Source organism: Streptomyces tamarix (assembly GCF_032423885.1).
Taxonomy (GTDB): Bacteria; Actinomycetota; Actinomycetes; order Streptomycetales; family Streptomycetaceae; genus Streptomyces; species Streptomyces tamarix.
Map to the genome: position 1 here is coordinate 1 of NZ_JAWCTQ010000048.1, position 56,636 is coordinate 56,636.

The 56,636-nt window shown below is 74.0% G+C and carries 47 protein-coding genes and 1 tRNA gene; 29 read left to right on the plus strand and 19 right to left on the minus strand.

Annotated features, from left to right (window positions below; translation table 11 throughout):
- The 4 genes from RND61_RS27525 to RND61_RS27540 form a co-directional block, all read left to right on the plus strand.
- Positions 1 to 1,300 (plus strand): ubiquitin-like domain-containing protein (locus RND61_RS27525; protein ID WP_391654262.1); only part of this gene is annotated, 1,300 nt, incomplete at its 5' end.
- A complete protein-coding gene (rsmA, locus tag RND61_RS27530) occupies positions 1,297 to 2,154 on the plus strand; it encodes a 16S rRNA (adenine(1518)-N(6)/adenine(1519)-N(6))-dimethyltransferase RsmA (protein WP_315880828.1) in 858 nt (285 codons plus the stop codon). The genes RND61_RS27525 and rsmA, both read left to right, overlap by 4 nt.
- Positions 2,151 to 3,044 carry a 4-(cytidine 5'-diphospho)-2-C-methyl-D-erythritol kinase gene (locus tag RND61_RS27535; protein ID WP_315880829.1) on the plus strand — a complete coding sequence of 298 codons (894 nt, stop codon included), beginning with the start codon at positions 2,151 to 2,153 and terminating at the stop codon, positions 3,042 to 3,044. The genes rsmA and RND61_RS27535 overlap by 4 nt, the downstream gene beginning before the upstream one ends.
- 52 nt (positions 3,045 to 3,096) lie before the next feature.
- A complete protein-coding gene (locus RND61_RS27540) occupies positions 3,097 to 4,413 on the plus strand; it encodes an acyltransferase family protein (RefSeq protein WP_315880830.1) in 1,317 nt (438 codons plus the stop codon).
- 199 nt (positions 4,414 to 4,612) lie between these two features.
- On the opposite strand, the gene RND61_RS27545 is transcribed toward RND61_RS27540, so the two are convergent.
- Positions 4,613 to 5,728, minus strand: coding sequence for a hypothetical protein (locus RND61_RS27545; RefSeq protein WP_315880831.1), 1,116 nt, complete (start codon positions 5,726 to 5,728; stop codon positions 4,613 to 4,615).
- 81 nt (positions 5,729 to 5,809) lie between these two features.
- A complete protein-coding gene (locus RND61_RS27550) occupies positions 5,810 to 6,526 on the minus strand; it encodes a lipoprotein (protein WP_315880832.1) in 717 nt (238 codons plus the stop codon).
- A gap of 112 nt (positions 6,527 to 6,638) precedes the next feature.
- On the opposite strand from RND61_RS27550, the gene RND61_RS27555 reads away from it, so the two are divergent.
- The 8 genes from RND61_RS27555 to RND61_RS27590 all read left to right on the plus strand — a co-directional run bounded on the left by RND61_RS27555 (position 6,639) and on the right by RND61_RS27590 (position 18,261).
- Entirely contained in the window at positions 6,639 to 8,450 is a 1,812-nt protein-coding gene (locus RND61_RS27555; RefSeq protein ID WP_315880833.1) for an ABC-F family ATP-binding cassette domain-containing protein, read from the plus strand.
- A 265-nt stretch (positions 8,451 to 8,715) separates the two neighbouring features.
- Complete coding sequence (locus RND61_RS27560) at positions 8,716 to 10,608, plus strand: outer membrane protein assembly factor BamB family protein (protein ID WP_315880834.1); 1,893 nt, start codon at positions 8,716 to 8,718, stop codon at positions 10,606 to 10,608.
- Between the two features lie 47 nt (positions 10,609 to 10,655).
- Positions 10,656 to 12,473 (plus strand): outer membrane protein assembly factor BamB family protein, encoded by a 1,818-nt coding sequence (locus tag RND61_RS27565; protein ID WP_315880835.1) that lies wholly within the window; start codon positions 10,656 to 10,658, stop codon positions 12,471 to 12,473.
- 218 nt (positions 12,474 to 12,691) lie between these two features.
- Positions 12,692 to 13,384 carry a helix-turn-helix transcriptional regulator gene (locus RND61_RS27570; RefSeq protein ID WP_315880836.1) on the plus strand — a complete coding sequence of 231 codons (693 nt, stop codon included), beginning with the start codon at positions 12,692 to 12,694 and terminating at the stop codon, positions 13,382 to 13,384.
- Positions 13,385 to 13,987: 603 nt separating this feature from the next.
- Positions 13,988 to 15,037 (plus strand): galactose-1-phosphate uridylyltransferase, encoded by a 1,050-nt coding sequence (gene galT / locus RND61_RS27575; RefSeq protein ID WP_315880837.1) that lies wholly within the window; start codon positions 13,988 to 13,990, stop codon positions 15,035 to 15,037.
- Complete coding sequence (galE, locus tag RND61_RS27580; protein ID WP_315880838.1) at positions 15,034 to 16,008, plus strand: UDP-glucose 4-epimerase GalE; 975 nt, start codon at positions 15,034 to 15,036, stop codon at positions 16,006 to 16,008. The genes galT and galE overlap by 4 nt, the downstream gene beginning before the upstream one ends.
- Positions 15,960 to 17,189, plus strand: a complete 1,230-nt coding sequence (galK, locus tag RND61_RS27585; RefSeq protein ID WP_391654267.1) for a galactokinase — start codon at positions 15,960 to 15,962, stop codon at positions 17,187 to 17,189. The genes galE and galK overlap by 49 nt, the downstream gene beginning before the upstream one ends.
- 304 nt (positions 17,190 to 17,493) lie before the next feature.
- Positions 17,494 to 18,261, plus strand: a complete 768-nt coding sequence (locus RND61_RS27590; protein WP_315880839.1) for a response regulator transcription factor — start codon at positions 17,494 to 17,496, stop codon at positions 18,259 to 18,261.
- On the opposite strand, the gene RND61_RS27595 is transcribed toward RND61_RS27590, so the two are convergent.
- Positions 18,220 to 18,717: a MarR family winged helix-turn-helix transcriptional regulator gene (locus RND61_RS27595; protein WP_315880840.1), complete on the minus strand. Its 498-nt coding sequence runs from the start codon at positions 18,715 to 18,717 to the stop codon at positions 18,220 to 18,222. The two genes, RND61_RS27590 and RND61_RS27595, sit on opposite strands and share 42 nt — an antisense overlap.
- Positions 18,718 to 18,848: 131 nt before the next feature.
- On the opposite strand from RND61_RS27595, the gene RND61_RS27600 reads away from it, so the two are divergent.
- Together RND61_RS27600 and RND61_RS27605 are read left to right on the plus strand one after the other, a co-directional pair.
- The gene (locus RND61_RS27600; protein WP_315880841.1) at positions 18,849 to 19,676 is read left to right on the plus strand and encodes a trans-aconitate 2-methyltransferase; all 828 of its coding nucleotides are present in this window, start codon (positions 18,849 to 18,851) and stop codon (positions 19,674 to 19,676) included.
- Positions 19,676 to 20,038 (plus strand): VOC family protein, encoded by a 363-nt coding sequence (locus tag RND61_RS27605; protein ID WP_315880842.1) that lies wholly within the window; start codon positions 19,676 to 19,678, stop codon positions 20,036 to 20,038. The genes RND61_RS27600 and RND61_RS27605 overlap by 1 nt, the downstream gene beginning before the upstream one ends.
- Before the next feature lie 195 nt (positions 20,039 to 20,233).
- On the opposite strand, the gene RND61_RS27610 is transcribed toward RND61_RS27605, so the two are convergent.
- Both RND61_RS27610 and RND61_RS27615 read right to left on the minus strand, forming a co-directional pair.
- A complete protein-coding gene (locus RND61_RS27610; protein ID WP_315880872.1) occupies positions 20,234 to 20,905 on the minus strand; it encodes a TetR/AcrR family transcriptional regulator in 672 nt (223 codons plus the stop codon).
- Positions 20,905 to 21,879 (minus strand): acyl-CoA desaturase, encoded by a 975-nt coding sequence (locus RND61_RS27615; RefSeq protein WP_315880843.1) that lies wholly within the window; start codon positions 21,877 to 21,879, stop codon positions 20,905 to 20,907. The genes RND61_RS27610 and RND61_RS27615 overlap by 1 nt, the downstream gene beginning before the upstream one ends.
- Positions 21,880 to 22,182: 303 nt before the next feature.
- Between RND61_RS27615 and ppc the strand changes: the two genes are divergently transcribed.
- Positions 22,183 to 24,912: a phosphoenolpyruvate carboxylase gene (gene ppc / locus RND61_RS27620; RefSeq protein WP_315880844.1), complete on the plus strand. Its 2,730-nt coding sequence runs from the start codon at positions 22,183 to 22,185 to the stop codon at positions 24,910 to 24,912.
- A gap of 81 nt (positions 24,913 to 24,993) precedes the next feature.
- Here ppc and RND61_RS27625 read toward each other — a convergent pair whose 3' ends face one another.
- The 7 genes from RND61_RS27625 to RND61_RS27655 all read right to left on the minus strand — a co-directional run bounded on the left by RND61_RS27625 (position 24,994) and on the right by RND61_RS27655 (position 30,797).
- A complete protein-coding gene (locus RND61_RS27625; RefSeq protein ID WP_315880845.1) occupies positions 24,994 to 25,782 on the minus strand; it encodes an LPXTG cell wall anchor domain-containing protein in 789 nt (262 codons plus the stop codon).
- Positions 25,783 to 25,997: 215 nt separating this feature from the next.
- On the minus strand, positions 25,998 to 26,471 hold the full coding sequence (locus RND61_RS27630) for a hypothetical protein (protein ID WP_315880846.1): 474 nt from the start codon (positions 26,469 to 26,471) through the stop codon (positions 25,998 to 26,000).
- Between the two features lie 55 nt (positions 26,472 to 26,526).
- Positions 26,527 to 27,120, minus strand: a complete 594-nt coding sequence (pth, locus tag RND61_RS27635) for an aminoacyl-tRNA hydrolase (RefSeq protein ID WP_315880847.1) — start codon at positions 27,118 to 27,120, stop codon at positions 26,527 to 26,529.
- A gap of 76 nt (positions 27,121 to 27,196) precedes the next feature.
- On the minus strand, positions 27,197 to 27,778 hold the full coding sequence (locus RND61_RS27640) for a 50S ribosomal protein L25/general stress protein Ctc (RefSeq protein WP_315880848.1): 582 nt from the start codon (positions 27,776 to 27,778) through the stop codon (positions 27,197 to 27,199).
- Positions 27,779 to 28,072: 294 nt separating this feature from the next.
- Positions 28,073 to 29,050, minus strand: coding sequence for a ribose-phosphate diphosphokinase (locus RND61_RS27645; RefSeq protein WP_315880849.1), 978 nt, complete (start codon positions 29,048 to 29,050; stop codon positions 28,073 to 28,075).
- Positions 29,051 to 29,160: 110 nt separating this feature from the next.
- Positions 29,161 to 30,606 (minus strand): bifunctional UDP-N-acetylglucosamine diphosphorylase/glucosamine-1-phosphate N-acetyltransferase GlmU, encoded by a 1,446-nt coding sequence (gene glmU / locus RND61_RS27650; protein ID WP_315880850.1) that lies wholly within the window; start codon positions 30,604 to 30,606, stop codon positions 29,161 to 29,163.
- Between the two features lie 115 nt (positions 30,607 to 30,721).
- A tRNA-Gln gene (locus RND61_RS27655) sits at positions 30,722 to 30,797 on the minus strand.
- A 125-nt stretch (positions 30,798 to 30,922) separates the two neighbouring features.
- On the opposite strand from RND61_RS27655, the gene RND61_RS27660 reads away from it, so the two are divergent.
- Positions 30,923 to 32,338 (plus strand): sensor histidine kinase, encoded by a 1,416-nt coding sequence (locus RND61_RS27660; protein WP_315880851.1) that lies wholly within the window; start codon positions 30,923 to 30,925, stop codon positions 32,336 to 32,338.
- 146 nt (positions 32,339 to 32,484) lie between these two features.
- On the opposite strand, the gene RND61_RS27665 is transcribed toward RND61_RS27660, so the two are convergent.
- Together RND61_RS27665 and RND61_RS27670 are read right to left on the minus strand one after the other, a co-directional pair.
- On the minus strand, positions 32,485 to 32,973 hold the full coding sequence (locus tag RND61_RS27665) for an SUKH-3 domain-containing protein (RefSeq protein WP_315880852.1): 489 nt from the start codon (positions 32,971 to 32,973) through the stop codon (positions 32,485 to 32,487).
- A gap of 11 nt (positions 32,974 to 32,984) precedes the next feature.
- The gene (locus tag RND61_RS27670; RefSeq protein WP_315880853.1) at positions 32,985 to 33,524 is read right to left on the minus strand and encodes a YwqJ-related putative deaminase; all 540 of its coding nucleotides are present in this window, start codon (positions 33,522 to 33,524) and stop codon (positions 32,985 to 32,987) included.
- Positions 33,525 to 33,754: 230 nt separating this feature from the next.
- Between RND61_RS27670 and RND61_RS27675 the strand changes: the two genes are divergently transcribed.
- Entirely contained in the window at positions 33,755 to 34,738 is a 984-nt protein-coding gene (locus RND61_RS27675; protein WP_315880854.1) for an SMI1/KNR4 family protein, read from the plus strand.
- 14 nt (positions 34,739 to 34,752) lie between these two features.
- Positions 34,753 to 37,554: an SUKH-4 family immunity protein gene (locus tag RND61_RS27680; RefSeq protein WP_315880855.1), complete on the plus strand. Its 2,802-nt coding sequence runs from the start codon at positions 34,753 to 34,755 to the stop codon at positions 37,552 to 37,554.
- A 114-nt stretch (positions 37,555 to 37,668) separates the two neighbouring features.
- Here the strand turns inward: RND61_RS27680 and RND61_RS27685 are convergent, their stop codons facing one another.
- Together RND61_RS27685 and RND61_RS27690 are read right to left on the minus strand one after the other, a co-directional pair.
- Entirely contained in the window at positions 37,669 to 38,034 is a 366-nt protein-coding gene (locus tag RND61_RS27685) for a hypothetical protein (RefSeq protein ID WP_315880856.1), read from the minus strand.
- Positions 38,035 to 38,094: 60 nt separating this feature from the next.
- Positions 38,095 to 39,429 carry a hypothetical protein gene (locus RND61_RS27690; protein ID WP_315880857.1) on the minus strand — a complete coding sequence of 445 codons (1,335 nt, stop codon included), beginning with the start codon at positions 39,427 to 39,429 and terminating at the stop codon, positions 38,095 to 38,097.
- A 153-nt stretch (positions 39,430 to 39,582) separates the two neighbouring features.
- On the opposite strand from RND61_RS27690, the gene RND61_RS27695 reads away from it, so the two are divergent.
- Complete coding sequence (locus RND61_RS27695) at positions 39,583 to 39,942, plus strand: DUF6415 family natural product biosynthesis protein (protein ID WP_315880858.1); 360 nt, start codon at positions 39,583 to 39,585, stop codon at positions 39,940 to 39,942.
- Positions 39,939 to 40,169: a hypothetical protein gene (locus tag RND61_RS27700; RefSeq protein WP_315880859.1), complete on the plus strand. Its 231-nt coding sequence runs from the start codon at positions 39,939 to 39,941 to the stop codon at positions 40,167 to 40,169. The genes RND61_RS27695 and RND61_RS27700 overlap by 4 nt, the downstream gene beginning before the upstream one ends.
- Here the strand turns inward: RND61_RS27700 and RND61_RS27705 are convergent.
- Positions 40,147 to 41,868 carry an MFS transporter gene (locus tag RND61_RS27705; RefSeq protein WP_391654275.1) on the minus strand — a complete coding sequence of 574 codons (1,722 nt, stop codon included), beginning with the start codon at positions 41,866 to 41,868 and terminating at the stop codon, positions 40,147 to 40,149. The two genes, RND61_RS27700 and RND61_RS27705, sit on opposite strands and share 23 nt — an antisense overlap.
- Positions 41,869 to 42,534: 666 nt before the next feature.
- Here RND61_RS27705 and mfd point away from each other — a divergent pair.
- Positions 42,535 to 46,065 (plus strand): transcription-repair coupling factor, encoded by a 3,531-nt coding sequence (gene mfd, locus RND61_RS27710; RefSeq protein WP_315880860.1) that lies wholly within the window; start codon positions 42,535 to 42,537, stop codon positions 46,063 to 46,065.
- A 241-nt stretch (positions 46,066 to 46,306) separates the two neighbouring features.
- On the opposite strand, the gene RND61_RS27715 is transcribed toward mfd, so the two are convergent.
- Positions 46,307 to 47,278, minus strand: coding sequence for an NAD-dependent epimerase/dehydratase family protein (locus RND61_RS27715; protein WP_315880861.1), 972 nt, complete (start codon positions 47,276 to 47,278; stop codon positions 46,307 to 46,309).
- Between the two features lie 172 nt (positions 47,279 to 47,450).
- Complete coding sequence (locus RND61_RS27720; protein ID WP_315880862.1) at positions 47,451 to 48,365, minus strand: ScbA/BarX family gamma-butyrolactone biosynthesis protein; 915 nt, start codon at positions 48,363 to 48,365, stop codon at positions 47,451 to 47,453.
- 234 nt (positions 48,366 to 48,599) lie between these two features.
- On the opposite strand from RND61_RS27720, the gene RND61_RS27725 reads away from it, so the two are divergent.
- The 8 genes from RND61_RS27725 to RND61_RS27760 all read left to right on the plus strand — a co-directional run.
- Positions 48,600 to 49,226 carry a ScbR family autoregulator-binding transcription factor gene (locus RND61_RS27725; RefSeq protein ID WP_315880863.1) on the plus strand — a complete coding sequence of 209 codons (627 nt, stop codon included), beginning with the start codon at positions 48,600 to 48,602 and terminating at the stop codon, positions 49,224 to 49,226.
- A gap of 372 nt (positions 49,227 to 49,598) precedes the next feature.
- Positions 49,599 to 50,810 carry an MFS transporter gene (locus RND61_RS27730; protein WP_315880864.1) on the plus strand — a complete coding sequence of 404 codons (1,212 nt, stop codon included), beginning with the start codon at positions 49,599 to 49,601 and terminating at the stop codon, positions 50,808 to 50,810.
- A gap of 82 nt (positions 50,811 to 50,892) precedes the next feature.
- Complete coding sequence (gene hemA / locus RND61_RS27735) at positions 50,893 to 52,098, plus strand: 5-aminolevulinate synthase (RefSeq protein WP_315880865.1); 1,206 nt, start codon at positions 50,893 to 50,895, stop codon at positions 52,096 to 52,098.
- Between the two features lie 72 nt (positions 52,099 to 52,170).
- A complete protein-coding gene (locus tag RND61_RS27740) occupies positions 52,171 to 53,013 on the plus strand; it encodes a TauD/TfdA dioxygenase family protein (RefSeq protein ID WP_315880866.1) in 843 nt (280 codons plus the stop codon).
- Positions 53,014 to 53,015: 2 nt separating this feature from the next.
- The gene (locus RND61_RS27745) at positions 53,016 to 54,026 is read left to right on the plus strand and encodes a 3-oxoacyl-ACP synthase III family protein (protein ID WP_315880867.1); all 1,011 of its coding nucleotides are present in this window, start codon (positions 53,016 to 53,018) and stop codon (positions 54,024 to 54,026) included.
- Complete coding sequence (locus RND61_RS27750) at positions 54,026 to 54,817, plus strand: class I SAM-dependent methyltransferase (protein WP_315880868.1); 792 nt, start codon at positions 54,026 to 54,028, stop codon at positions 54,815 to 54,817. The genes RND61_RS27745 and RND61_RS27750 overlap by 1 nt, the downstream gene beginning before the upstream one ends.
- Positions 54,814 to 55,674, plus strand: coding sequence for a GNAT family N-acetyltransferase (locus RND61_RS27755; protein WP_315880869.1), 861 nt, complete (start codon positions 54,814 to 54,816; stop codon positions 55,672 to 55,674). Before RND61_RS27750 ends, RND61_RS27755 begins: the two co-directional genes overlap by 4 nt.
- Before the next feature lie 182 nt (positions 55,675 to 55,856).
- The coding region (locus RND61_RS27760) for an S-adenosylmethionine synthetase N-terminal domain-containing protein (protein WP_315880870.1) at positions 55,857 to 56,636 on the plus strand (780 nt) is incomplete at its 3' end.

Sequence of the window (56,636 nt, forward strand, 5' to 3'; positions counted from 1 at the left end):
CCCCCCCCCCCCCCGCCCCCCCCCGCCCCCCCCCCCCCCCCCCGACCCCCCCCCCTCCCGCCCCGCCCCGCCCCCCGCCCCGCGCCGCGCCAAGGCCCCCACCCCGCCAGCCGAGCCCCCCACCTCGCCCGCCGAACCGCCCGCCGCCAAGCCCTCCATCCAGCTCCCCGCCAAGCACCCCGCCAAGCCCCCCGCCGGGCCGCGCCCCGGGGACGGGCTGCGGCGGCTCGTCCCGCAGGCCCTCGTCCTCGCCGTGCTCGCCGGCGGCACCAGCGCCTTCGTCGCGGACGACAAGGCGATCCGGCTCAGCGTCGACGGTGCCCCCCGCACCCTGCACACCTTCGCCGACGACGTCGGCGAGCTCCTCGCCGCCGAGGGCATCGCCGTCGGCGCGCACGACCTCGTGTCCCCCGCCCCCGGCGCCGCCCTGGCCAGCGGCGACGAGGTCGTCGTCCGCTGGGGCCGCCCCCTCGACCTGGACCTCGACGGCCGCGTCCGCCGCCTGTGGACCACCGCCCGCACCGTCGACGAGGCCCTGCGCCGACTCGGCGTCCGCGCCGAGGGCGCCCACCTCTCCCGCTCCCGCTCCGCCCCCATCGACCGCGACGGCCTCGCCCTGGCCGTCCGCACCGAACGCGCCGTGACGTTCCTCGCGGACGGCCGGGAGCGCACCGTCCGCACCAACGCCGCCACCGTCACCGAGGCCCTCACCCGCGCCGGGATCGCCCTGCGCGGCCAGGACACGACCTCCGTACCGGCCGACGCGTTCCCCCGCGACGGCCAGACCATCACCGTCCTGCGGGTCAGGGATGACCGGGAGACCCGCGACGAGGCCATCCCGTACGCCGTGCGCCGCGTCGACGACCCGGACCTGTACCGGGGCACCGAGGTCGTCGACCGGCAGGGCCACCCGGGCCTGCGCCGCGTCACGTACGAGACCCGCACCGTCAACGGCGTCCGCCGGCACACCCGCCGGACCGGCGCCGCCGTGGTCCGCGAGCCGGTCGCCCGGATCGTCCGCGTCGGCACCAAGCAGCGGCCCGGCTCCGTCGCCGGCGCCGACGGCCTGAACTGGGTCGCCCTCGCCCGGTGCGAGTCCGGCGGACGCCCCGGCGCCGTCGACCCCTCCGGCACGTACGGCGGCCTCTACCAGTTCGACACCCGCACCTGGCGCTCCCTCGGCGGCACCGGCCGCCCCCAGGACGCCCCCGCCGCCGAACAGACATACCGGGCGAAGAAGCTCTACGTGCAGCGGGGGGCGAGTCCGTGGCCGCACTGCGGCCGTAGGCTGTATCGGTGAGCACCACTGAGCCCGACGCCCTCCTCGGCCCCGCCGACATCCGCGAACTGGCCGCAGCCCTCGGGGTACGCCCCACCAAGCAGCGCGGCCAGAACTTCGTCATCGACGCCAACACCGTCCGGCGCATCGTCCGCACCGCGGAGGTGCGCCCCGACGACGTCGTCGTGGAGGTCGGCCCCGGACTCGGCTCCCTCACCCTCGCCCTGCTGGAGGCGGCCGACCGCGTCGTGGCCGTCGAGATCGACGACACGCTCGCCGCGGCGCTGCCCGCCACGATCACCGCCCGCGTGCCCGAGCGGGCCACCCGCTTCTCCCTGGTCCACTCCGACGCCATGGACGTCCGGGAGCTGCCCGGCCCGCCGCCCACCGCGCTCGTCGCGAACCTGCCGTACAACGTCGCGGTGCCCGTCCTGCTGCACATGCTCGACCGCTTCCCGACCATCGAGCGCACGCTCGTCATGGTCCAGGCCGAGGTCGCCGACCGGCTCGCCGCCCGCCCCGGCAACAAGGTGTACGGCGTCCCCTCGGTGAAGGCCAACTGGTACGCGGAGGTCCGGCGCGCCGGCGCCATCGGCCGCAACGTCTTCTGGCCCGCGCCCAACGTCGACTCCGGCCTCGTCTCCCTCGTGCGCCGCGACCCGCCGAAGACCACCGCTTCCAAGCGCGAGGTCTTCGCCGTCGTCGACGCCGCCTTCGCGCAGCGCCGCAAGACCCTGCGCGCCGCCCTGGCCGGCTGGGCAGGGTCGCCCGCCGCCGCCGAGGCCGCGCTCGTCGCGGCCGGAGTGTCCCCCCAGGCCCGGGGGGAGTCCCTGACCGTCGAAGAGTTCGCCCGTATCGCGGAGGCCCGAGCGTGAGCATCACCGTACGAGTCCCGGCCAAGGTCAACGTCCAGCTGGCGGTCGGCCCCGCCCGCCCCGACGGGTTCCACGACCTGGCGAACGTGTTCCTCGCCGTCTCCCTGTACGACGAGGTGACCGCCACACCGGCCGAGTCCCTCCGCGTCACCTGCGAGGGGCCCGACGCGGACCGGGTCCCCCTGGACCGTACGAACCTCGCCGCGCGCGCCGCGGAACTCCTCGCCGCCCGGCACGGCATCACCCCCGACGTGCACCTCCACATCGCCAAGGACATCCCAGTCGCGGGTGGCATGGCCGGCGGCAGCGCGGACGGCGCGGGCGCCCTCCTCGCCTGCGACGCGCTGTGGGGCACGGGCGCCAGTCGCGCCGAACTCCTCGACATCTGCGCCGAGTTGGGCAGTGACGTGCCGTTCTCCCTCGTCGGCGGCGCGGCCCTGGGCACCGGTCGCGGCGAGCACCTCACCGAGCTCCCCGTCGGCGGCACCTTCCACTGGGTGTTCGCCGTCGCCGACGGCGGCCTGTCCACGCCCGCCGTGTACGCCGAGTTCGACCGGCTGGCACCGGACGTCCCCGCGCCCGCCGTGTCCCCTGCCCTCCTCGACGCGCTGCGCGCCGGCGACCCCGCCGCCCTCGCCGGCGCCCTCGCCAACGACCTCCAGCCCGCCGCCCTCTCCCTGCGGCCGTCCCTCGCCGACACCCTCGCCGCCGGGACCGCCGCCGGGGCCCTCGCCGGGATCGTCTCCGGCTCCGGCCCCACCACGGCGTTCCTCGTCAAGGACGCCGAGGCCGCCGGGTCCGTCGCCGCCGCGCTCGTCGCGTCCGGCACGTGCCGCACGGCCCGCACGGCCACCTCGCCGGCGCCCGGCGCCCGGGTACTCACCGCGTGACTGAGTAGGCGTACTCTCCCGGCCCCCGCGGCCGGGAGGCGACCCTTCCCGCATGCCACACACGGGAACGGGACTCGACGCGCGGTACCTCGCCGCCCACACGCCCGCCACCAGGGACCGCTACGTCGACCTCCTGCGGGTCGCGTCCCTGGCGGCGGTCGTCCTCGGGCACTGGCTGATGGCCGCGGTGACGGCCGACGGGAAGGTCGGCAACCTCCTCGCGGTCGTGCCCGCCCTCCAGGTCCTCACCTGGGGGCTCCAGGTGATGCCGGTGTTCTTCTTCGTCGGCGGCTTCGCGCACGCCCTGTCGTACCGGTCCCGGCCCGCGTACGCCGCGTTCGTCCGGAGCCGGGTGCGGCGGCTGCTCCGCCCGACCGCCGTCTTCGCCGCCGTGTGGGGCGCTGCGGCCCTCGCCGTCCAGCTCCTCGGCGGCGGGGACGGCCTGACCGGCACGGCGCTGCGGCTGGTGGCGCAGCCGCTGTGGTTCGTCGGCGTCTACCTGGCGATGGTCGCGTTCACCCCGCCGCTGCTGCGGCTCCACCGGCGGTGGGGCTGGGGTGCGTTCGCCGCGCTGGCGGGCGGGGCCGCCGCGGTGGACGCGTTGCGGTTCGCCGGGGACGTGCCGTACGTCGGGTTCCTGAACTTCGCACTCGTGTGGCTCGCCGTCCACCAGTTGGGCTTCCTCCGCGCGGACGGCCGCCTCCGGGCGCCCCGGGTCCCGCGGGCGCTGGCCGCGGCGGGGCTGGCGGGCGCGGTGGCGCTGGTCGCCCTCGGGCCGTACCCGCTGTCGATGGTGGGCATGCCCGGCGAGGAGGTGTCCAACATGGCGCCCCCGACGCTGGCCCTGCTGTGCCACGGGGTGTGGCTGGTCGGCGCGGCGGAGCTGCTGCGCGGCCCCGGGACGCGGCTCGCCGCCCGCGCCCGCGTGTGGCGGGCGGTCGTCGCGGCGAACGGGATCGCCATGACCGCGTTCCTGTGGCACCTGACGGCGATGCTCGGCGTGTACGGCGCGATGCTCGCGCTGGACGTGCCGCTGCCGGAGCCGGCGTCCGGCGCGTGGTGGGCGCAGCTCCCGGCGCGGGTGGCGGTGGCGGCGGTGGCGACGGGGCTGCTGGTGCGGGTCTTCCGCGCGGCGGAACACCCGGGGACGGCGCCGCCGTCCGGGGCCGCCGCCCCGGGCCCCCGCTCCGCGGCGCCGGCCGTCCTGGGCGTCATCTTGAGCCTGCTGGGGGTGCTGGGCCTGTCGGCGGTGGGCTTCGGCGGGCTGCTGGAGGGGCACAGCGCGGTCCTGGTCGCGGTCCCCGTCACGGCCCCCCAGGCGCTGGCCCTCACCCTGGCGGGCTGGCTGCTGGTCGAACTCCGCCGCTGACCCCGCCGCCCGGCCCGCGGACGGCCCTCTCGGACGGGGGCCCGGACCGGGACGGGGCGGGGTACGGTGGGCGCCCCGTCCGGAGGGGCGCCCACCTGGAGGGGTGCCCGCCTGGAGGAGCGTCCGTCCGGAGGGGCGCCCGCCTGGAGGGGCGCCCGACCGGCCAGGACGGGACCCGTCCGGAGGGGCGCCCGACCGGTCAGGACGGGGCCTGGCAGTGGTGGAGGGCGGCGGACGCCGCCGCGAAGGACTTCAGCGCCGCCCGCAGCGACGCGTGGTCCAGCGCCAGCCCGTCGTCCGGGACGATCTCGTAGACCCCCGTCCCGTCCGCCCCGGGGCACGTCGCCGACATCCGGTAGTGCCCCGACGGCGAGTCCGCCGCGCCGCCCGCGGGCAGGGCGCCGCCCCCGCCCGACAGCGCCGCCTCCCCGTAGGGCCCGTACGACGCCGTGAAGGTGTACAGCGGCGTCCCGAGCCCGCTGCCCAGCACGCACCGCTCCACGGGCGCCGGCTCCGCCGGGGTCTCGGCGGCCGTCCCGGCGCCCCACCGGCGCGCGGTGGCCGCGTCCACGATCCCCCGGCAGGTGCCGGACGCCTCCGCCAGCGGTCGCCGCGCGTCCACGACCGGCGCGGCCACCTCCCGCACCCGCTCGGTGCCGCCCGCCGCGTCGCAGCCGGTGCGCCGCGCGTACGACAGGGCCGTGTCCGTCAGGGCGGAGACGAGCCGGGCCCGGGCCGCCCCGTCCTCGAAGGACCGCCCGCCGGCGAGCCGCCCATCCGCCGCCGCGAGCAGCCCGTCGCCGGACTCGTCGCCGCAGTCCAGCAGCAGTACGACCCGCCCGCGCGCGCCGTCCGTGCGGTTCGCGCCGTCCGCAGGGGTCGCGCCGTCCGCGCCGCCGACGCCGTACGAGAAGGAGCCCGTCCACCCGCCGCCCAGCGGCACGGCGCCCTCGCCCGGGTCGATCGCGGCGTCCGGCCCGAACGGCTCCTCGGCGTTGCGCATCCGCACCTCGAACCCGGCGCCGTCCGCGCCGCCCGGGGCCGAGACGGAGCAGTACCAGCCGTCCTGCCGCAGCCCGCTCGACACGGTCAGCCCGGTGTCCGGCAGGAGCGCCCGTACGCGGTCGGCCGCCAGGTCCCCCTCGCAGGCGCCGTCCAGCGCGCTCCCGGTGCCGCTCCAGGCGTCGTACCCACCGGACAGCCAGAACGCCCCTCCGGCCACGACCGCGACCGCCGCCGACGCGACGGCCGCCAGCCGCACCCCGCGGCGTCGCCGGGGCGCCCGGCCGGTCCGGTCCCTGCTGTCCTCGTTCATGTCGCACCTCTCACAGACGGACGTCGTACGGACACGGACACGCGGTACGACCTCCTCCGGTTCTTCCGTCCCCGTCCCCCGTCAGCCGCCCGTCGCGGCCAGGGAGCCCTTCGCCAGTTCGTACGCGGGCAGCATCGCGTCGTGCTCCTCGCTGTCCATGCCGCCCAACTCCAGCACGAGCGGGCCGCGCGGCGTCGCCACGGCCAGGGCGCGGGCCTTCTTCGGCTCGTCGAGGAGCTCGCTCATCACGGTGTACGTCACCTCGGTCGCCGCGAGCGCGCCGCCCCGGCCCACCCGGACGTCGCGGTAGACGACCGACGAGGGGGAGTCGTCGGCGGCGACGAAGGACTCCAGCACCGTGCGGGGCGCGGCGCCCTTCGCGTCGTCGGTCCACACGCGCAGGAAGCCGATGTTCCCGGCGGGCTTGGCGTCGATCTCGCAGGCCATGGTGACGGTGCCCTGCTCCAGCAGGTCGTTCAGCTCCGCCAGGTCCGGGTCGTCGAGCGGCTCGACCTTCTTCGGCTTCCAGCCGGCGGCCACGTCGAACGTCACCGGCAGCGGGCACGCCGACCCGGCCGCGCCGACCGTCCCGCCCTTCGCCGCGGCGGTCACGCCCGGCGACGCGGACGCCCCGGCCTTCGCCCCCGCCTCCGCCGACGGGCTCACCCCGGCCTTCGCCGACGGGCCCGCGGACCCGGCGCCCGCACCCGCCGACGGCTCCGACGCCCCCGACGCGCACCCGGCCAGCAGCGCCGCGACCGCCACCGCCGCCGCGCCCCGCCCCACGTTCCGCACCATGACCCCGGTCCCTCCCTCGAACGATCGCCGCACGCTACCGCACGGCTCGCCGGGCACCCTCCGGCGCCCACTACCCTGGAAGGTCGATCCGTCCCGCCACCCCAGGAGTGAAATGGCCGCCAATCTGGTCAATGTCGAGGCCGTCAGCAAGGTGTACGGCACCCGTGCCCTGCTCGACGGTGTCTCCCTCGGCGTCTCCGAAGGCGACCGGATCGGCGTCGTGGGGCGCAACGGCGACGGCAAGACGACGCTGATCCGCGTCCTCGCCAAGCTGGAGGAGGCCGACAGCGGCCGCGTCACGCACAACGGCGGCCTGCGCCTCGGGGTGCTCACGCAGCACGACTCGCTCGACCCGGCCGCGACCGTGCGGCACGAGGTGATCGGTGACCTCGCGGACCACGAGTGGGCGGGCAACGCCAAGATCCGCGACGTGCTCACCGGCCTCTTCGGCGGCCTGGACCTGCCCGGTTTCCCGCAGGGCCTGGACACGGTCATCGGGCCGCTGTCCGGCGGCGAGCGGCGCCGCATCGCGCTCGCCAAGCTGCTGATCGCGGAGCAGGACCTGATCGTCCTCGACGAGCCCACCAACCACCTCGACGTGGAGGGCATCGCCTGGCTCGCCCGGCACCTCCAGGCCCGCCGCTCGGCGCTGGTCTGCGTCACCCACGACCGCTGGTTCCTCGACCAGGTGTGCACGCGCATGTGGGACGTCCAGCGCGGCGCCGTCCACGAGTACGAGGGCGGCTACTCCGACTACGTCTTCGCGCGGGCCGAGCGGGAGCGGATCGCCGCCACGGAGGAGACCAAGCGGCAGAACCTGGTCCGCAAGGAGCTGGCGTGGCTGCGGCGCGGCGCCCCGGCCCGCACGTCGAAGCCCCGCTACCGCATCGAGGCGGCGAACGAGCTGATCGCGGACGTGCCGCCGCCGCGCGACAGCAGCGAGCTGATGCGGTTCGCGTCGGCGCGGCTCGGCAAGACCGTGTTCGACCTGGAGGATGTGACGGTCCAGGCCGGTCCGAAGGTGCTGCTGAAGCACCTGACGTGGCAGCTCGGCCCGGGCGACCGGATCGGCCTCGTCGGGGTGAACGGCGCGGGCAAGACGTCGCTGCTGCGGGCGCTCGCGGAGGCGGCCGCGACCCAGGGCGAGGAGCAGCCCGCCGCGGGCCGGATCGCCGTCGGCCGGACCGTGCGCCTCGCCTACCTCTCGCAGGACGTGGCGGAGCTGCCGCCGACGCTGCGCGTCCTGGAGGCCGTGCAGCAGGTCAGGGACCGCGTCGACCTCGGCAAGGGCCGGGAGATGACGGCGGGGCAGCTCTGTGAGCAGTTCGGCTTCACCAAGGAGAAGCAGTGGACGCCGGTCGGGGACCTGTCCGGCGGTGAGCGCCGCCGCCTCCAACTGCTGCGGCTGCTGATGGACGAGCCGAACGTGCTCTTCCTCGACGAGCCGACCAACGACCTGGACATCGAGACGCTGACGCAGTTGGAGGACCTGCTCGACGGCTGGCCCGGCTCGATGATCGTCATCTCCCACGACCGGTTCTTCCTGGAGCGGACCACGGACCGGACGTTCGCGCTGCTCGGCGACGCGACGCTGCGGATGCTGCCGCGCGGGATCGACGAGTACCTGGAGCGCCGGGAGAGGATGGTCGAGGCGGCGTCCGCGCCGTCCGCCGCCCCGGCCTCCGCGGCGAAGGCCGCGAGGACGGCCTCCGCGGCCGACGCCCGCGCCGCGAAGAAGGAACTCGTGCGGATCGAGCGGCAGCTCGACAAGATCTCCGGCCGGGAGGCCGCCCTCCACGCCGAGATCGCCGAAAATGCCACGGACTTCGAGAAGGTGGCGAAACTGGACGCGGAGCTGAGGGAACTGGCCGGCGAGCGCGAGGACTTGGAGACGCGCTGGCTGGAACTGGCCGAGGACGCGTAGCGGTCGGACGCGCGAAGCGCGTGCGGGGGCGCGTAGAGAAGGCGTGGAGAGCGGATAACGGGGGCGTCACGGGCCGGTCCTCCCTTGGGAACAGGGAGGTCCGGCCCCTCTGCGCGCGTGGGGCGGGTGGTAGAAAGAAGCCCCGCTCGACTCACGCAACAGTGCGACATCCCTGTCCGAATCGCTCCATTCCGGCGACGAGCCTCGTGCCGGAATCGCGGGGGAGGCCGGTCGGCCAGCGGATCGCACGAAGGGGGAAGCGCTGATGTCTCAGCCGCCCAGCCAGCAACCGCCGCAGGGGGGCTTCGGGTCTCCGCAGGACCCGCGGGGGGTTCCCCAGCCGCCCGCGCAGCCGCCCGCCGCACCGGCCCAGCCGCCGACCGCCCCGCCCGCGCAGCCGCCCGCCGCGCCCCCGGCGCAGCCGCCGGCCCAGCCCGCGCCCGGGTACGGCTTCCCGCAGGCGCCCGGCCAGCCCCCGGCGCCCGGCTACGGCTACCCGCAGGCCCCCGGCCAGCCCCCGGCGCCCGGCCAGCAGCCCGGCCCGTACGCACAGCAGCCCGGTCCGTACGGCCAGCCCGGACCGTACGGTCAGCAGCCCGGACCGTACGCACAGCCCGGCCCGTACGGCCAGCAGCCCGGCCCGTACGGCGGTCCCCCCGCCCCGCCCCAGTACCCCGGCGGCCCCGTGCCCCCCGGCGGTTCCGGCGGCGGCCCCTTCAAGGGCAAGACCGTCGCGGTCGTCGCCGGCGCGGTCGCCGTGGTGCTCGCCGTGGGCGGCGTCACCTGGTGGGCGGTCAGCGACAACGAGTCGGAGAGGACCACCAACACCCAGCCGACCGGCCCCGCACCGGAGCCGACCGCGTCCGCGTCCGTCGACAAGGGCGACGGCACCGGCGGCGGCCGCGAGGGGAACGACGACCTGAACGCGGGCCGCCAGCCCGGCGAGGCCAAGGTCGAGTGGCTCCTCAAGAACGACGTGGACCTGCCGCGCAACGGCGCCAACGTGTACGGCCCGTGGGTCGTCGGCGACACGATCGTCAAGGCCATGTACCGCGGCATCGAGGGCTTCTCCACCGCCGACGGCAAGAAGAAGTGGAGCGTCCCCTTCACCACGGACGTCTGCGAGGCCGCGAACGCCCCCACCGCGAACGGCACCCTCGTCATCGGCCTCAAGGACGGCACCGGCGACCGCGCCGACTGCCGCGTCCTCCAGCAGATCGACCTGAAGACCGGCAAGGCGGGCTGGAAGACGGAGGTCCCCAAGAGCACCGGGTTCAGCTCCCTCTCCGACCCGACGCTCGCCATGGCCGGCAACACGGTCGTGGCCGCCGGCACCGGCAACTCGTACGGCTTCTCCCTCACCGACGGCAAGCAGATCTTCGGCAAGCCCTCCGACGGCTGCCAGCCCTACGCCTTCGCCGGCGCCGGGAACCGCCTGGTCGCCGCCGCCAGTTGCCGGGTCTCCGACTACAAGAACCCCCAGCAGGAGATCTGGGAGGTCGCCCCGGCCACCGGCAAGCCGAAGTGGAAGTACCAGCTCGCGCGCGGCTGGGAGGTCGACAAGGTCTACTCGGTCAGCCCGCTCGTCGTGAACGCGGTCCAGGAGGAGAAGAAGCAGCGCACCGTCCTGGCCCTCACCGACGCGGGCAAGCTGCGCTCCCAGCTCTCCGGCGGCAACGACAAGTACCGCGCCCAGTGCGGGGGCGGCGGCCTCATCGTCTTCGGCCAGCGCCTCCAGGGCTGCGTCGGCGTCGCGGCCGACGCCGACACCTTCTACATGTCGACGGAGCCCACCAGCCTCACCCGCGGCACCAACGACGTCGTCGCGTTCGACCTGAACACCGGCAAGCCCAAGTGGCGCGCCAAGGCGGGCGCGGACAAGACGATGCTCCCGCTGCGGATGGAGGGCGGCAAGCTCCTCGTCTACGTCGAGGGCTCCTGGGACCGCGGCGGCGCCGTCGCCACCCTGGCCCCGACCGGCGGCCGGCCGACCGTGCTGCTCCAGCACCCGGCGTCCGTCGCCCGGATCGAGCGGGACTTCTGGCAGCCGCGGTACGAGTACGCCGGCGGCCGGTTCTTCATCGCCAGCGGCCGGGTCAGCGCCCAGAACGACAAGGCCGAGCTGGAGACCAAGACCATGATCGCCTTCGGCGAGTAGCCCTGGCCCGGCGCCGACGACTTCCTTATCCCCCCGAGGTACACACGATGACGCAACCGCCCCCACCGCCCAGCCAGCCCCCGGGCCCGCCCCCCGGCGGTTTCGGCGCCCCGCAGGACCCGCCGCCCGGCGGATTCGGCGCGCCCGCCCCGCCCCCGCAGGGCGACCCGGCGTACGGCTACCCGCAGGCCCCGGCCACCCCGCCGCCCGGCCAGCCCGTACCCCCGCCGTACGGCCAACCCGCGCCCCCGCCGTACGGCTACCCGGGCCAGCCGCCCGTCCAGCCGCCGCCCGGGGCCCCGAACCAGCCGCCCGCGTACGGCTACCCGACCGCGCCCATGCACCAGGCGATGCCCCCGCAGCCGGGCGTGCCCGGCGCCCCGGCCGGACCGGGCGCCCCCGGCGGACGCGGGAAGCTCTCCGCACAGATGAAGATCGTCATCGCGGCGGCCGTCGCGGTCGCCCTGATCGTCGGCAGCGGCGTCTGGTACGCCTCCACCAAGGGCGACGACCCGGCGACACCGACCGCGAACAGCGACAGCGGCACCGGCGGGAGCGACGGGAAGGACGACGGCCCCAAGGCCCCCGACGGCGCCGGCACCGAGAAGGCGCCCGCCGACCCCCAGGCGAAGGTGGCCTTCCAGATCCCGGCGCCGGTCGTCACCGACACGGTGACCACCGCGGGCTCGTGGCTGACCGACAAGACGTACGTGAAGTCGGGCGTCAACGAGGTCGTCGGCTACGACGCGCTGAAGGGCACCAAGCTGTGGAGCCTGCCGCTGCCCGGCGAGATCTGCTCCGCCTCCCGGCACGTCAAGGACAACAAGACCGCCCTGGTCTTCCAGCCGTCCAAGCCGACGCCGCAACTGAAGTACCCGGCCTGCTCCGAGGTCGGCGTGATCGACCTGGACGCCGGCAAGATGCTGTGGACCAAGTCCGTCACGGGCGCCTCCCGCGGTGACCGCAAGGTCGCCTGGGACGAGGTCACCATTGGGGCGAACACGGTCGCCGCGGGCGGCACCCACGGCGGCGCCGCCTGGGACCTGGCCGGCGGCAAGGAACTCTGGCGCCCCCAGGAGAACGCCGAAGGCTGCTACGACATGGGCTACGGCGGCGGCGCGGGCCTCGTCGCCGCCCGCAAGTGCGGCGACACCGACAACCAGTACGTGACGATCCAGAACCTCGACCCCGTCACCGGCGCGCCGCTCTCCTCGTACAAGATGCCGACGGGCGTCGAGTACGCGTCGATCGTCTCCACCCGGCCGCTGGTCGTCGCGGCCGACGTGGGGGACACGGCGGGCGACGGCTCCGGCATCTCGGACTTCTTCTCCCTCGACGAGAAGACCGGCAAGCTGAAGGCGAAGATCACCGCGGACGCCGAGCGGTACGCGGGCAAGTGCCGCTCCACCGACGTGGAGAACTGCGAGAAGCTCGTCGTCGGCAACGGCCGCCTGTACGTCCCCACCGAAGCCCACGAAGGCTCCGGCGAGGACTACAACCGCGTCAACGAGATCGTCGCCTTCGACCTGGCCACCGGCAAGCTCACCGGCCAGAAACTGGACTCGGGCACCAACACGCAGGTGTTCCCCGTACGGATGGACGGCGGCAACCTCATCGCCTACAAGACGCCCGGCTACGAACGCGGCGGCCAGATCGTCAGCGTCGACGGCGGGACGTTCGAGGAGACCGTGCTGCTGAAGACCCCGGTGGACCGGGCGATCAGCAACGCCGAGCGCAGCCTCGCCGAGCGCGAGGACATGCTCTACCGCGACGGACGGCTGTACCTGGCCGACTACTTCGTCTCCAAGCCGTCGACGGTGGTGAAGGAAACGCGTTACCTGGCACTGGTGTTCACCACCCGGTGATCCCGTGAGCCCCCCCACGGCCCGGCGCGTCCACCCGACGCGCCGGGCCGCGCGCTTCCCCGGCGTCACCCCGCCGCACCTCAAGTAGCCCTGATAGGCGAAGAATTCGACATTGCGGGGGTCTCCTGGCCGGTAGGGGGCGCACGACGTCGAACAAGCGTGTAGCTTGCCGGGTCATGGACGGCCGGGGGGCCGCACCAGGGGGTTGGGGGTTCTCGATGGGCGTGCGCCTGATGGTGGTCGACGACCACCGCCTGCTCGCCGAGGCGCTCGCCTCGGCCCTGAAGCTGCGCGGGCACCGCGTGCTCGCCGCCGCCGCACCGGCCGCGGGCGCGGCCGAACTGGTGGTGAACCGCGCCCCCGAAGTGTGCCTCCTCGGCACGGCGACCCCGGCGGAACCGGGCACCTTCGACCCGGTCGTACGGATCAAACGGGACCGCCCACAAGTGGCGGTGCTGGTCCTGGGCCCGGTACCCAGCCCGCGCGGCATCGCAGCGGCCTTCGCGGCCGGCGCCTCCGGATACGTACGACACGACGAACGCATCGAAGGCGTCGAACGCGCCATCATGAAGGCCCGCGCGGGCGAAGCCGCCGTCGCCCCGCAACTCCTGCAAGGAGCCTTCACGGAACTGCTCAACCCGGCCGCCACCCCGGACGACGAAGGCCAACGGTTACTGCGGATGCTGACCCCCCGCGAAGTGGAAGTCCTGGTACGGGTCGCCGAGGGCGAAGACACCCGGCTGATCGCCGCCGGCATGGGCATCGCCCCGAGCACGGCCCGCACCCACGTGCAGCGCGTCCTGATGAAACTCGGCGTCGGCTCCCGACTGGAGGCCGCCGCCCTGGCGGCCCGCACGGGCCTCCTCGACCACGCCGCAGCGGGCCTCCCCCGCATCCCGAAGCAGCGCTGACTTTTTGGGCTCGTTGCGCCTCCGGGGCGCTGTGAGCGGGTGTCGAGGGGGCGAACGTGCTCAGCGCTTCGCGCCTCCGCGCGATCGCCCCCTCGACACCCGCGCGCCCCTTCGGCTCCACGAGCGGTCCATGGGGGCATCCTCCCCTCCCGGCCCGCAGGGTCTTCCGGTTCCATGAGTGGCGCCCGACCGGCCTCTCGTCACCCGCGCCCCCGGTCCTGTACGGCCCACGGGCGCGCCCTCCCCCCGGCCCGCAGGGGCCTCCCGGTCCCACGAGTCGCGCCCGACCGTCCCCCTGGCTCCGTGTGCCCCTGCACCGCCATGAGCGGTCCACGGGGGCGTCCTCCCCCCTCCCGGCCCGCACGGGCCTCCAGGGTCACGAGGGGCGCCCGACCACCCCCTGCCCCCCAACCACCACTCCGGCCCCACGAGCGGCCCCAGGGGTGCCCTCCCGTCCCGGGCCCTCCTCGGCCCCGGGCCATACCGTCGGCGCGCTGGCGGGGAGGTGGGGTTTTCGCTGTCCCGCCTCATTGACGCCTGTGTGTGTTTGTGATTCCTTGTGTGTGGTTCTGTTTGATCTGGTTGTGGTGCGAGGAGCCCTGAGTGAAGAAGACGTCCACCCGGCTCGCCGACGGGCGCGAGCTGGTGTACTACGACTCCCGGGACGACGTGGTGCGGGACGCCGTCGACCGGCGGCCCCTCGACCCGATCTCCACCACCTCCGAGATCCGCGAGGACGTGCTCCTCGGCGACCGCGTCGCCATCGCCTCCCACCGGCAGGGCCGCACGTACCACCCGCCGGCCGACGAGTGCCCGTTGTGCCCCTCCGGGGACGGCCGGCACAGCGAGATCCCCGACTCCGACTACGACGTCGTCGTCTTCGAGAACCGCTTCCCCTCCCTCGCCGGCGACTCCGGCCGCTGCGAGGTCGTCTGCTTCACCTCCGACCACGACGCGTCCTTCGCCGACCTCACCGAGGAGCAGGCCGGGCTCGTCCTGGAGGCGTGGACCGACCGCACCGCCGAGCTGGCCGAGGTCCCCGGCGTGGAGCAGGTGTTCTGCTTCGAGAACCGGGGCGCCGAGATCGGCGTCACCCTCGGCCACCCGCACGGCCAGATCTACGGCTACCCCTTCACCACGCCCCGCACGGCGCTGATGCTGCGCTCCCTGGAGGAGCACGCGGCCCGCACCGGCGGCGGCAACCTCTTCGACGACCTCGTCGAGCGGGAGCGCGCCGACGGCGAGCGGGTGGTCCTCGCCACCGACCACTGGACCGCCTTCGTGCCGTACGCCGCCCACTGGCCGTACGAGGTGCACCTCTACCCCAACCGCCGCGTCCCGGACCTGCGCGGACTCGACGAGGCGGCGCGCACAGAGTTCCCACAGGTGTACCTGGAACTGTTGAGGCGCTTCGACCGGATCTTCGGGGAGGGCGAACCGCCCACGCCGTACATCGCCGCCTGGCACCAGGCGCCGTTCGGCGACCCTCGGCGCGACGCGTTCGCCCTGCATCTCGAGCTTTTCACCATCCGCCGCACGTCCGGCAAGCTGAAGTTCCTCGCGGGCTCCGAATCGGGCATGAGCGTGTTCATCAACGACGTGCCGCCGGAGGCGGCGGCCCGCCGACTGCGAGAGGTAGCGAGCGCATCATGAAGTACCTGGTAACGGGCGGGGCCGGCTACGTCGGCAGCGTCGTCGCCGCCCACCTGCTGGAGGCCGGCCACGAGGTGACGGTCCTCGACGACCTGTCGACCGGCTTCCGCGAGGCCGTCCCGGACGGCGCCGCCTTCGTCGAGGGCCGCGTCCAGGACGCCGCCCGCTTCCTCGACGCCTCGTACGACGGGGTGCTGCACTTCGCGGCGTTCTCGCAGGTCGGCGAGTCCGTCGCCAAGCCGGAGAAGTACTGGGACAACAACGTCGGCGGCACGATGGCGCTGCTCGACGCGATGCGCGCGGCCGGCGTGCGCCGCCTGGTGTTCTCCTCGACCGCCGCGACGTACGGCGAGCCGGTCTCCACGCCCCTCACGGAGACCGACCCCACGGCCCCCACCAGCCCGTACGGCGCCTCGAAGCTCGCCGTCGACCACATGATCAGCGGGGAGGCCACCGCGCACGGCCTGGCCGCCGCGTCCCTGCGGTACTTCAACGTCGCCGGCGCGTACGGCGGCCACGGCGAGCTCCACGACCCCGAGTCGCACCTCATCCCGCTCGTCCTCCAGGTCGCCCTCGGCCGGCGCGAGTCCATCTCCGTGTACGGGGACGACTACGCGACCCCGGACGGCACCTGCGTCCGCGACTACATCCACGTCGCGGACCTGGCCGAGGCCCACCTCCTCGCCATGGACGCCGTCACCCCCGGCGAGCACCTGATCTGCAACCTCGGCAACGGCAACGGCTTCTCGGTCCGCGAGGTCATCGAGACCGTCCGCGAGGTCACCGGCCACCCGGTGCCCGAGGTCACGGCCGCGCGCCGCCCCGGCGACCCGGCCGTCCTGGTCGCCTCGGCGGCCGTCGCGCGGGAGCGGCTCGGCTGGCGGCCGTCGCGCACGGACCTCGCGGGCATCGTCCGCGACGCATGGGACTTCGCGCGGCGGCGCGAGACGGAGAGGGGAACGGCACAGTGAACGGTACGGAGACCGTGTCCGCGGCGGAGAAGGTCGCCGCGCAGTTCCGGGAGCTGTACGGCACCGCGCCGGACGGCGTGTGGGCCGCGCCGGGCCGGGTGAACCTGATCGGCGAGTACACCGACTTCAACGACGGGTTCGTGATGCCGCTGGCCCTGCCGCACACCGCGGTCGCCGCCGTCGCGCGCCGCACGGACGGGCGGCTGAGGATCCACTCCGCGGAGGCGGACACCGCCTCGGGCCAGGGGATCGTCCAGCTCGACGCGGCCGGGCTGCGGCCCGGCGCCGACACCGGCTGGGCCGCCTACCCGGCCGGGGTCGTGTGGGCGCTGCGCGAGGCCGGCCACCCGGTCGCCGGCGCGGACATCCACCTGTCGTCGACGGTGCCCACGGGCGCCGGGCTGTCGTCCTCGGCCGCCCTGGAGGTCGTCACCGCCCTCGCCCTCGACGAGCTGTACGGGTTGGGGCTGCCCGCCCCCGAGCTGGCCGTCCTCGCCCAGCGCGCCGAGAACGCCTTCGTCGGCGTGCCCTGCGGCGTCATGGACCAGATGGCGTCCGCCTGCTGCACGGAGGGGCACGTCCTGCACCTGGACACCCGCGACCTGACGCAGCGTCAAGTCCCGTTCGACCTCCCGGCGCACGGGCTGCGGCTGCTCGTCGTCGACACGCGCGTGAAGCACGCGCTCGGCGACGGCGCGTACGCCGAGCGGCGCGCCGGGTGCGAGGCGGGCGCGCGGGCGCTCGGGGTGCGCACCCTGCGGGAGGTCCGCTACGAGGTGCTCCCGGAGGCGCTGGAGCGGCTGGACGACCCGACCGTGCGCGCCTACGTGCGCCACGTCGTGTCCGACAACCACCGCGTCGAGCGGACGATGGCGCTGCTCGACGCCGGTGACGTACGGGCCGTCGGCCCCGTCCTGTCCGAGGGACACGCCTCCCTCCGGGACGACCTGCGGGTCTCCTGTCCCGAGCTGGACCTCGTCGTCTCGGCGGCGGTCGCCGCGGGGGCGCTGGGCGCCCGGATGACCGGCGGCGGCTTCGGCGGCTCGGCGGTCGTCCTGACCGAGGCGGACGCGGCGGACGCCGTGGCCGCGGCGGTGGAGGCGGCGTTCGCGGCGGAGGGCCACCCGGCGCCGCGGATCTTCCCGGCCGTACCGTCGGCGGGAGCGCGCCGCGTGCTGTGAACCGCGCCGGCACCGCGCCGACCGGACGGAGAACTGTCGATTTCCGCCTCGTAACGGCACAGCTGACACACGGGAAACACCCTGGTCGGTCAGTTCTGCAAATCGGCTTCCGGTCCGGGCCTCCGCCCGTACGCTGATGCACAGCATCGGTGGGGGCCGATGCCCATCAGGGGGCGAGACAGCCGGGTACGACGCCTGGAGCGGGGTAACACTCGGGCACGGCGGCGGCCGCACGCCCGCGTGCGCGCCCCGGCTCCGGGCGCCGGCCCGCTCCGGCCCGCTTCCTCGACGCATAGGGGTGCCAGTGGTCCGTATCCGGGTTCTGGTGGTGGACGACCACCGCATCTTCGCCGAGTCGCTCGCCGCAGCACTGGCGGCCGAGCCCGACGTGGACGTCGCCGCGGCGGGCAGCGGCCCCGCCGCGATGCGCTGCCTGGACCGCGCGGCCGCCGAGGGCCGCCGGTTCGACGTCCTCCTCGTCGACGCCGACCTCGGCACGGCCGCCGGGCAGGCCGTGGCGCGCGTCGTCCCGGACGGCGGGGCGGCGGACGGCATCGTCGACGGGATCTCCCTGGTCGCCGGGGTGCGCGAGGCCCACCCCTCCGTGCGGACCGTGGTGCTCGCCGAGAAGGACGACCCGCGCCGCGCCGCGCTGGCCCTCCAGGCCGGGGCGAACGGCTGGGTCGCCAAGGACTGCTCCCTCCAACGGCTGCTCGGCGTGGTCCGGGGCGTCCTGCGCGACGAGACCCACCTGGCGCCCGCGCTGCTCACGGGGGTGCTGCGGGAGCTGACGGCGGCCCGCAAGCACCGCTCCGAGAGCGAGCGGCTCGTCGAGTCCCTCACGCCGCGCGAACGGGAGGTGCTGCGCTGCATGGTCGCGGGGCTGGGCCGCAAGGCCGTCGCCGAGCGCCTCTTCCTCTCCCCGCACACGGTCCGCACGCACATGCAGAACGTGCTGGGGAAACTGGGCGTGCACTCCACGCTCGCGGCGGTCGCGCTGGCCCGCAGGGCCGGGGTCGGCCCCGCCGAGTCAGCCGGGAACGTTGTCGAACGGGGCGGTCAGCTGGCGTAGCAGCGCCGCGAGGTCGGCGCGCTGGGCGCGGGAGAGCCGGGCGAGGATGGCCCGCTCCTGGTCCAGCAGCCCGGCGAGGGCCTGGTCGGCGCGGTCGCGCCCCTCGGCGGTGAGGCGGACGAGGACGCCGCGCCGGTCGGTGGGGTCGGGCAGCCGCTCGACGAGGCCCTTCTTCGCGAGCCGGTCGATGCGGTTGGTCATCGTGCCCGACGTGACGAGCGTCTGCGTGAGGAGCTGACCGGGGGAAAGCTGGTAGGGGGCGCCGGCGCGGCGCAGCGACGTGAGGACGTCGAACTCCCACGGCTCCAGCTGGTGCTCCGCGAAGGCGAGGCGGCGCGCCCGGTCGAGGTGGCGGGCCAGCCGGGAGACCCGGCTCAGCACCTCGAGCGGCTCCACGTCGAGGTCCGGGCGCTCCCGGCGCCATGCAGCGACCAGACGGTCGACCTCGTCCTCCATGACGATCAGTGTAGGCGATCTGTCGACGTGAAGTCTCTTGATATCAAGAAATGTGCTTCCGTACGATTGAGAGGGTCGCGAGTGGAGCAACGTTCCGCTGAGATATCTCGCACCAGCAAGGGGAATTGACCATGCATTCCGCACCGATTTGGGATCCTCGGCAGTATCTGCGCCACTCCGGCCACCGCGCCCGGCCGTTCCTCGACCTGCTCGCCCGGATCCCCGAGCTGCCCGCCGCCAAGGAGGGGCGGCCCGCCAGGATCGCCGACATCGGTTGCGGGCCCGGCAACGTCACCGCGCTCCTCGCGGACCGCTGGCCCGACGCGCACATCACCGGTTTCGACCTCTCCCGCGAGATGCTCGACCAGGCCGAGAAGGAGTACGCCGGGGCCACGCCGGGCGGCGGCCGGCTCGACTTCCGGCACGCCGACGCGGCCCGGTGGACGCCCGACGAGCCGTACGACCTGATCGTCTCCAACGCGGCGCTCCAGTGGGTCCCCGGCCACGCCGAGTCCTTCGGCGACTGGCTGGACGGGATCGCCCCCGGCGGCACCCTCGCCTTCCAGGTGCCCGCCAACTTCACCTCCCCCAGCCACGCCCTGCTGAGCGAGTTGTGCGAGTCCCCCCGGTGGCGCGACCGGCTCGGCGAGCACGGGCGGCGGTACGTCCACATCCTCGACGCGACGGAGTACCTGGAGCGGCTGACGGACCTCGGCTGCGCGACCGACGCGTGGGAGACCGTGTACGCCCAGCTCCTCCAGGGCGAGGACCCGATCCTCGACTGGACCAAGGGCACGGCCCTGCGCCCGGTCCTCACGGTGCTCGCGGACGACGGGGAGGCGACGGAGGAGTTCCTCTCCCAGTACCGCGACCTCCTGCGCAAGGCATACCCGCCGGGCCCCCACGGCACGGTCTACCCCTACCGCCGCATATTCGCCGTCGCCCACAAGGAGTACTGATGCTGGTCGCCGTCGACCACGTCCAGATGGCGGCACCGGTCGGCTCGGAGGAGCGGCTGCGCGCGTACTACGCGGGCGTCCTCGGGATGACGCAGGTCCCCAAGCCGCCGGCGCTCGCCGCGAACGGAGGGTGCTGGTTCCAGGCGGGTGCCGTGCGGCTGCACCTGGGGGTCGAAGCGGGCTTCCGGCCGGCGAGGAGGGCGCACCCCGGGCTGCTGGTCAGCGGGATCGAGGCGTACGCGGCGCGGCTGGCGGCGTACGGGGCGCCGGTCGTCTGGGACGACAAGCTGCCCGGGCACCGCCGCTTCTACTCGGAGGACCCGGTGGGCAACCGCCTCGAATTCCTGGAGCCCCGCGCCTGACGCGCCGCGGGGGGCCGGGCCCCGCGGCCCCGCCCTCCCCGGCCGTGAGCGGCCGGTCCACCCGGCGGCGGGACGGGCGGCCGTTCCTCCTCCCCGGGCGGGGCCGGGGGAGGAGCGCCCGCCCCGGGGCGGACCGGTCCGGCGGGGCGGCGGACGCCCCGGGGGCGGAAGGCGCGGCGGGCCGCCCGCAGGGGGTCAGGACTTGCGGTGGCCTATCAGGCGGGGCTTCTGCTCCAGGCCGTCCAGCCCGTGCCACGCCAGGTTCACCAGGTGCGCCGCCACCTCGGCCTTCTTCGGCTTCCGGGCGTCCAGCCACCACTGCCCCGTCAGCGCGACCATCCCCACCAACGCCTGCGCGTACAGCGGCGCCAGCTTCGGGTCGAAACCCCGGGCCTTGAACTCCAGGCCCAGAATGTCCTCCACCTGGGTGGCGATGTCCGAGATCAGCGACGCGAACGTACCCGTCGACTGCGCCACCGGCGAGTCCCGCACCAGGATCCGGAAGCCGTCCGTGTACGTCTCGATGTAGTCCAGCAGAGCGAACGCCGCCTGTTCCAGGAGCTCACGCGGGTGCCCCGCCGTGAGCGCGCCGGTCACCATGTCCAGGAGCTGGCGCATCTCCCGGTCGACCACGACCGCGTACAGCCCCTCCTTGCCGCCGAAGTGTTCGTACACGACCGGCTTCGACACCCCGGCCTTCGCCGCGATCTCCTCCACCGACGTGCCTTCGAAACCGCGTTCGGCGAACAGCGTCCGGCCGATGTCGAGCAGCTGCTGGCGCCGTTCGGCGCCGGTCATCCGGACCCGGCGGCCCCGCCGGGGCTTGTCGCTGCTGGTACTGCTGCCGTCGATCGCCACACCGTCCATCATGCCGCGTTCGCGGAACGCGGCTGGCGGCGGGCTTCGATCCGGGCCTCGGAGGGCCAGCGCACGTCGTACGCCCACCCCAGCTTCTCGAACCAGCGGATCAGCCGCGCGCTGGAGTCCACCTGGCCCCTCATCACGCCGTGCCGGGCGCTCGTCGGGTCCGCGTGGTGCAGGTTGTGCCAGGACTCGCCGCACGACAGGACCGCCAGCCACCACACGTTGCCCGAGCGGTCACGCGACTTGAACGGGCGCTTGCCCACCGCGTGGCAGATCGAGTTGATCGACCACGTGACGTGGTGCAGCAGGGCCACCCGCACCAGGGAGCCCCAGAAGAACGCGGTGAAGGCGCCCCACCACGACATCGTCACCAATCCGCCCACCAGCGGCGGGAGGGCCAGCGACACGACCGTCCACAGGACGAACTGGCGGGAGATCCGCCGCAGCGCCGGGTCCTTGATCAGGTCCGGGGCGTACTTGTGCTGCGGCGTCTGCTCCTCGTCGAACATCCATCCGATGTGCGCCCACCACAGGCCCTTCACCAGCGCCGGGACCGTCTCCCCGAACCGCCACGGCGAGTGCGGGTCGCCCTCCCCGTCCGAGAACTTGTGGTGCTTGCGGTGGTCCGCCACCCAGCGCACCAGCGGCCCCTCCACCGCCAGCGAGCCCATGATCGCCAGTGCGATCCGCAGCGGGCGTTTCGCCTTGAACGACCCGTGGGTGAAGTAGCGGTGGAAGCCGATCGTGATGCCGTGGCAGCCGATGAAGTACATCGCCACCAGCAGCCCGAGGTCGAGCCAGCTCACTCCCCACCCCCAGGCCAGCGGCACGGCCGCCACCAGGGCGAGGAACGGCACGGTGATGAAGAGGAGCAGGGTGACCTGCTCGATGGAGCGCTTGCTGTCGCCGCCCAGCGTGGCGGACGGCGTGTCCTGTTGCCGCTCGGTGCGGTCGAGTACGTCCGGGGTCATGGTCATGGGCGTCCCCTTGGGGGTGAGAGGGAGGGTGGGAGAGGGAGTGGACGGAGGTCGGACCGGCCTTGCTACGGTCCCGTAACCTACGGAGACGTAAGTATGGCAGCGCCCGGGCCCGCGGCAAGAGGGCTGCGATCGGCGCGGCCCGGACGGACACCTATCCTGGGTGTCGTCGGACAGCGCGGTCCGCAGCGTCCCGCTGGGACCGCCTCGCGCAAACCGGCCGGTAGTGCGAAGGGGCGATCCCGGGGGACACCTCAGCAGTACCCCCTCCAGACGTGCTCATCACTGCAAGGAGCCGCACCTGTGAGCAGTGCCGACCAGACCCCTTCCGCCAGCGCCGAGCTGCGCGCCGACATCCGACGACTGGGTGACCTGCTGGGCGAGACGCTCGTACGGCAGGAAGGGCCCGAGCTCCTCGAGCTCGTCGAGAAGGTCCGCCGCCTGACCCGCGAGGACGGCGAGGCCGCCGCCGAGCTGCTCGGCGACACCGACCTGGAGACCGCCGCCCGGCTGGTCCGAGCCTTCTCGACCTACTTCCACCTCGCCAACGTCACCGAACAGGTCCACCGGGGCCGCGAGATGCGCGCCCGCCGCGCCGCCGAGGGCGGCCTGCTCGCCCGTACGGCCGACATGCTCAAGGACGGCGACCCGGAGCACGTCCGCGAGACGGTCCGCAACCTCAACGTCCGTCCGGTCTTCACCGCGCACCCGACCGAGGCCGCGCGCCGCTCCGTGCTGAACAAGCTCCGCCGGATCGCCGCCCTCCTCGACGAGCCGGTCACCGCCACCGACCGCCGTCGCCACGACCTGCGGCTCGCGGAGAACATCGACCTCATCTGGCAGACCGACGAGCTCCGCGTGGTCCGCCCCGAGCCGGCCGACGAGGCCCGCAACGCCATCTACTACCTGGACGAGCTGCACGCCGGCGCGGTCGGCGACGTCCTGGAGGACCTCGCCGCCGAGCTGGAGCGGGTCGGCGTCGAGCTGCCGCCCGGCACCCGCCCGCTGACCTTCGGCACCTGGATCGGCGGCGACCGCGACGGCAACCCCAACGTGACCCCGGCCGTCACCTGGGAGGTGCTGATCCTCCAGCACGAGCACGGCCTCACCGACGCCATCGAGACGATCGACGAGCTGCGCGGCCTGCTGTCCAACTCCATCCGGTACGCCGGCGCCACGCAGGAGCTCCTCGACTCCCTCCAGCAGGACCTGGACCGCCTGCCCGAGATCAGCCCCCGCTACAAGCGGCTGAACGCCGAGGAGCCGTACCGGCTCAAGGCGACCTGCATCCGGCAGAAGCTGGTCAACACCCGCGAGCGCCTCGCCCAGGGCACCCCGCACCAGGAGGGCCGCGACTACCTCGGCACGGCCGAGCTGCTCCGGGACCTCGCCCTCATCCAGACCTCGCTGCGCGAGCACCGGGGCGGCCTCCTCGCCGACGGCCACCTGGACCGCACCATCCGCACCCTGTCCGCGTTCGGCCTCCAGCTCGCCACGATGGACGTCCGCGAGCACGCCGACGCCCACCACCACGCCCTCGGCCAGTTGTTCGACCGGCTCGGCGAGGAGTCGTGGCGGTACGCGGACATGCCCCGCGAGTACCGGCAGAAGCTGCTCGCCAAGGAGCTGCGCTCCCGGCGCCCGCTCGCCCCGACGCCGGCGCCGCTCGACGCGGCCGGGGAGAAGACCCTCGGCGTCTTCCACACGGTGAAGGAGGCGTTCGAGCGGTTCGGGCCCGAGGTCATCGAGTCGTACATCATCTCGATGTGCCAGGGCGCCGACGACGTGTTCGCCGCCGCCGTCCTCGCGCGCGAGGCGGGGCTGATCGACCTGCACGCCGGCTGGGCGAAGATCGGCATCGTGCCGCTGCTGGAGACGACCGACGAGCTGAGGGCCGCGGACGTCATCCTCAACGACATGCTCGCCGACCCGTCGTACCGACGGCTCGTCTCGCTCCGCGGCGACGTGCAGGAGGTCATGCTCGGTTACTCCGACTCGTCGAAGTTCGGCGGCATCACCACCTCCCAGTGGGAGATCCACCGCGCCCAGCGCAGACTGCGCGACGTGGCCCACCGCTACGGCGTCCGCCTCCGGCTGTTCCACGGCCGCGGGGGCACGGTCGGCCGCGGCGGCGGCCCCTCGCACGACGCGATCCTCGCCCAGCCCTGGGGCACCCTGGAGGGCGAGATCAAGGTCACCGAGCAGGGCGAGGTCATCTCCGACAAGTACCTCATCCCGTCCCTGGCCCGGGAGAACCTGGAGCTGACCGTCGCCGCGACGCTCCAGGCGTCCGCCCTGCACACGGGGCCGCGCCAGCCGCAGGAGGCCCTGGCCCGCTGGGACGCGGCGATGGACACGGTCTCCGAGGCCGCCCACACGGCGTACCGGGCGCTCGTCGAGGACCCGGACCTCCCGGCGTACTTCTTCGCCTCCACCCCGGTCGACCAGCTCGCGGAGCTGCACCTCGGCTCCCGGCCGTCCCGCCGCCCCGACTCGGGCGCCGGGCTCGACGGCCTGCGGGCCATCCCGTGGGTGTTCGGCTGGACGCAGTCGCGGCAGATCGTGCCCGGCTGGTACGGCGTGGGCTCCGGCCTGAAGGCGCTGCGCGACGCGGGCCTGGACGACGTGCTCGGCGAGATGTACGAGAAGTGGCACTTCTTCCGCAACTTCCTGTCGAACGTCGAGATGACCCTCGCCAAGACGGACCTGCGGATCGCCCGCCACTACGTCGACACGCTCGTGCCCGAGCCGCTGAAGCACGTCTTCGCCGCCATCGAGGCCGAGCACGCCCTCACCGTGGAGCAGGTCCTGCGGATCACCGGCGAGCGCGAACTGCTGGACGCGCAGCCCGCGCTGAAGCAGACGTTCGCGATCCGCGACGCCTACCTGGACCCGATCTCCTACCTCCAGGTGGCGCTGCTGAAGCGGCAGCGCGACGCGGCCGCCGCCGACGAGCCGGCCGACCCGCTGCTCGCCCGGGCGCTGCTGCTCACCGTGAACGGCGTGGCGGCCGGTCTGCGCAACACCGGCTGACCGCGCGCCCCGCACGCGGACGGGCCCCCGCCGGAGTCGCTCCGGCGGGGGCCCGCCCGTTCACGCACGCGGGGCGCGTCGTCAGTGCTGCCGGACCCTGCGGCGGCGCGCCACCAGGAGGGCGCCACCGGCGACGAGCACGGCGGCGAGGGCGGCGAGGACGCCGACGGGGGCGCCGCTGCCGGTCTCGGCCAGGTCACCGGTGGAGGAGCCCTCGGACGGGGACGGGGACGGCGCGACGGTCGGCGCGGTCCCGCCCGGGGCGGTCCCGGACGGCGCCGGGGCGCCCGGCGCCACGGACGGGGACGGCGAGGTCGCGGGGGACCCGGGGTTCTCCGACGGGCCCCCGGACGGGTTCCCCGAGGGCGTCCCGGACGGGTCCTGCGAGGGGGTCCCGGAGGGGTTCTCCGAAGGGGTCCCGGAGGGGTTCCCGCTCGGGGTGTCGGACGGGCCCGGCGCCACGTCCGGGCAGTCGGACTTGAAGACCTTGGACTTGGCCTGCCCCTTCTCGCCCTCCCAGTTCCAGGACAGCTTGTACTGACCGTCGGGGAGGGTCATGTCCTCGGTGCGGCCGTGGCCCTCGCCGTCCAGGGTGATCGAGCCGTTCTTGACGGCCGTGCCCTTCTCGACGTCGTTCTCGGCCCAGGCATGGATCTGCCAGGTGACCTTCTGGGCGGCGTCGAAGCGGAAGGCGTCGAGGTAGAACGCGCAGACCTTGGGCTCGTTCTTCTTGAGCTCCTCGCCGGTCTCCGCGTCGTGGATCTTGACGGTGCCGTTGTCGCCGTTGGTGGCGTGGGCGGTGGGGGCGAGCGTCAGGCAGCAGGCCGCAGCCGCCACCAGGGCGCCGGTGGTCTTCGAAAGGGTGCGCATGGGCAGTCCAACGTGAGAGGTGACTGTGCCGTGGGGGGCGGCTCAGCTTCCTGTGGCGCCGCACGCCAGTCAAGGGCGATCGGAGGCATCCGGACGGATGTATTCCATTTGCTCCCCGCGGCCCCGATAACGGTTGGGTCACATCGCGTTCGGTTGTACGGAAGTCCGCACCGGTTCTGCCACGACCCGGCCGTCCGACCGCATGTGACGCATCGTCAGAGCATCAGGAACGACGCCACCAGCACCGCCCCGCCGGCCGCCCCCGACGCCCAGGCGGCGCGGGTCCAGCGCAGCCCGCCGCCGATGACCAGGGACGCGAGCAGCAGCGCACCGCCCAGCGGCAGCCACGCGTGCAGCCCGCCGGCCCAGCCGGTGCGCACGGCCTCGGTCGTGTCGGGCTTCACGACGACCTCGTACCGGCCGCCCTCCTCGACGGCGACGGACCGGGCGATCGTCATGTCCGTCCGGGGCGGCGCGGCGGGCCCGTCCGGGACGAAGCGGCCCGTGCACACCTCGTCGCCGCAGCCGGTGACCGTCATGGTGCCGTGCACGCGGCCCTCGGAGAGCAGCACGTGCTGCGCGGTGCCCCAGGACGCCCGGACGCCCGCGACCACCAGCACCAGGGCGACCAGCGCCAGGGCGGCGACACGGGCGTACGGGAGCACGGGGATCCGCTGCTTCGGGCTCATGGGGCGCGATCCTTGGCCATGGGGCCGCGCCCGGTCAATTCCGGTGGGCGGCCCGTCAGGAGTTGTACGCGGACTGCGCCCGCTCCAGGCCCTCGGTGACCAGCGCCTCGACGGCGTCGGCCGCGCGGTCCACGAAGTAGTCGAGCTCCTTGCGCTCGGCGGAGGAGAAGTCCTTGAGGACGAAGTCCGCGACCGGCATCCGGCCGGGCGGGCGCCCGATCCCGAACCGCACCCGGTGGTACTCCGGGCCCATCGCCTTCGTCATCGACTTGAGGCCGTTGTGGCCGTTGTCGCCGCCGCCCAGCTTGAGGCGCAGCGTGCCGTAGTCGATGTCCAGCTCGTCGTGGACGGCCACGATCTGGTGCGTGGGCACCTTGTAGAAGTCCCGCAGGGCGACCACGGGCCCGCCGGAGAGGTTCATGTACGACATCGGCTTGGCGAGCACGACCCGCCGGCCGGACGGGCCGGGGAGTCCCAGCCGCCCCTCCAGGACCTGCGCCTGCGCCTTGCCGTGCCGCTTGAAGGAGCCGCCGATCCGCTGGGCGAGGAGGTCGGCCACCATGAAGCCGACGTTGTGCCGGTTCCCGGCGTAGCCGGGCCCCGGGTTCCCCAGCCCCGCGATCAGCCAGGGGGCGCTGGCGTCCGTCATCTGCGTGTGCCTCCGGATAGGGGTGTGGGGGGTGCTGGACGCACCCCCCACGACGACATCAGGCCGAAACCGATGCTCAGGCCTCGGTGGCCTCTTCGCCCTCGGCGGCCGGCTCCTCGGCCTGCGCGGCCAGGACCTGCAGGACGACGGTGTCCGCGTCGACGGCGAGGGAGACGCCCTTCGGCAGGGTGATGTCCTTGGCGAGGACGGAGGCGCCGGCCTCCAGGCCCTCGACGGAGACGGTCAGGGCCTCGGGGATGTGGGTGGCCTCGGCCTCGACCGGCAGCGCGTTCAGCACGTGCTCCAGCAGGTTGCCGCCCGGGGCCAGCTCGCCCTCGGTGTGGACCGGGATCTCGACGTTGACCTGCTCGCCGCGGTTCACGAGCAGCAGGTCGACGTGCTCGATGAAGCCCTTCAGCGGGTCGCGCTGGACGGCCTTCGGGATGGCCAGCTCGGTCTTGCCGTCGAGCTCCAGGGCGAGCAGGGCGTTCGACGTCTTCAGGGCCATCATCAGGTCGTGGCCCGGCAGGGTCAGGTGGACCGGGTCGGTGCCGTGGCCGTACAGGACGCCCGGGACCTTGTTGGCGCGGCGGATGCGGCGGGCGGCACCCTTGCCGAACTCGCTGCGGGTCTCGGCGGTGAGCTTCACTTCGGACATGGCGCACTCCTCGTATGCGGGGGCGGACATCTGGTCGCGGTCACTCGGCCACGACTGGACTGGCCTGCTACGAAGAGCGCGTCGATAACGGACCGCCGCGGTCGTACGGACCACGGCCTCCCTCGCCGAGCAACTCCGACAGTCTACTCGGCGTTCCGCGGCGCACCCAATCCGATCACCGGGGCCCGCGGACGGCCCGACCCGGACGGCCCCCGGACGGCCCCCGGACGGCGAAGGCCGCCTCCCCGGGCGGGGGAGGCGGCCTTCGCGGCGGTGCCGCGCATCGGGTACCGGCTACTGCTGCTCTTCGAAGAGGCTGGTGACCGAGCCGTCCTCGAACACCTCGCGCACCGCGCGGGCGATCGTCGGCGCGATCGACAGCACCGTGATCTTCTCCAGCTCCAGCTCGCCCGGCGTCGGCAGCGTGTTGGTGAGCACGAACTCGCTCACCTTGGAGTTCTTCAGCCGGTCCGCGGCCGGGCCGGAGAGGATGCCGTGCGTCGCGGTGACGATGACGTCCTCGGCGCCGTGCGCGAACAGCGCGTCGGCGGCGGCGCAGATCGTGCCACCCGTGTCGATCATGTCGTCGACCAGGATGCACACGCGGCCCTTGACCTCGCCGACGACCTCGTGGACGGTCACCTGGTTGGCGACGTCCTTGTCGCGGCGCTTGTGGACGATGGCCAGCGGGGCGTCCAGCCGGTCGCACCAGCGGTCGGCGACCCGTACGCGGCCGGCGTCCGGGGAGACGACGGTCAGCTTGGAGCGGTCGACCTTCGCGCCCACGTAGTCCGCGAGGACCGGCAGCGCGGTCAGGTGGTCGACCGGGCCGTCGAAGAAGCCCTGGATCTGGTCGGTGTGCAGGTCCACGGTGAGGATGCGGTCCGCGCCCGCGCACTTCAGCAGGTCCGCGACGAGGCGCGCCGAGATCGGCTCGCGGCCCTTGTGCTTCTTGTCCTGCCGGGCGTAGCCGTAGGACGGGATGATCACGGTGATGCTCGCGGCGGAGGCCCGCTTCAGAGCGTCGATCATGATGAGCTGTTCCATGATCCACTTGTTGATCGGAGCCGTGTGGCTCTGGATCAGGAAGCAGTCCGCGCCTCGCGCCGACTCCTGGTAGCGGACGTAGATCTCACCGTTGGCGAAGTCGAAGACCTTCGTCGGCACCAGATCGACACCCAGCTGATGTGCGACCTCCTCGGCCAGCTCGGGGTGGGCGCGGCCGGAGAAGAGCATCAGCTTCTTCTCGCCGGTCGTCTTGATCCCGGTCACAGCACTGTCTCCTCAGACGTGTTCTCTGGCCGCGTGTCCCGTGCGCCGCGAACCAGCCGAATTTGTGTGCACGTATCACGGTACGCCCAGTACGACGTACGTGTTTTCGGTCAGCCTTCGCCGCCGGTCTCTCCGGCCGCCGCCGTGGCGGCCTGGGCGGCGGCGCTGCCGGGCCGCTTCCGGGCCACCCAGCCCTCGATATTCCGCTGCTGGCCACGGGCCACGGCCAACGCGCCGGCCGGGACGTCCTTGGTGATCACGGAGCCGGCGGCCGTGTAGGCGCCGTCCCCGACCGTGACAGGAGCCACAAACATGTTGTCCGACCCGGTCTTGCAGTGGGACCCGATCGTCGTGTGGTGCTTCTTCTCGCCGTCGTAGTTCACGAAGACGCTCGCGGCGCCGATGTTCGTGTACTCGCCGATGGTGGCGTCGCCGACGTACGACAGGTGCGGGACCTTCGTGCCCTCGCCGATCGTCGCGTTCTTCGTCTCGACGTAGGTGCCGATCTTGCTCTTGACGCCGAGCCGCGTCCCCGGGCGGAGGTACGCGTACGGGCCCACGGAGGCGCCCTCGCCGATCACGGCGGAGTCCGCGACGGTGTTGTCCACGCGGGCGCCCCGGCCGACCTGGGTGTCCCGCAGGCGGGTGTTCGGGCCGACCTCGGCGTCCTCCGCGACGTGCGTGGCGCCCAGCAGCTGCGTACCCGGGTGGACCACCGCGTCCCGCTCGAACGTCACGGTGACGTCGACCTGCACGGACGCCGGGTCGATCACCGTCACGCCGTCCGCCATGGCGCGCTCCAGGAGGCGCCGGTTGAGCAGCGCGCGGGCCTCGGAGAGCTGGACGCGGTTGTTGATGCCGAGGATCTCGCGGTGGTCGCCCGCGACGGACGCGCCCACGCGGTGCCCGGCCTCGCGCAGGATGCCCAGCACGTCGGTGAGGTACTCCTCGCCCTGGCTGTTGTCCGTGCGGACCTCGCCCAGCGCCTTCGCGAGGAGCCGCCCGTCGAACGCGAACACGCCGGAGTTGATCTCCCGGACGGCCCGCTGCTCGTCGCTGGCGTCCTTGTGCTCCACGATCGCGGTGACGGCGCCCGTGGCCGGGTCGCGGACGATGCGGCCGTAGCCGGTCGCGTCCGGCACCTCGGCGGTCAGCACGGTGACGGCGTTGCCGTCCGCGGCGTGCGTCGCGGCCAGCGCGCCCAGCGTCCGCCCGGACAGCAGCGGGGTGTCGCCGCACACCACGACCACGGTGCCGTCGACCCGCCCCAGCTCCTCCAGCGCCATGCGGACCGCGTGCCCGGTGCCGTTCTGCTCGTACTGGACGGCGGTGCGCGTCCCGGCGTAGTGCTCCTGGAGGTGCGCGGCGACCTGCTCGCGGGCGTGGCCGACGACGACGCAGAGGTGCTCGGGGTCCAGCTCGCGCGCGGCGGAGACGACGTGTCCGACGAGGGAGCGGCCGCAGATCTCGTGCAGGACCTTCGGGGTCTTGGACTTCATGCGGGTGCCCTCACCCGCGGCGAGGACGATGACTGCGGCCGGGGGGTTGGCGCTCACGGGTGGCCCTTCGGCTTCGGGTGGTGGACACCCGCAGGATACCGGGGGGTTTCGCAGGGGAAACGAGGGCGGGTCCCGGCCGCGGAGGCCAGGACCCGCGCGGACGTGCCGCGACTGGCTCCCCCATCAGGATTCGAACCTGAACATACGGGACCAAAACCCGCAGTGCTGCCTGATTACACCATGGGGGATCAACCCGGTTGAACCGGACACGAGGTCGGGTCGCCGGACCGGCACGCAACACTATGCCGTACCGACCGGCCTCCGTGCGACGGTGCCCGGCGGACCTGCGGGGGCCGCCCGTAGGCTGGGATGCATGACCACAACGGGGGCACACCAGGACGCCACGGGCATGACCGCCCGGGGATTCGGGTGGTGGGGGAGGCGGCGCGGAGCCGCGCTGGACATCGGACTCGGGGTCCTCTCGGCCCTGGAATGCGCGGGCGAGGGCGTCGGCTTCGCCGAGGGCGTCCACGTGCCGGCGGCGGTGGGGGCGCTGTTCGGACTGGCCGCCGGATCGGTGCTCGTCCTGCGGCGGCGCTGGCCCATCGCCGTCGTCCTCGTCTCCGTCGCCGTCACACCGGCCGAGATGGGTTACCTCATGGCCGTCGTCGGCCTGTACACCCTCGCCGCCTCCGACGTGCCGCGGCGGATCACCGCGGCGCTCGCCGGCATGTCGCTCGTCGCGGTCTTCCTCGTCACCTTCGTGCGGCTGCGGCAGGACGTCGCCGCCTCCGACTTCGACCCCGGCTCCTGGTACGTGCCGCTCGTGTCGGTCTTCATGTCGGTCGGGCTGACCGCGCCGCCCCTCCTGTTCGGGCTCTACATAGGGGCGCGGCGGCGGCTCATGGAGAGCCTGCGCGAGCGCGCCGACTCCCTGGAGCAGGAGCTGTCCCTCCTGGCCGACCAGGCGGAGCAGCGCGCCCAGCTCGCCCGCACGGAGGAGCGGACCCGCATCGCGCGCGAGATGCACGACGTGGTCGCCCACCGGGTGAGTCTCATGGTCGTGCACGCGGCGGCGCTCCAGGCGGTGGCGCTGAAGGACCCGCAGAAGGCGGTCAGGAACGCGGCGCTCGTGGGGGAGATGGGGCGGCAGGCGCTGACGGAGCTGCGGGAGATGCTGGGGGTCCTGCGCGCGGAACCGGCACAGCCGGCGGCCGGGGCGCCGTCCGCCGCGTCCCCGGGGGAGCCGCCGGCGTCCGCGGGGGAGCCGCTGGCCTCCGTGGGGCGGGCCGCGGCAGCCGCCGCCTCCGCCGCTTCCGGCGCCTCTGCTCCTTCCGCTGCTCCCGCCGCTCCTGCCGCCGGTGCGTTCGCGGCGGAGGACGGGGCCGGGCCGGGGCTCGGCGGTGTCGAGGAGCTCGTCGAGCAGTCCCGCGCGGCGGGGACGGTCGTCGAACTGCTCGTCCAGGGCGAGGCCCGCGCGTACGCCCCGGAGGTCGAGCAGACCGCGTACCGGGTGGTGCAGGAGGCCCTGACCAACGTCCACAAGCACGCGGCGGGCGCCAGGGTCGTCGTACGCCTCGCCCACCGGGGCGAGGAGGTCGCCATGCAGGTGGAGAACGGTCCCTGCGACGCGGCCACCGCCAGCGCCCGCCTCCCCAGCGGCGGCAACGGCCTGATCGGCATGCGGGAGCGGGTGACGGCGCTGGGCGGCGTGTTCGTCTCGGGCCCCACGGACGAGGGCGGCTTCCGCGTCTCGGCCGTCCTCCCGGTGGGCGGGGGAGTTCGGTGACCCCGGTGGCCGGGGCCCGGTGGCCGGGGCCCCGGTGGCCGGGGGTGGGTGACCCTGGCGGTCCGGTGTTCCCGGTGGGTGGCCCCGGCGGTCGGGTGGTCCCGGTGGTCGGGTGGGGGCGGCGCCGGGGTGTCGTGGGCGGTTGCTCAGGGGCTGGTGAGGCGGGTGGGTTGGACGCCGGTGATCAGGGCCGTCAGGGCGTGGTCGATGTCCGGGCCCAGGTACCAGTCGCCCGCGTGGTCCAGCCCGTACACCCGCCCCTCCACGTCGATGGCCAGCACGCCGCGGCCGTCCCCCTCGGCCCCCAGCGGCGCCAGCTCGGTCTCCAGCGCCCGCCCCAGGTCCGACAGGCTCCGCGCCAGGTGCAGCCCCGCCAGCGGGTCCAGCAGCAGCGGACTCGGCGCGATCTGGCGCCCCTGACCGGGGGGCGCGATCCGCAGCCCCCCGAACTCGGCCCACACCTCCACCGCCGCCGGGAACACGCTGTGCCGGTGCCCGGCCGGGGACGTGTGGGCCCGCAGTGCGTCGGCCCACCGCTCGGCCTGCTCGATGTCCCAGCGGCCCGGCTGCCAGCCGGCCTCCCGCAGGGCGGCGTCCACGGCGACGGAGAAGCGGGTGGTGTTCAGGTCGGGCATGGCGGGTGGGGTCAGCCGTTCTGGTGGGACGAGGTCGGATCGACGGAACGTACACCGAAGTGCGCGAGGAGGGCGGCACACGAGCGGCACGGCGCGGCGTAGGTGCCGTGGAGCGGATCGCCGTCCTCGCGGATCCGCCGGGCCGTGATCTTGGCGTTCTTCAGGGAACGCCTGGCCTCGCCGGCCGTCAGCGGTTTGCGCCGGGCCCGTTTGGACCGGTTGCCCTCCGCGGCGACCAGGTGCCGCGACAGCAGGATCGCCTCCGGGCAGCGCCCGGTGAAGCGCTCCCGCTGCCCGCTCGTGAGCGTGTCGAGGAAGTCCTGGACGAGGGGGTGGAGCACCGGCGGCTGGTTGCCCCGCGCCGCCGTGCACGTGAGGGTCTCGCCGCGCACCGACAGCGCCGCGCCCACCGTCGGCAGGATGCCGTCGCGGCGGTGGCGGAGCGCGGGCGCGCGGTCGGGGGTGGCGGTGCTCCACGAGAGGCGCGGGTCCCCGCCGCCGGACCCCGTGTCGCGGGAGGCGGGCGCCGTTCCTGGTTGCGCTGCGTGCATGGTGCGTACTGTTCCCCTCTGTGCAATCCCCCCAGTTGCGTGGACAGACTGCCAAATGGGTGAGGAGATGGGAAACGAGGTCACTGAATCGGCCTATCGGTGTGTCGCGGGATCACCGATCGGCCACCCGGGCGTGACGCATGGTCACCGCCGTGGAGGGCCCGGCCGCCCTCTGGACCCACCGCATAGGCTGTGCGGAACCAGCCAGCAGCAGCCAGGGGGCAACCGCCATGACGACAGGTCGGCTCGGGCACCAAGCCGCGCCGCCGAACGCGGCCTACGCGGGACAGCTCGTGCACTTCCCGGACCCCGTCCGGGCCGCCCGCCACCCGAGGGGGGTACGGGTGGACGCCGACGGCTTCCCGGACTTCTCGCCGTACGCCCGTGCCGCCGCGGAGATCGCCGAACCGCCGGAGGGCTTCGGCGTGGACGAGCTGCGGCTGACCGACTACGTCTCCGCGAACGCCGCGCTCAAGGCCGACGGCCACCCCCTGTGGGACGCGCTCCCGGCGGTCGCCACCCCGCACGGCTGGACCTGGCACCACGTCCCCCGCACGCGCCGCATGGAGCTGGTCCCCGTCGAGGTGAAGGCCCTGCTGCGGCACCACGGCGGGCTCGCCACCGCGGCGGTCGACCAGGGCAAGCGGGGCACGCGCCCCCTCCAGGAGACCCGCCCCGCCCACTTCGGGCTGCCCAGGAACGCCGTGTCCGTGACGGAGACGCAGCTCCAGGGCGTCGAGGAGGACCTCGGCTACCGGCTGCCCGGCGCGTACCGCTCCTTCCTCAAGGCCGCGGGCGGCTGCGCGCCGGTCGGCGTCGCCCTCGACGCGGAGCTGGGGCTCCTCGTCGACCAGCCGTTCTTCACGGTCCGGGACGAGGCCGGCGCCAACGACCTCGTGTACGTCAACAAGTGCCTGCGCGACCACCTGACCAAGGACTACCTGGGCGTCGCCTTCGTCCAGGGCGGCCTGCTGGCGGTGAAGACGCGGGGCGCCGGGACGGGTTCGGTGTGGTTCTGCCCGTACGACGACGCGCGGGACGGTGACGGGTCGGCGATCCAGGAGCGCATGGAGCGGCTCCTGCTGCCGTGCGGCGCGGACTTCGACGAGTTCCTGCGGCGCCTGGCGGGCAGCCCGCCGGAGCTGGAGACGGTGGCGAACCTGATGGTGGACGGCGGCTTCGCACGCGCCGTCCCGGTCACGGGTGAAGGGTGACGGGTGACGGTCCGATGGTGACGTTCGCGCAGGCGCAGGAGCGCGCCGAGGAGTGGGTCAACGGAGACGTGCCGCCGTACCAGCACCGCGAGGTGCGGGTGCGGGAGTTCGAGCTGGGCTTCGTCGCCTGGGCGGAGGACCGCCCCGACGGCCCCTCCTCGGACGGCGGCGGGCAGCGGCTGGTCATCGCCCGCGACGGCGAGGCCACGCTGTGGCCGGAGCTGCCGGTGGGCGAGGTGATCCGCCGGTACGAGGAGGAGTACGGAGCCCGGGCGGCGGCCGGGACCCCGCCGCCCCGGCAGCCGGAGCGCATCGACCTGAACCAGACGTCCTTCCTGCTGACCCCGCCGGAGTGGCTCCAGGACGCGGCGGACCGCATGGGCGTCCCGGACCGGAGGGCGGAGGAGCCGCCGGGTGCGGCTGCTGCGTCGGGTGCGTCTGGTGTGTCGGGTGCAGCGGGCGCGGCCGGCGTGTCGGGTGCGTCGGGTGTGTCCGGCGCGGGCTCGGAGGCGGGTTCGCAGGCGGGTTCGGACGCGGGAGCGGATGCGGGGGAGGCCCCGGTGGGCGGCGCGCCCGCGCAGGGCGTGCCGTTCGCGCCGCCCGCGCCGGGTGCGACCCCTCCGCCGGCGGTGCCGTTCGCGCCGCCCGCGGGCGCGCCGGCCGACGAGTGGTCCGTGCCCGGCCCGCGGGACGCCGGTGGCCCGCGCGACGGCGCCCCGTCCGGCACGGACGCGCGCGACGCCGCTCCGGGAGGCACCTCTGCGGGCGGCACCTCCCCGTTCGACGCCGTTCCGGGCGGCACCCCGCCCGGCGGCACCGTGCCCGGCCCGCGGGACGCCGTCCCCGGCCCCGGCCCGGACCACGAGCCGACCGCCCCCGACGGGGTGCCCGCCACGTCGTCCACCACGTCGTCCGCCACGCCGCCGCCCTCCGCCTGGAACGACACCAGCGCCTCGGCCGGTGCGGCCGACGACGTCTCCGTCCCCCTCCCGGCGACCGTGTTCGCGCCCCCGCTGGCCGGCTCGGACGACGACGACACACCGCCCCCGGCCGTCCCGGCCGACGCGCCGACCGCGCTGATGCAGGGCGGCAGCCAGCTCCCCCGTACGGCCGTCGGGCCCGTCCTCGACCTGGACGCCGCCGACATCGCGGACGCGGCGACCAGCAAGGCGGCGGTGCCGCCGCGCACGCCCGGGAGCGGTACGCGCGGGGGCGGCCCCACGACCCCGCCGCCCCCCGGCGCACCGGGTACGCCGGGCGCCCGCCCGCCCGCCGGAACGCCGACCGGCACGCCGACCCCGCCGCCCGCACCGGCGCCGGGTCCCGGTGCGCCCGCCGGCGGGTACGTACCGACGCAGCTCGTCGCGCAGCTCGGACCGGACGGGCCGAAGCCGCCCGGCGCGCCCACCCCGCCGCCCGGCGGCGGTGTGGACACGGCGCAGACGATGCTGGCCCACCCGGGACCCGGCGGCCCCGGCACGCCGCCGCGCCCGGGCCCACCCGGACCTCCCGGTCCGCCCGGGCCTCCCGCGCCGCCCGGTTCGACGCCGCCGGGCGCCGTCGGGGTCGACATGGCGCAGACGATGCTCGCGCAGCCGGGCCCGGGCGGCCCCCCGGCGCCTCCCGGCCCGCCCGGCGCCCCCGGCGTACCCGCGCCGCCTGGAGCGCCGGGCGCCCCCGGCGGGACGCCGCCCGGCGGGGTGCACCACGCCGCGACGATGCTGGCCCACCCCGGCCCGGGCGGCCCCCCGGCACCCCCCGGCCCGCCCGGCATGCCCGGCGCGCCCGGCGCCGTACCGCCGCCCGGTGCGCCCGCGTACGGGTATCCGCAGCCGACCGGCCTGCCCACGGTCGGCCCCGGCTACCAGGTCGTGCTCCGCTACCGGGCGCCGGACGGCTCGGAGGCGCAGATCATCCGCCGTTCCGCGCCGGGCACCCCGCACCCGGAGTGGCAGATCCTGCACGAGCTGCGCGCCATGAACGTGCCGCCGCAGCAGGTGCTGGAGCTGCACACGGAGCTCGCCTCGTGCGAGCTGCCCGGCGGCTACTGCGCCCGGATGATCCAGGAGACCTGGCCGCAGGCACGGATCACGTCGATCGCCCCGTACGGGCGTGACCACGCGAGCCGCCAGCAGGGCATGCGGCAGCTCATCGCCCACCAGGGGGAGCTGCACCAGGTGGCGGACGGCCCCGCCCGCCCCGCGCCGGTGCGCGCCCCGCTGCCGCCGGTGCAGCCGGTCCCGCCGATCCCGCCGGAGGGCATCGCGCAGGAGCTGGCGGGCGCGTTCGGGCCGCACGGCATCTGCCGGTTCGACCAGCGGGCCGTGTCCCGGCAGGGCGTACCGGAGCTGGTCGCGCGCACCCTCGTGTGGGCGGGCCTGCCGGCGGACTTCGGGCCGTTCTTCTGGGCGCAGCCCGCGCAGCCGGTCGTCCCGACGCTGGCCGAACTGGCCGCGCAGCGCCAGATCCAGCCGGCTGCCGACGCGGGTGCGTACCTGGTGCTCGGGTCCGACTTCGGCCGGGCGATCTGCGTCCAGTACGGCACGGCCCACATCGTCGCGGTACCGGTCGAGGCCGGCCCGGGCGGCCGGCCGGTGGCCCCGCAGTTCGTCAACACGGGCCTGCCGGAGTTCACCCGCTGCCTGGCCCTGCTGGGCCGCATGTGGCGCCTCCGCTTCGGCCTGACGCCGGAACAGGCGGGCCGCTGGACGGTCGACTTCCAGGCCCAGCTCGCCATGCTGGACCCGGCGGCACTGGCGTCCCCGGAGAGCTGGTGGTCGGTCCTCCTGGAACAGATGTGGGACGGCCTGCTGTAAGCACCGCGGAAGGGCCCCGGCGCCTCGGCACCGGGGCCCTCCTCACTCCACCGAGGCGGACGGCTGCGCCGTTCTTCGCCCTCGTGCCGCCCGTCATCGGGCACGCCGGGGCGGTCAGCCCAGGGACTTCTCGATCGTCTCGAAGATGTCGGCGTCGGTCTCCTGCTGCCAGGCCGGCAGGTCCTGCCAGTCCGCCACGTAACCGGGCTTCGGGTCCTCGAAGTGCTTGAACATCTGGGCCGTCCAGCACGTGGCGACGAAGCGGCCCTTCTGCTCGCGGGACAGCCGGGCCGTGTTGCCGCCGCTGATCTCGACGAACTGGCGGACCTGCTCGTAGACGGAGCCCGCGGCCTCGCGCTCCCACTGCGGGGTGTCGTCCCAGGGGGTCACGTAGCCGGGCTTCGGCTCACCGGGGAAGTGGCGGCGGACACCCGCGATCCAGGCTTCCCGGAACAGTCGTGCGCCATCGGTCTCGGACATGTCCGTCCTCTCTTCAGGATGTGTACGGGCGTGTGGCCCGGTGCGGAGTCGGCGAAGCCGTCACGCCGCCTTCAGGGCCGCGATGTGGCGGGCGCGTTCCTCCAGGTCGCGGGCGGTCGGCAGGGTGCGGTACGGCGGGAGGGAGCGGAGGAGCGTGGTGAGGTGGGCGTCGCCGCGGGCGGAGGAGAGCGTCAGGTGCTCGTCCAGGAAGGTGTGCCACGTCGCGCACGCCGCCTCCACGTGGCGCATCCGGAACTGCCGTTCCGCGATGACGCCCAGGCAGTGCAAGCGGCCCTCGCGTTCCTCCTGGGCGCGGGCCGCGTTGGAGCGGTACAGGCTCCTGACCGAGCCCTCCCCGTCGCCCAGGCACCAGCGGACGTGGGCCTCGTGGAAGAAGTAGGCGGCCTCGTCGTAGCCGCCCACCGCGTCCCGCCGGTCGTCGGCCCGGGCGAGCGCGGTCTCGGTCTCGCCCAGGCGGGCCAGGGCGGCGTGCCGGTCACCGACCATGGCGGAGGCGTGGGCCTGCTGGCCCCGCAGGAACGCCACGAGGCGCGGCCCGGCCGAAGGCGCCGCCCCTGCCGCGCCGTCCGCCAGTTCCAGCGCCTTCGGCCCGTACCCGAGGTGGGACGCCTGGAGGCTCATGCCGCGCAGGGTGCGGCAGTACGTGACGTGGTCCTCCGCCTCACCGGCCAGCCGCAGCGCCTTCACGTAGTACCGCTGGCCGAGGCCCTGCCGCTCCTCGTACATGGCCATCCACCCGGTGAGGTAGACGAGGTCGGCGGCGGCGGCCCGCATGTCCCGCCGCACCCGCTCCGGGCCCGACGCCCTCAGGTACGGGCCCACCGTGTTCGCCAGGAACGCGGCGGCCATGGGACGGGCGTGCCCGGCGCCGATCTCGTCCAGGATCTCCGCGACCTTGTCCGTCATGCGCCGGACCGTCTCCACGTCGCCGTCCCCGATGCGCACCGTCCGCCCCGTGCGCGCCGCCTCCGTCCGGCCCACCAGGTCCTGGAAGGACGGCGCCAGCAGCGTGGCGCTGTACAGTCCCGCGCCCAGGACGCTCCGCCGGGACGGGTCCATGTCCGCCCGGCCCAGCTCCATCACCCCCGACGCGACGTCGGGCTCTTCGCCGGGCCATGCGCCCCACCCCAGCTCGGCGGAGGGCACCGGGCGGCCCAGCAGACGGGACAGCGCCTCCACCACGGCGGGCCGGGCCTCCGCCTTCGGCACGCTGCCCTTCAGCCAGTGGGAGACCGTGGACTTGTCGTAGTGCAGCCGCAGTCCGAGCTCCGCGCCCGCCTGGTTCACCTTGCGCGCGAACTGCTCGTTGCCCACGCCGGCCTCGGCCATCAGCCGCGCCAGCACTTTGTTGGGTGTGCGTGCCCGTGCCGCCATCGCTTAACCCCCGAGCGTTCAACCCGTTCAACCGGACCTCCAGAGTGCCCGGTTCTCTCCGGAGCGGTACCCGCGTTGGATGAATGTCAGCCGGACGGGCTCCCGCCCGGCGGGAACCTCGGTTCCTTCTCCGACTCGACGAGGTGAACGCCCATGACACGGCTTCAGGCCGTCCCTGATCCGGCGGTACCACTGCCCGGGAGCACCGGCCAGGTGGTCCAGGACGTGGAACTCGCCCTCCGGCTCGCCGCCGCGGCGCCGACCGGGGACGCGGCCGATGCGCTGCGGGAGCGGCTGCGGGGGTACATCCGAGCGTACGCGGGTGCCGCCGAGGCCCGTGTCCGGCGGCTCGGTGACGGACGGGAGAGGGACATCGCCGCCGGTACCGTGGCGCACGCCCGGGCCGTCGCCGCCGATCCGGTGCACGACCCGGCCGCGAACCTGCGGCTCCTCGCCATGGGCGCGCGGATGCTCGTCCGGTACGCCTCCGGGGGCGCGGAGGGCGGGCGGTGAGCCGGGTGCCCCTCCCGCCCGGTACGCGGGTCCTCTTCCCGCCCGGCGCCCGGGTCCTGGACACCGCCCGGATGAAGGTCGCCGTCGTCGCCGGGCCGCCCGGCCGGGGCGGCTGGTACCCGCTGGCCGGGGTCTACGGCGACGCGTCGTGGAGGGCCCGGGCGCGGACCCTCGTCCCGCTGCCCGCGCCGCGCGGTGACGGCGTCAGTCCCCGTCCGGCTCCGTGAGGAGCGGGAAGCGGCGCGGTGCCACGAGCAGGAGGGCCAGGACGGCCAGGCCCGCTGCCGCCGCCGCGCCCAGGTACACGTACTCGACCGCCGTGTCCACGGCGCGGCGCAGGGTCTCCGAGGCGGCCGGGGACAGGGCGCCCGGGTCGTCCAGGGCGCGGGCCGCCGTGTCCAGGTCGCCGCCCGAGGGGCCGAGGCGGGAGGTGAGCACCGCGTTGGCGACGGCGCCGAACAGGGCCGCGCCCACGCTCTGGCCGATCTGGCGGCAGAACAGCACCGACCCCGTCGCCGTGCCCCTCTCCGACCAGCCGACCGTCGACTGGACACCCACGAGCAGCGGCAACTGGAACAGGCCCAGGGCCGCGCCCAGCAGCAGCATCAGCAGCGCCGGCTGCCACGGTTCGCCCGGGTACGGCAGGAACGGGAACACCAGCAGCGTCACCATCGCCAGCGACATGCCGATCACCGCCGACTGCCGGAACCCGACCCGCCGGTACACGTGGTGCGACAGCGACGCGCTCACCGGCCAGCTCAGGATCATCACCGACAGGACGAACCCGGCCGCCACCGGCCCGAGGCCCAGCACCGCCTGCGCGTACGTCGGCAGGAACACCGACGGCGCCACCATCAGCAGCCCCAGCGCGCCCAGCGCCAGGTTCACCGAGGCGATCGTGCGCCGCCGCCACACCCAGCCCGGCACGATCGGCTCCGCCGCCCGCCGCTCCACCAGCACCGTCAGGGCGACGAGGAGCGCGCCCGCCCCGAACAGCCCCAGCGACGGCGCCGACAGCCAGGGCCACGCCACGCCGCCCTGCACCAGTGCCGTCAGCACCACCGCGCCGGACGCGAACACCAGCAGGGCGCCCGGCCAGTCCACCCGCGCCCGCTCCGGTCGCCCCGTGCGGCGGGGTTCCACCAGGTAGCGGGCCACCAGCCACAGGGCGAGACCGCCCACCGGGACGTTCACCAGGAAGATCCAGCGCCAGTCCGCGTACGTCGTGAGCAGCCCGCCCACCGCCGGTCCCGCCACCGCGGACGCCGCCCACACGCCCGACAGCCGGGCCTGGATCCGCGGCCGGTCCTTCAGCGGGTACAGGTCCGCGGCGATCGTCTGCACGGTGCCCTGCAGCGCCCCGCCGCCCAGGCCCTGGAGCACCCGGAACGCGATCAGCGACGCCATGTTCCACGCCGCGGCGCACAGCAGCGAGCCGACCAGGAACAGCACGATGCCCGTGATGAGGACCGGTTTCCGGCCGTACGTGTCGGAGAGCCGCCCGTACACGGGGATGGTGACCGTGACGGCGAGGAGGTAGCCGGAGAACAGCCACGAGAACAGGGAGAAGCCGCCCAGGTCGCCCACGATCTGCGGCACCGCCGTCGCGATCACCGTGCCGTCCAGCGCGGCCAGCGCCACCGACAGCATCATCGCCGCCACGACCGGGCCCCGGCGGAGCGGCTTCTCCGGGGACGGCGCCGCTCGGTCGGCGGCCGGTATCCGGTCGGCGGCCGGTGCTCGGTCGGTGGCCGGTGCCCGGTCGGTGGCCAGGGCCTGCGGGGCGTCCTCCCCCGTGCCCACGCCCTCCGCGCCCGTCCCGTTCGCGCCGGTACCGTTCGCGCCGGTACCGTTCGGGCCCGTCCCGACCGTGCCCGCCTCGCTCGGGCCCGTCCCGTCCGCGCCCGTCCTGTTCGTGCCCTCCACCACGTGCGTCCCTCCCCTCACGGCATTTCCACCTGACACCCTCTCACCGGGCGGTCCCGGAAAACAGGTGGGGAGGATCCGGCGCGGGCTGGTACCCATGGAGGTGGACCGCTCCTCCGCGGGGTCCTCCACGGGGGTGGGGACCTCGTGGGGGTGTTCCTCCCCCTTCCTCCGCCCGGTTCGTCCACGTGCGGAATCCGAGGCCCCCCGGGAGGCCCCCCGGAACACCCCCGGGACTCCTCTGGGCCTTCCCTCGGGACTCCACCGGGGTTCCCCTGAGACCCTTCGGGTCTTCCGTCGGATTCCGCCCGTGCGGGAGGGTGTCCTTGTTCTTCGTCCTTCCTCTTTCGGTCCGTTCCGTTGTCCCGGCCCCGCTCCGGCCCGTACCCGGCCCCCGCTCCGGCCCGCACCCGGTCCCCGCTCCGGTTCGTACCTCGGCCCCACTCCGCCCCCCCTCGCTCCGGCCCGCACCCGGTCCGCGCCCCGCCCGTACTCCGGCGCGCGCCCGAGGCGGCGCCCCGCCCCGCACCCCGGCCGCGCCCCCCGCCCGGCCTTCCTGACGCGGGCACCACCGTGCGGGCGTAGGCTGAGAGGACCCCGGCCCGTTCTTCGCGTCGGGTCTTTCGCGTTGCCCACCCCCCTCACGAACCCGGGACGGAAAGCTCCATGAGCCTGCACGGTCTCCTCGATGCCGTCGTCAAGGACCCCGCCCTCGCCGAAGCCGTCAAGGCGGCCACCGGCGGGCACCGGGCCCACGTGGACCTGGTCGGCCCCCCGGCGGCGCGGCCCTTCGCGGTGGCGGCGCTGGCCAGGGACGCCGGGCGGACCGTGCTGGCGGTGACCGCGACCGGCCGGGAGGCCGAGGACCTGGCCGCCGCGCTGCGCAGCCTGCTCGACCCCGACCGCGTCGTGGAGTACCCGGCCTGGGAGACCCTGCCGCACGAGCGGCTGTCCCCGCGCAGCGACACGGTCGGGCGGCGCCTCGCCGTGCTGCGCCGCCTCGCGCACCCGTCGCCGGACGACCCCGCGGCCGGCCCCGTGCAGGTGGTCGTCGCGCCGATCCGCTCCGTACTCCAACCGCAGGTCAAGGGCCTCGGCGACCTGGAACCGGTCAGTTTGCGGACCGGGGAGAGCGCCGACCTGGGCACGGTCGTCGAGGGACTGGCCGCCGCCGCGTACCAGCGGGTGGAGCTGGTGGAGAAGCGCGGCGAGTTCGCCGTGCGCGGCGGCATCCTCGACGTGTTCCCGCCGACCGAGGAGCACCCCCTGCGCGTCGAGTTCTGGGGCGACGACGTCGAGGAGATCCGCTACTTCAAGGTCGCCGACCAGCGGTCCCTGGAGGTCGCCGAACACGGGCTGTGGGCGCCGCCCTGCCGGGAGCTGCTGCTGACCGGGCAGGTCAGGGAGCGGGCCGCCGCGCTCGCCGAGGCCCACCCGGAGCTGGGCGAACTCCTCGGCAAGATCGCCGAGGGGATCGCCGTGGAGGGCATGGAGTCCCTCGCCCCCGTCCTCGTCGACGACATGGAGCTGCTGCTGGACGTGCTGCCGCAGGGTTCCATGGCCGTCGTCTGCGACCCGGAGCGGGTACGGACCCGGGCCGCCGACCTGGTCGCCACGTCCCAGGAGTTCCTCCAGGCGTCGTGGGCGGCCACGGCGGGCGGGGGAGAGGCCCCGATCGACGTGGACGCCGCGTCCCTGTGGTCCATCGCGGACGTACGGGACCGGGCGCGCGAGCTGGGCATGTCCTGGTGGTCGGTGTCGCCGTTCGCGCCCGACGCCGAGCTGGAGCAGGACACGATCCAGCTCGGCATGCGCGCCCCGGAGGCGTACCGGGGCGACACGGCGCGCGCGCTGGCCGACACGAAGGGCTGGCTCGCGGACGGCTGGCGCACCGTCTTCGTGACGGAGGCGCACGGCCCGGCGGCCCGTACGGTCGAGGTGCTCGGCGGCGAGGGCGTCGCGGCCCGCCTCGACGCGGACCTGACGGAGATCACCCCGTCCGTCGTGCACGTGGCGTGCGGTTCCGTCGAGCACGGCTTCGTCGACGCGGGCCTGAAGCTGGCCGTGCTGACGGAGACCGACCTGTCGGGGCAGAAGGCCGCGGGCAAGGACGGCCGCCGCATGCCGACGCGCCGCCGCAAGACGATCGACCCGCTCACCCTGGAGGCGGGCGACTACATCGTCCACGAGCAGCACGGCGTCGGCCGGTACATCGAGATGGTGCAGCGGACGGTGCAGGGCGCCACCCGCGAGTACCTGCTCGTCGAGTACGCGCCCGCCAAGCGCGGCCAGCCCGGCGACCGGCTGTACATCCCGACCGACCAGCTGGAGCAGGTCACCAAGTACGTCGGCGGCGAGGCCCCGACCCTGCACCGGCTCGGCGGCGCCGACTGGACCAAGACGAAGGCGCGCGCGAAGAAGGCCGTCAAGGAGATCGCCGCCGACCTGATCAAGCTGTACTCGGCGCGGATGGCGGCGCCCGGCCACGCCTTCGGCCCCGACACGCCGTGGCAGCGGGAGCTGGAGGACGCCTTCCCGTACGTGGAGACGCCCGACCAGCTCTCGACGATCGCCGAGGTGAAGGAGGACATGGAGAAGTCGGTCCCGATGGACCGGCTGATCTGCGGCGACGTCGGATACGGCAAGACGGAGATCGCCGTGCGGGCCGCCTTCAAGGCCGTGCAGGACGGCAAGCAGGTCGCCGTCCTCGTCCCGACGACGCTCCTCGTGCAGCAGCACTTCGGCACGTTCTCGGAGCGGTACGCGCAGTTCCCCGTCGTGGTGAGGGCCCTGTCGCGGTTCCAGTCGGACGCGGAGGCGAAGGCGACGCTGGAGGGGCTGCGGGAGGGCTCCGTCGACGTGGTCATCGGCACGCACCGGCTGTTCTCGTCCGAGACGAAGTTCAAGGACCTGGGCCTGGTCATCGTCGACGAGGAGCAGCGCTTCGGCGTCGAGCACAAGGAGCAGTTGAAGAAGCTCCGCGCCAACGTCGACGTGCTGACGATGTCCGCGACGCCCATCCCGCGCACGCTGGAGATGGCCGTCACCGGCATCCGCGAGATGTCGACGATCACCACGCCGCCCGAGGAGCGGCACCCGGTCCTCACGTTCGTCGGCCCGTACGAGGAGAAGCAGATCGGCGCCGCGATCCGCCGCGAACTGCTCCGCGAGGGCCAGGTGTTCTACATCCACAACCGCGTCGAGTCCATCGACCGGGCCGCCGCCCGCCTCCGCGAGATCGTGCCCGAGGCGCGGATCGCGACGGCGCACGGCCAGATGTCGGAGCAGGCGCTGGAGCAGGTCGTCGTGGACTTCTGGGAGAAGAAGTTCGACGTGCTCGTGTCGACGACGATCGTCGAGTCCGGCATCGACATCTCCAACGCCAACACGCTGATCGTGGAGCGCGGCGACAACTTCGGCCTGTCACAGCTGCACCAGTTGCGCGGCCGCGTCGGCCGGGGCCGCGAGCGCGGGTACGCGTACTTCCTGTACCCGCCGGAGAAGCCGCTCACCGAGACCGCCCACGAGCGCCTCGCGACGATCGCCCAGCACACCGAGATGGGCGCCGGCATGTACGTCGCCATGAAGGACCTGGAGATCCGCGGCGCGGGCAACCTCCTGGGCGGCGAGCAGTCCGGCCACATCGCCGGCGTCGGCTTCGACCTGTACGTCCGCATGGTGGGCGAGGCCGTCGCGGACTACCGGGCGTCCCTGGAGGGCGGCGCGGAGGAGGAGCCGCCGCTGGAGGTCAAGATCGAGCTGCCGGTCGACGCGCACGTCCCGCACGACTACGCGCCCGGCGAGCGGCTGCGCCTCCAGGCGTACCGGGCGATCGCCTCCGCCAACTCGGAGGAGGACATCAAGGCCGTCCGCGAGGAGCTGGTGGACCGGTACGGCAAGCTGCCCGAGCCGGTCGAGAACCTGCTCCTCGTGGCGGGCCTGCGGATGCTGGCGCGGGCGTGCGGGGTCGGCGAGATCGTGTTGCAGGGCAACAGCGTCCGCTTCGCCCCCGTCGAGCTGCGCGAGTCGCAGGAGCTGCGCCTGAAGCGGCTGCACCCGCGGACGGTGATCAAGGCCCCGGCCCGCCAGATCCTGGTGCCCCGCCCGACGACGGGCACGATCGGCGGCAAGCCGGTGGTGGGCCGCGAACTGCTGGCGTGGACGGGGGAGTTCCTGACGACGATCCTCGGCTCGTAGCCGGGAGGCGGTGGCGGGGCGTCGGAGGTGGGGCGGGGCCGCCCGGCCGCTCCGGCGCACCACCGGCGCACCACCGGCGCGGCGGCGGCCGGACGGCGCCGGCCGGTGCGGTCGGGCGGCGCGGTCGGGAGGCGGCGTCGGATGGTGCGGCCGGGCGGTGTGACCGGGCAACGCGGTCGGGCGGTACGACCGGACGCCGAGGTCGGACGGTGCGGTCGGGCGGTGTGACCGGGCGGTGCGGTCAGGCGGTGCGGTCCGCCGTCGCGTACTGCTCGCGGTACCAGGCGGCGTGCCCCGCGAAGCCCTCCGCGAACGGGCGGCCCGGCGCGCGTCCCAGCTCCTCCCACAGGGCGGTGCTCGCGAACCAGTGGTCGCTCACCAGCATGTCCAGGGTGTGCGTGGACACGCCCCGCGCGGCCAGCCGCTCGCACGCCTCCGCGTAGTCGACGCTCTCCGCCGGCCAGGGCACCCCGCAGGCACCGGCGGCAGCCCGTACGAGGTCGTCGGCGCGTACGGGGTCGGGGTGGTTGGCGTGGTGGACCGTGTCGCGCAGCCGGCCCTCCGGGGCCAGCGCGACGGCCACCAGCGCGCCGGCGAGCGCGTCGACGTCGACGACGGACAGCCGGGCCCGCTCCCACTCCCGTACGCGCGCCCCCAGCACCCCCAGGAGCCGCAGCAGCCCGGGGACGACCCACCGGTCACCGGCGCCGTACACCAGGTGCGGGCGCAGGACGTGCCCGCCCGCGGCGCGCACCAGGTCCTCGGCGGTGGCGCGGGTCCGGGACGTCTCCGACAGCGGGGCGCGCTCCAGGTCGGCGGCCTCGGCCCGTACGAAGCTGCCGCGCCCGTACACGGCGGCGGTGCTCAGGTACACGACGCGGGCCACACCGGCCCGCCGGGCCTCGTCGAGCAGGGCCGCGGTGCCGTCGACGTTGACGGCGCGGCACAGTTCGTCGGGGCCCCCGATGTGCGAGGCGCAGTGCAGCAGCACGTCGACGCCGTCGCACAGGCCGCGCAGCGTCCCGGGGCGGGTGAGGTCGCCCGTGACGTTCTCGACGCCGGGCCCCCGCGGCACGACGGGCCGCCGGTGCGCCAGCAGCCGCAGCCTCGGCCGCCGCGCCCCGCCGGCGTGCCGCGCGTGCTCCACGACCCGGCTGCCGACGAACCCGCCGGCTCCGGTGACCAGGACGGTGGGGGCCAGGGAACTCGTCACGTCCGCGCGCCTCTCGTTACGGCTCGGCTTGTCTCACTCACTGTGGCGCGGACCGGCGGCCCGGGCCCCCCGGGCCCGGGCCACCGGCCCGCTGGACTCCGGACCCCACCCCCCGGGAGGGCCCGGACCACCGCACCCCGCTCCCCGTCCGGCGGGTGGGTGGGACCGGAGGTCAGACCAGGGGCCAGGCCGTGACCGTGCTGGCGAAGACCTGCTGGTCGCGCTGGCGGCCCGTGACCTCGACCGTGGGGCGGCCGAGGGCGTCGGGGGCGCCGGGGACGGCCTCGATCCAGCAGGGGGCGTCGAACTCGGCGTAGTTCTCGTACACCGTGCTGACGGCGATCGGCAGGATCGGGTGCGGGCTCACCGCCTGGGCCGCCTGGCGGGCGGCCTCCAGCAGGACCATGCCCGGCACGTGGTCGACCGGGTGGTCGAACAGGATCGGGTGGGTGGTGTCGGCGCGCAGCAGCCAGCGGCGCGGGGACCGCCCGGCGGGCGCCGCGGGCGCCCCGGACACCGCGGGTCCCTCGGGCGCCGCGGACAGGACCACGTCGCGGGCGCGGTCGCGGCCGACGATGGCCGGGTCGACGGGCGGCGGGAGCTCGCCGTCCGGGAGGAAGGAGCGGTCGCCGCGCAGCCTGCGGTAGGCGCTGGGGGTGACGCAGTTGAAGGAGGCCCCGCCGGTGGCGACGGGCTCGCCGTCGCGCAGGACGCTCGCGCTGTAGCGCATCCTGCTCAGCTCGCCGCGGCGCCGGGTGATGTCGCGACATGTGACGTGCAGTTCGAGCTCCGTGGGGACCGGTTCGGCGGCCACGGCCTCGGGGGAGGCCGAGAAGGTGAGGTCCCACATCAGGAACTGGTGCCCGAGGGGGACGCCGTACGCGGCGTGGGAGAGGAGCGACCCGGTCTGGCGAATCGTTTCTGCTAGCAGCATCGGGTCCTGGTGGGCGCCCTGCGTCACGAAGAGCGCGTGGGCCCGGGGCCACTGCGCCCGGACGGTGAAGGCGTCGGGGCCCCTCTTCGTCCAGTCGGTGAGGAAGACCTCGGCCATGGCGGCGCGGTGGACGTACTGGCGCGGAACGGTCATGGTGAGGTTCTCGCTCGCGTCCGGGAGCCGGGGTTGTGGCACGGTGGGTGTCAACCGCGGAGCCGAGGGAGTGCCGGCCTCAGCGGTGTGCGACAGCGTTTGCATGCAGGACTCGTTTCCCCGTGGATGAGCAGAAGATCTTGGCAAGGTTGGGCACACCTGAGATTGCCTGATTCGCCGACTTAAGATACAGACAAGGCTGTTTGGATTGTCAACCAATACGGGAGTGTGCCGATGGCGCTGCAAGAGCGTGGGATCAGGACGCGGCGGCTGATCCTTGAGGCGGCGGCCGAGGTCTTCGCCCAAAGCGGTTACGAGGGCGCGAGCACCACGGCGATCCTGGCGCGCGCCGGACTGACCAGGGGCGCCCTCTACCATCACTTCTCCTCCAAGGAGGCCATCGCCGCGGCCCTGGTGGACGCCCAGACGCAGGCGCTCGTGGCGCCCGAGCGCCCGACGAAGCTGCAGTCGCTGATCGACCTCACGCTCCGCTTCGCGCACGGCCTCCAGCACGACCCCGTCCTACAGGCCAGTGTCCGGCTCACGGTGGAGCAGACCTCCTTCCGCGACGGCAAGGTCATCGCGTACCAGCGCTCGGCCGAGGTCATCCTGGAGATCCTCCGCGACGCGGAGGCGCGCGGCGAGCTCCTGCCCGGCCTGGAGGTCGAGGACGTCGCACAGCTCATCGTGGGTGCCTTCACCGGTTTGCAGCTCATGTCGCAGCTCTACACGAACCGCGAGGACCTGACGCACCGGGTCGCCGTCATGTGGCGCTGCATGCTCCCCGGGATCGCCGCGCCGGGCCTCGTGGCGCACCTCAGGACCCAACTGCGCGCGGGTGGCCTCGAAAAGGCGGAGTGACGCGCCGCCGGTGACGACCGGCTGAACGCCCCGTGGCTGTGTGAACACTTCTTCAAGGGTGGGTGACTACCCCGATAACCGTGCACTCCTGTCTGGTTGTCGGTGGGGCGATCGCCCACCTCAGTCTTTTTGCCTTGAACTTTCTCGCTAGATAAGGGGCAATACGGGCAAAGTGAACCTGATTTCCCTGTCAGGGGCTGTCTCATCCGCGTTGACAAGCAGACAAGTCTGTTTGTAGCGTCCACCTCAGAACGGGAGCCGCACGGTCCCTCCGACCGCGGCTCCTCTCGCACGTGCAGTCCACCCCAGCGCGTCCCGACCTTCCCGATCGGATGACGCGGAGCTGTCACGCGGAACGAAGAGGTAATGCGGATGCCGCTCGCACTTGTCGCGCTCACCTTGAGCACCTTCGGAATCGGAACCACCGAGTTCGTCATCATGGGACTGCTGTCCGATGTCGCCGACGACCTGTCGGTCTCCGTGTCCGGGGCCGGCTATCTCATCTCCGGATACGCGCTGGGCGTCGTCATCGGCGGACCGCTCCTGGTCTCCGCCGGTATCCGCCTGCCGAGGAAGGCCGTCCTGCTCGGACTCATGGGCATCTTCATCGTGGGCAACCTGCTGTCCGCGCTGTCCCCGGGCTACGAGGTCCTGATGGCCGGCCGCATCGTCACGGCCACCTGCCACGGGTCCTTCATCGGCCTCGCGTCCGTCGTCGCCGCCGACCTCGTCGAGGCGTCGAAGAAGGCGCGCGCCGTGTCCATGGTGTTCGCGGGCGGCGCCATCGCGAACGTCGTGGGCGCCCCGCTCGGCACCTGGGTCGGCCAGCACTTCGGCTGGCGGGCCACGTTCTGGATGCTCGTCGTCATCGGCGCGATCGGCTTCGTCGGCATCATGGTGCTGCTCCCGGCCCAGCGCGGCGCGCAGACCGCCGGCCTCCGCCAGGAGATCGCCGTCTTCCGCCGCCCGCAGGTGCTCATCGCCCTCGCCATGACCGCCTTCAGCCTCGGCGCGCTGTTCACCTCGTTCACGTACGTGGCACCCCTGCTCACCGAGGTCACCGGGTACGCCTCCGCGGCCATCGCCCCGCTGCTGGTGCTGTTCGGCGCCGGCCTGGTCGCGGGCAACACGATCGGCGGCCGGTTCGCCGACCGGGCGCTGCTGCCCACGCTCGGCGTCGCGCTCGCCGCCCTGACGCTCACCCTCGCCCTCTTCTCCGCCACCGCGCACAACAAGGTGCTGGCGGCGATCACGCTCGTCCTCATGGGCGCGGCCGGGTTCGCGACCGTACCCGGCCTGATGACCCGGGTCATCAGCAAGGCCGAGGGCGCGCCCACCCTCGCCGCCGTCGTCACCGTCTCGGCCTCCAACGTCGGCATCGCCGCCGGTGCCTACCTCGGCGGCCTGGCCATCGACGCCGGCTACGGCTACACCTCGCCCAACTGGATCGGCGCCCTCCTCGCGGCCGCCGCCCTCGCCCTGACCATCCTGTCCGGCGCGCTGGAGAAGAAGCCCGCGCCGCAGACCACCGCGGACGGCGCGGCCCCCGAGGGCGCGGCGGTGCGGCCCGGCACCTCCGGCTGAGCCTCCGGACCGCCGGCCGCCACCCCGCCTCCCCAGCGGAACCGCCTCCCCAGCGGACACGACACCGAAGGACCGCCACACCATGACCGCCAGTCCTGTCACGGCGCCCCAACCGGCGTTCGTCACCTTCAGCGAGAAGCTGCGGCTCATGAAGAGCAACGGCCTGTACCGCAGCTACTTCCCGACCGCCCACATGTCCACCAGCCCCGGGCAGACCCTGCACGAGGGCGAAGAGATCGAAGTCTGGTGCACCAACGACTACCTCGGACTCAGCCAGCACCCCGAGCTGATCCGGGCGCAGATCGACTCCACCGCCCGGCACGGCACCAGCATGGGCGGCTCCCGCAACATCGCGGGCACCAGCACCACCCACGCCGAGCTGGAGGAGCGGCTGGCCCGCTGGCACGGCAAGGAGCGCGCACTCGTGTTCTCCAGCGGGTACGTGGCGAACTTCGAGTCGCTCAGCGTGCTGCTGTCCGAGATACCCGGCATCGTCGCCTTCTCCGACGAGAACAACCACCGCTCCCTCATCGAGGGCATCCGCCGCTCCCAGTGCGAGAAGCGGATCTTCCCGCACAACGACGTGGACGCCCTGGAGGAGCAGCTCGCCGCGTGCGACCCGGACCAGCCCAAGCTGATCGTCTTCGAGTCGGTGTACTCCATGGACGCCGACATGTCGCCGGTCTCCCGGATCTGTGACCTGGCCGAGCGGTACAACGCCCTGACGTACCTCGACGAGACCCACGCCATCGGCGCGATGGGGCCGACCGGCGCCGGACTGTGCGAGGCCATCGGCGAGACCCGGCCCACCTTCGTCCAGGGCGTCTTCGGCAAGGCGCTCGGCACCGTCGGCGGCTACGTCGCGGGCCCCGACACGGCCGTGGACTTCATCCGCTCGCACGCCCCCGGCTTCATCTTCACCACCTCGCTCCCGCAGGCGTGCATGGACGCCACGCTCAAGGCGCTGGAGCTCGTGCAGGACGGCGAAGGGCTGCGCCGCCGGCTGACCGACAGGTCCCTGCGGATGAAGGCCGCCCTGCGGGAGCGGGACATCCCCTTCCTGGACGCCGCGCACCACATCATCCCGGTGATGATCCCCGGCAGCGAGCGGGTGCGCAGGGTCACCGACCTGCTGCTGGAGAAGCACCGGATCTACGTCCAGCCCATCAACTTCCCGTCCGTGCCGCTCGGCACCGAGCGGTTGCGGGTCACCGTCCCGCCGTACCGGACGGACGAACAGATCGACGGTTTCGCACAGGCCCTCCAGGAGTGCCTCGCCAACGCCTGACCGTGCGCGCCCGGCGCACCCGACCGGCGCGCACACGCCTGACGCGAACGCTGACCAGTTAAGGAGACCGTTGTGGACATCAAGGAGATCACTCCCTTCATCGGCGCGGAGATCACGGGCATCACCTACGAGGACTTCGCCGACCAGGCGACCGTCGACGCCTTCGTGGACGCGGTCAACCAGCGCGAGCTCGTCGTGATCCGCGGCTTCGAGATAACGCCGCAGCAGCAGGTGGCCCTCGCCGGCCGCCTGGGCACCCCCGTCCCGTTCGTGATCCAGAAGTACCGGCACCCGGAGGTGCCGGAGATCATGATCTCCTCGAACGAGAAGAAGAACGACAAGCCCGTCGGCGTGGCCCGGGTCGGCAACTTCTGGCACCAGGACTCGTCGTTCGTCGCCGACCCCGCCCCGTACACGATGCTGCACGGCGTCAACGTGCCGAGCACCACCGGCCACACCCTCTTCGCCAGCGCCGTCGACGTCTACGACCGGCTCCCCGACGAGTGGAAGAACAAGATCGCCGGGCGCAACGGCATCCACACCGTCGCCAAGCGGCTGCGCATCCGCGAGGAGCACGTGGGCCTGTCCGTCGCCGAGTTCCGGGCGTGGATCGACATCGAGCACCCCAAGGTCGAGCACCCCCTCGTCGTCAAGGACCCGTACACCGGCCGCGAGTACCTGTACGGCGCCCCGGAGTACATGGACGGCGTCGTCGGCTTCGACGCCAACGAGAACGAGGCGTTCTTCGCCCTCGTGGACTCCCTCATCCAGGACGAGGACCACGTCTACACGCACCGCTGGACGCCCAACGACCTCGTCGTGTGGAAGACGCAGACCACGCTGCACGCCGCGACGGACGTCGAGCCCGGCGTCCCCCGCACGGTGCACCGGGTCAGCATCGCCGCCCGGGCCTGACCGTGAGCGGTATAGCCGACATAGAGGTCGTCCTGCCCGCGTCGAGCGTCAGCATGACCGAGGCGGCCCGGTCCTCCGGCGTGGACCTCGCCGACATCCTGAAGATCACCCACAGCGAGAGCTTCCCCGCGCTCGCCGAGGACGAGCCCTCCTGGGAACTGGCCCGGGAGGCCGGCCGCAGGATCCTCGACCGGACGGGACTCGGCCCCGACGACGTCCAGCAGGTCATCTACGCCGGCTCGGGCGAGTGGGACGTCCCCTTCTGGTCACCGGCCGCGAAGGTGGCGGACGCGCTGGGCATCCGGCGCGCCCACTGCTACGAGATCACCAACTTCTGCAACGCCGGACTGACCGCGATCCGCGTCGGCGTCCACGAGATCCTGCTGGGCCGTGCCGAGAACGTCCTCGTCCTCATCGCCGACCGGCTCAGCAGGATGGTCGACTACGACGACCCCGACTCCAAGGCGCTGTTCAACTACGGCGACTCGGCCGCCGCCGTGCTGCTGTCCCGGGAGTCCACCGCCTTCCGGCTCCTGCACTCCGCGATGCGGACCGACCCCAGCTGGTCCGACTACTACAAGGGCGAGATCCGTGACGGGCGCGTCGTCATCCGGCGCGACGCGCACCGCCCGGGACTCGCCACCGCCTACGTCGACAACTTCACCGCGCTCATGGACGACACCCTTTCCGCCCTCGGCCGGAAGGTGTCCGACATCGACTACTTCCTGATCAACCAGGGGGACCGGTCGATGCACGAGCGGCTGCTGCGCGAGACCGGCATCCCGCCCGAGCGCAGCGTCTTCAACTACCACCGGCTGGGCCACATGGGCGGCGCCGACACGATGATCGCGCTGCGCGACCTGCTGGACGGGAAGCGCCTGCACCGCGGTGACCTCATCCTGCTGGCCACCAGCGGCATGGGGTTCAGCTGGGGGATCACCGCCCTGGAATACCAACTCGGCGTACCTGCCGCACAGCTCGTCGCCGGCCGCCACGAGGAAGAGGGAATGTGATGAAGCACGACCCCTACGGCACGGGAGTCCTCAGCAAGGACATCCCCGAGGAGCGCGAGCGCCTCGAACTGCTCCAGCAGGCCCTGGACCCGGTGAGCACCAAGGCGCTGGCCGCCCTGCCGCTCGGAGAGTCGCCCCGCTGCCTCGACCTGGCCTCCGGCGCGGGCTCCGTCTCGTACTGGCTGGCCGACCGCTTCCCCGGCGGCACCGTCACGTCCGCCGACATCGACGCCCGCTACCTCGACGAGGACCACGCGCCGAACCTGCGCGTCCACCACTTCGACATGCGCGTGGACGACTTCCCCGCCGAGTCCTTCGACGTCATCCACGCCCGCTCCGTGCTCAAGCACATACCGGAGCGCGACGAGGTGCTCGCCCGGATGTACAAGTGGCTCGCGCCCGGCGGCTGGCTGGTGATCGTGGACGGCTACTGGTTCCCGTCCGACGAGACCGCGCACCCCGAGTGGTCCAAGCCCATGGACGCCATCGTGCGGCAGATGAACTCGCAGGGCGGCGACATGCGGTGGACGCGCAAGCTGCCGTCGACCATCGCCCGCCTCGGCCTCACCGACGTCACCGTCGACCTGGCGCCGTCCCTCGGCGGCTGGGACGGCTGGGGCGCGCAGGGCCACCGCTGGATCCGCCCGACGATCCGCCAGACCGGACCCACGCTCGTGGAGAAGGGCTACCTCTCCCAGGAGGAGGTCGACCGCTACCTCGAACTGCCGGACGGCCCCGACTTCGCCGAGTGGTTCGGGGTGATCGCCGCGGTCTCGGGCCGCCGCCCGTGACCGTCGCCGTCGCCGAGGTCCACCGGCTGGACCGCGCGGCCCTGCCCGCCTGCCTCGCGCTGGCGCGGGGCCGCGGCTGGCCCGCCGAGGTCCGCGCCTGGGACCTGCTCTTCGAGGCCGGCGCCGTGTACGGCGCGTACGCGGCGGCGGGCACGGCCGCCGGGGCCGGCGAACTGGCCGGTGCGGTGGGGGCGGTCCGGTACGGGACCGCCGTCACCACCATCGGCGGGATGCTGGTCGCCGAACCGCACGCCGGCCGGGGCCTGGGCACGCGGCTGCTGCGGCACGCCCTCGACCGGGCGCCCGCCGACACGGTGTGGCTCACCGCCACCCCCCAGGGCCGCCCCCTCTACGAGCGGTTCGGGTTCCGGGAGATCGGCACCCTGGTGCGCTGCGCCGGCACGCCCACCCCGGCGGCGGCCGGGGACGGCGACCCGACCCGCGCGGCGGGACCCGACGACCTCCCGGGCATCGTCGCCCTGGACGGCGAGGTCTTCGGCGCCGACCGGGCCGGAATGCTGCGCCACCTCTTCTCCGTCGCCGCGCGGACCCGGGTCGTCGACGGGCCGCGCGGCCCCCGCGGGTACGCCATGGCCTGGGACGCGGTCGGCGCGACCGCCATCGGGCCCGTCGTCGCCGACGGCCCGGAGACGGCCGCGGCCCTGCTGGCCGGGCTCACCGCCCGGGCCGGGGGGCCGGTCCGGTTCGACGTCGACGCCGAGCAGCACGCGCTGCTGGCCTGGGCGCGCCGGCGGGGCCTGCGCCGGGCCGTCTCCACCACCGTCATGATCCACGGGCGGCCCCTGCCGGGCGACAGGTCCCGCCTGTTCACCCCGGCCACCGGCGCGCTCGGCTGACCCGTCCGCCCCGCTCGGCCCGACCGTCCCCACCGCCCCGCCCGTTCTGCCAGTCCGCCCCGAGCTCCGGGCCCTCAGGTTCTTCCTCTCCCCCGCGGCCCTGAGGGCCCGGTATCCCCGTACCGCTCCACCCCTTCCCCCGTACGCCGACCCACCCCGACCCACCCCGACGAGGAGACGTCATGCCCTCCCGGCTGTTCACTTCCGAGTCCGTCACCGAAGGCCACCCCGACAAGATCGCCGACCAGATCAGCGACACGATCCTCGACGCCCTCCTGGCCGAGGACCCCGCCGCCCGCGTCGCCGTCGAGACCCTCATCACCACCGGCCAGGTGCACGTGGCCGGCGAGGTGACGACCACCGCGTACGCCGACATCCCCGCCCTCGTCCGCGCCAAGGTCCTGGAGATCGGCTACGACTCGTCCGCGAAGGGCTTCGACGGCGCGTCCTGCGGCGTCTCGGTCTCCCTCGGCTCGCAGTCCCCGGACATCGCCCAGGGCGTCGACCTCGCCTACGAGGCGCGCGTGCCCGGAGCCCTCAGCCAGTGCGAGGCCGACGGCATCGCCCTCCAGGGCGCCGGCGACCAGGGCCTGATGTTCGGGTACGCCACGGACGAGACGCCCGAGCTGATGCCGCTGCCGATCCACCTCGCCCACCGCCTGTCGCGCCGCCTGACCGACGTGCGCAAGGACGGCACCGTCCCCTACCTGCGCCCCGACGGCAAGACGCAGGTCACCATCGAGTACCAGGGCAGCCGCCCGATGCGCCTCGACACGGTCGTCGTCTCCTCGCAGCACGCCGCCGGCGTCGACCTGGACGGGCTGCTCACCCCCGACGTCCGCGACCACGTCGTCACCCCGGTCCTCAAGGAGCTCGCCGAGCGCGGCATCGAACTGGAGACCGACGGCTACCGGCTCCTGGTCAACCCCACGGGCCGGTTCGAGATCGGCGGACCGATGGGC

Excerpts from the sequence above, each read along its gene's own strand:
- RND61_RS27540 (WP_315880830.1), top strand. The coding sequence starts at position 3,097 with ATGCCACACACGGGAACGGGACTCGACGCGCGGTACCTCGCCGCCCAC.
- RND61_RS27545 (WP_315880831.1), bottom strand. The coding sequence starts at position 5,728 with ATGAACGAGGACAGCAGGGACCGGACCGGCCGGGCGCCCCGGCGACGC.
- RND61_RS27550 (WP_315880832.1), bottom strand. The coding sequence starts at position 6,526 with ATGGTGCGGAACGTGGGGCGGGGCGCGGCGGCGGTGGCGGTCGCGGCG.
- RND61_RS27555 (WP_315880833.1), top strand. The coding sequence starts at position 6,639 with ATGGCCGCCAATCTGGTCAATGTCGAGGCCGTCAGCAAGGTGTACGGC.
- RND61_RS27560 (WP_315880834.1), top strand. The coding sequence starts at position 8,716 with ATGTCTCAGCCGCCCAGCCAGCAACCGCCGCAGGGGGGCTTCGGGTCT.
- RND61_RS27565 (WP_315880835.1), top strand. The coding sequence starts at position 10,656 with ATGACGCAACCGCCCCCACCGCCCAGCCAGCCCCCGGGCCCGCCCCCC.
- RND61_RS27570 (WP_315880836.1), top strand. The coding sequence starts at position 12,692 with ATGGGCGTGCGCCTGATGGTGGTCGACGACCACCGCCTGCTCGCCGAG.
- galE (WP_315880838.1), top strand. The coding sequence starts at position 15,034 with ATGAAGTACCTGGTAACGGGCGGGGCCGGCTACGTCGGCAGCGTCGTC.
- galK (WP_391654267.1), top strand. The coding sequence starts at position 15,960 with ATGGGACTTCGCGCGGCGGCGCGAGACGGAGAGGGGAACGGCACAGTG.
- RND61_RS27595 (WP_315880840.1), bottom strand. The coding sequence starts at position 18,717 with ATGGAGGACGAGGTCGACCGTCTGGTCGCTGCATGGCGCCGGGAGCGC.
- RND61_RS27600 (WP_315880841.1), top strand. The coding sequence starts at position 18,849 with ATGCATTCCGCACCGATTTGGGATCCTCGGCAGTATCTGCGCCACTCC.
- RND61_RS27605 (WP_315880842.1), top strand. The coding sequence starts at position 19,676 with ATGCTGGTCGCCGTCGACCACGTCCAGATGGCGGCACCGGTCGGCTCG.
- RND61_RS27610 (WP_315880872.1), bottom strand. The coding sequence starts at position 20,905 with ATGGACGGTGTGGCGATCGACGGCAGCAGTACCAGCAGCGACAAGCCC.
- RND61_RS27615 (WP_315880843.1), bottom strand. The coding sequence starts at position 21,879 with ATGACCATGACCCCGGACGTACTCGACCGCACCGAGCGGCAACAGGAC.
- RND61_RS27625 (WP_315880845.1), bottom strand. The coding sequence starts at position 25,782 with ATGCGCACCCTTTCGAAGACCACCGGCGCCCTGGTGGCGGCTGCGGCC.
- RND61_RS27630 (WP_315880846.1), bottom strand. The coding sequence starts at position 26,471 with ATGAGCCCGAAGCAGCGGATCCCCGTGCTCCCGTACGCCCGTGTCGCC.
- pth (WP_315880847.1), bottom strand. The coding sequence starts at position 27,120 with ATGACGGACGCCAGCGCCCCCTGGCTGATCGCGGGGCTGGGGAACCCG.
- RND61_RS27640 (WP_315880848.1), bottom strand. The coding sequence starts at position 27,778 with ATGTCCGAAGTGAAGCTCACCGCCGAGACCCGCAGCGAGTTCGGCAAG.
- RND61_RS27660 (WP_315880851.1), top strand. The coding sequence starts at position 30,923 with ATGACCACAACGGGGGCACACCAGGACGCCACGGGCATGACCGCCCGG.
- RND61_RS27665 (WP_315880852.1), bottom strand. The coding sequence starts at position 32,973 with ATGCCCGACCTGAACACCACCCGCTTCTCCGTCGCCGTGGACGCCGCC.
- RND61_RS27670 (WP_315880853.1), bottom strand. The coding sequence starts at position 33,524 with ATGCACGCAGCGCAACCAGGAACGGCGCCCGCCTCCCGCGACACGGGG.
- RND61_RS27675 (WP_315880854.1), top strand. The coding sequence starts at position 33,755 with ATGACGACAGGTCGGCTCGGGCACCAAGCCGCGCCGCCGAACGCGGCC.
- RND61_RS27680 (WP_315880855.1), top strand. The coding sequence starts at position 34,753 with ATGGTGACGTTCGCGCAGGCGCAGGAGCGCGCCGAGGAGTGGGTCAAC.
- RND61_RS27685 (WP_315880856.1), bottom strand. The coding sequence starts at position 38,034 with ATGTCCGAGACCGATGGCGCACGACTGTTCCGGGAAGCCTGGATCGCG.
- RND61_RS27690 (WP_315880857.1), bottom strand. The coding sequence starts at position 39,429 with ATGGCGGCACGGGCACGCACACCCAACAAAGTGCTGGCGCGGCTGATG.
- RND61_RS27695 (WP_315880858.1), top strand. The coding sequence starts at position 39,583 with ATGACACGGCTTCAGGCCGTCCCTGATCCGGCGGTACCACTGCCCGGG.
- mfd (WP_315880860.1), top strand. The coding sequence starts at position 42,535 with ATGAGCCTGCACGGTCTCCTCGATGCCGTCGTCAAGGACCCCGCCCTC.
- RND61_RS27720 (WP_315880862.1), bottom strand. The coding sequence starts at position 48,365 with ATGACCGTTCCGCGCCAGTACGTCCACCGCGCCGCCATGGCCGAGGTC.
- RND61_RS27725 (WP_315880863.1), top strand. The coding sequence starts at position 48,600 with ATGGCGCTGCAAGAGCGTGGGATCAGGACGCGGCGGCTGATCCTTGAG.
- RND61_RS27730 (WP_315880864.1), top strand. The coding sequence starts at position 49,599 with ATGCCGCTCGCACTTGTCGCGCTCACCTTGAGCACCTTCGGAATCGGA.
- hemA (WP_315880865.1), top strand. The coding sequence starts at position 50,893 with ATGACCGCCAGTCCTGTCACGGCGCCCCAACCGGCGTTCGTCACCTTC.
- RND61_RS27750 (WP_315880868.1), top strand. The coding sequence starts at position 54,026 with ATGAAGCACGACCCCTACGGCACGGGAGTCCTCAGCAAGGACATCCCC.